Annotated in this window: 53 protein-coding genes, 1 other RNA gene, 4 pseudogenes and 1 riboswitch (1 of these 59 running past the window's edge); of the genes and pseudogenes, 13 read left to right on the top strand and 45 right to left on the bottom strand. The window is 27.2% G+C overall.

The features are described from left to right. From NL276_RS00765 to dnaA, 35 genes and pseudogenes are all read right to left on the bottom strand, one after another. Positions 1-1026 carry the 5' portion of an ABC-2 transporter permease gene (locus NL276_RS00765; protein WP_253301575.1) on the bottom strand. It extends 231 nt beyond the left edge of the window, so only the first 1026 of its 1257 coding nucleotides appear in the window; it begins with the start codon at positions 1024-1026; its stop codon lies beyond the left edge, outside the window. Between the two features lie 133 nt (positions 1027-1159). Next, on the bottom strand, positions 1160-1621 hold the full coding sequence (locus NL276_RS00760; protein WP_253301574.1) for a YhgE/Pip domain-containing protein: 462 nt from the start codon (positions 1619-1621) through the stop codon (positions 1160-1162). Positions 1622-1642: 21 nt separating this feature from the next. Then, the gene (locus tag NL276_RS00755; RefSeq protein ID WP_253301573.1) at positions 1643-3292 is read right to left on the bottom strand and encodes an ABC transporter permease; all 1650 of its coding nucleotides are present in this window, start codon (positions 3290-3292) and stop codon (positions 1643-1645) included. Continuing rightward, positions 3235-3675 carry a YhgE/Pip domain-containing protein gene (locus NL276_RS00750; RefSeq protein ID WP_253301572.1) on the bottom strand — a complete coding sequence of 147 codons (441 nt, stop codon included), beginning with the start codon at positions 3673-3675 and terminating at the stop codon, positions 3235-3237. The genes NL276_RS00755 and NL276_RS00750 overlap by 58 nt, the downstream gene beginning before the upstream one ends. Before the next feature lie 88 nt (positions 3676-3763). Then, a complete protein-coding gene (gene rpsR, locus NL276_RS00745; RefSeq protein WP_370281048.1) occupies positions 3764-3991 on the bottom strand; it encodes a 30S ribosomal protein S18 in 228 nt (75 codons plus the stop codon). Between the two features lie 15 nt (positions 3992-4006). Further along, entirely contained in the window at positions 4007-4456 is a 450-nt protein-coding gene (locus tag NL276_RS00740) for a single-stranded DNA-binding protein (protein ID WP_253301571.1), read from the bottom strand. 20 nt (positions 4457-4476) lie between these two features. Next, positions 4477-4983, bottom strand: coding sequence for a 30S ribosomal protein S6 (rpsF, locus tag NL276_RS00735; RefSeq protein WP_253301570.1), 507 nt, complete (start codon positions 4981-4983; stop codon positions 4477-4479). A 56-nt stretch (positions 4984-5039) separates the two neighbouring features. Beyond that, complete coding sequence (locus NL276_RS00730) at positions 5040-5726, bottom strand: IspD/TarI family cytidylyltransferase (RefSeq protein WP_253301569.1); 687 nt, start codon at positions 5724-5726, stop codon at positions 5040-5042. After that, positions 5727-6734, bottom strand: coding sequence for a class-II aminoacyl-tRNA synthetase family protein (locus tag NL276_RS00725; protein ID WP_253301568.1), 1008 nt, complete (start codon positions 6732-6734; stop codon positions 5727-5729). Positions 6735-6742: 8 nt separating this feature from the next. Continuing rightward, entirely contained in the window at positions 6743-8245 is a 1503-nt protein-coding gene (lysS, locus tag NL276_RS00720; protein WP_253301567.1) for a lysine--tRNA ligase, read from the bottom strand. Positions 8246-8261: 16 nt separating this feature from the next. After that, a pseudogene (gene dusB / locus NL276_RS00715) lies at positions 8262-9253 on the bottom strand (tRNA dihydrouridine synthase DusB). Positions 9254-9433: 180 nt separating this feature from the next. Beyond that, the gene (locus NL276_RS00705; protein ID WP_253301564.1) at positions 9434-10048 is read right to left on the bottom strand and encodes an FtsX-like permease family protein; all 615 of its coding nucleotides are present in this window, start codon (positions 10046-10048) and stop codon (positions 9434-9436) included. 5 nt (positions 10049-10053) lie between these two features. Beyond that, the gene (locus NL276_RS00700; RefSeq protein ID WP_253301563.1) at positions 10054-11034 is read right to left on the bottom strand and encodes a hypothetical protein; all 981 of its coding nucleotides are present in this window, start codon (positions 11032-11034) and stop codon (positions 10054-10056) included. A gap of 18 nt (positions 11035-11052) precedes the next feature. Next, on the bottom strand, positions 11053-11883 hold the full coding sequence (locus tag NL276_RS00695; protein WP_253301562.1) for an FtsX-like permease family protein: 831 nt from the start codon (positions 11881-11883) through the stop codon (positions 11053-11055). Between the two features lie 15 nt (positions 11884-11898). After that, positions 11899-12744, bottom strand: coding sequence for a hypothetical protein (locus tag NL276_RS00690; protein WP_253301561.1), 846 nt, complete (start codon positions 12742-12744; stop codon positions 11899-11901). A gap of 46 nt (positions 12745-12790) precedes the next feature. After that, positions 12791-13102: a hypothetical protein gene (locus tag NL276_RS00685; RefSeq protein WP_253301560.1), complete on the bottom strand. Its 312-nt coding sequence runs from the start codon at positions 13100-13102 to the stop codon at positions 12791-12793. 323 nt (positions 13103-13425) lie between these two features. Continuing rightward, positions 13426-13641 (bottom strand): hypothetical protein, encoded by a 216-nt coding sequence (locus NL276_RS00680; RefSeq protein WP_253301559.1) that lies wholly within the window; start codon positions 13639-13641, stop codon positions 13426-13428. A 92-nt stretch (positions 13642-13733) separates the two neighbouring features. After that, the gene (locus tag NL276_RS00675) at positions 13734-14663 is read right to left on the bottom strand and encodes an ABC transporter ATP-binding protein (protein ID WP_253301558.1); all 930 of its coding nucleotides are present in this window, start codon (positions 14661-14663) and stop codon (positions 13734-13736) included. Between the two features lie 114 nt (positions 14664-14777). Continuing rightward, positions 14778-15647, bottom strand: a complete 870-nt coding sequence (locus tag NL276_RS00670; protein WP_253301557.1) for an Hsp33 family molecular chaperone HslO — start codon at positions 15645-15647, stop codon at positions 14778-14780. Positions 15648-15736: 89 nt separating this feature from the next. After that, positions 15737-17758: an ATP-dependent zinc metalloprotease FtsH gene (gene ftsH / locus NL276_RS00665; RefSeq protein ID WP_253301556.1), complete on the bottom strand. Its 2022-nt coding sequence runs from the start codon at positions 17756-17758 to the stop codon at positions 15737-15739. Positions 17759-17830: 72 nt separating this feature from the next. Then, positions 17831-19138, bottom strand: a complete 1308-nt coding sequence (tilS, locus tag NL276_RS00660; protein WP_253301555.1) for a tRNA lysidine(34) synthetase TilS — start codon at positions 19136-19138, stop codon at positions 17831-17833. Between the two features lie 45 nt (positions 19139-19183). Beyond that, positions 19184-19870 (bottom strand): tRNA1(Val) (adenine(37)-N6)-methyltransferase, encoded by a 687-nt coding sequence (locus NL276_RS00655; protein WP_253301554.1) that lies wholly within the window; start codon positions 19868-19870, stop codon positions 19184-19186. A gap of 1 nt (position 19871) precedes the next feature. Continuing rightward, positions 19872-20723 (bottom strand): DNA polymerase III delta subunit-related protein, encoded by an 852-nt coding sequence (locus NL276_RS00650; protein ID WP_253301553.1) that lies wholly within the window; start codon positions 20721-20723, stop codon positions 19872-19874. Next, positions 20716-21360 (bottom strand): dTMP kinase, encoded by a 645-nt coding sequence (gene tmk, locus NL276_RS00645; protein WP_253301552.1) that lies wholly within the window; start codon positions 21358-21360, stop codon positions 20716-20718. Before tmk ends, NL276_RS00650 begins: the two co-directional genes overlap by 8 nt. A 19-nt stretch (positions 21361-21379) precedes the next feature. After that, positions 21380-21484: a toprim domain-containing protein gene (locus NL276_RS05035; protein ID WP_370281047.1), complete on the bottom strand. Its 105-nt coding sequence runs from the start codon at positions 21482-21484 to the stop codon at positions 21380-21382. After that, positions 21479-21670, bottom strand: a pseudogene (locus NL276_RS00640) (toprim domain-containing protein); the annotation flags it as partial. The pseudogene NL276_RS00640 and the gene NL276_RS05035, both read right to left, overlap by 6 nt. Before the next feature lie 21 nt (positions 21671-21691). Then, the gene (locus NL276_RS00635; protein ID WP_253301551.1) at positions 21692-21961 is read right to left on the bottom strand and encodes a hypothetical protein; all 270 of its coding nucleotides are present in this window, start codon (positions 21959-21961) and stop codon (positions 21692-21694) included. A gap of 18 nt (positions 21962-21979) precedes the next feature. Then, the gene (dnaX, locus tag NL276_RS00630) at positions 21980-24055 is read right to left on the bottom strand and encodes a DNA polymerase III subunit gamma/tau (RefSeq protein ID WP_253301550.1); all 2076 of its coding nucleotides are present in this window, start codon (positions 24053-24055) and stop codon (positions 21980-21982) included. Positions 24056-24114: 59 nt separating this feature from the next. Continuing rightward, positions 24115-24558: a deaminase gene (locus NL276_RS00625; protein WP_253301549.1), complete on the bottom strand. Its 444-nt coding sequence runs from the start codon at positions 24556-24558 to the stop codon at positions 24115-24117. A 16-nt stretch (positions 24559-24574) separates the two neighbouring features. After that, positions 24575-24665, bottom strand: an RNA gene (ffs, locus tag NL276_RS00620) — signal recognition particle sRNA small type. 117 nt (positions 24666-24782) lie between these two features. Further along, positions 24783-26054, bottom strand: a complete 1272-nt coding sequence (serS, locus tag NL276_RS00615; RefSeq protein ID WP_253301548.1) for a serine--tRNA ligase — start codon at positions 26052-26054, stop codon at positions 24783-24785. A gap of 13 nt (positions 26055-26067) precedes the next feature. Beyond that, positions 26068-28521 (bottom strand): DNA gyrase subunit A, encoded by a 2454-nt coding sequence (gyrA, locus tag NL276_RS00610; protein WP_256468773.1) that lies wholly within the window; start codon positions 28519-28521, stop codon positions 26068-26070. A 15-nt stretch (positions 28522-28536) separates the two neighbouring features. Next, positions 28537-30457: pseudogene (gene gyrB / locus NL276_RS00605) on the bottom strand (DNA topoisomerase (ATP-hydrolyzing) subunit B). Positions 30458-30695: 238 nt separating this feature from the next. Then, entirely contained in the window at positions 30696-31817 is a 1122-nt protein-coding gene (gene dnaN, locus NL276_RS00600) for a DNA polymerase III subunit beta (RefSeq protein ID WP_253301547.1), read from the bottom strand. Positions 31818-31978: 161 nt separating this feature from the next. Continuing rightward, positions 31979-33331 (bottom strand): chromosomal replication initiator protein DnaA, encoded by a 1353-nt coding sequence (gene dnaA / locus NL276_RS00595; RefSeq protein WP_253301546.1) that lies wholly within the window; start codon positions 33329-33331, stop codon positions 31979-31981. A gap of 268 nt (positions 33332-33599) precedes the next feature. After that, positions 33600-33697, top strand: a riboswitch (purine riboswitch). A 61-nt stretch (positions 33698-33758) separates the two neighbouring features. On the opposite strand from dnaA, the gene guaB reads away from it, so the two are divergent. From guaB to NL276_RS00560, 7 genes are all read left to right on the top strand, one after another. Continuing rightward, positions 33759-35204, top strand: a complete 1446-nt coding sequence (gene guaB, locus NL276_RS00590) for an IMP dehydrogenase (RefSeq protein ID WP_253301545.1) — start codon at positions 33759-33761, stop codon at positions 35202-35204. 149 nt (positions 35205-35353) lie between these two features. Then, positions 35354-35488, top strand: coding sequence for a 50S ribosomal protein L34 (gene rpmH, locus NL276_RS00585; protein ID WP_253301544.1), 135 nt, complete (start codon positions 35354-35356; stop codon positions 35486-35488). 41 nt (positions 35489-35529) lie between these two features. Next, positions 35530-35847, top strand: coding sequence for a ribonuclease P protein component (rnpA, locus tag NL276_RS00580; protein ID WP_070407237.1), 318 nt, complete (start codon positions 35530-35532; stop codon positions 35845-35847). Positions 35848-35862: 15 nt separating this feature from the next. Beyond that, the gene (gene yidC, locus NL276_RS00575) at positions 35863-37140 is read left to right on the top strand and encodes a membrane protein insertase YidC (protein ID WP_253301543.1); all 1278 of its coding nucleotides are present in this window, start codon (positions 35863-35865) and stop codon (positions 37138-37140) included. 252 nt (positions 37141-37392) lie between these two features. Next, the gene (locus tag NL276_RS00570; protein ID WP_253301542.1) at positions 37393-37710 is read left to right on the top strand and encodes a hypothetical protein; all 318 of its coding nucleotides are present in this window, start codon (positions 37393-37395) and stop codon (positions 37708-37710) included. Positions 37711-37791: 81 nt separating this feature from the next. Further along, the gene (mnmE, locus tag NL276_RS00565) at positions 37792-39135 is read left to right on the top strand and encodes a tRNA uridine-5-carboxymethylaminomethyl(34) synthesis GTPase MnmE (protein ID WP_253301541.1); all 1344 of its coding nucleotides are present in this window, start codon (positions 37792-37794) and stop codon (positions 39133-39135) included. 9 nt (positions 39136-39144) lie between these two features. After that, complete coding sequence (locus NL276_RS00560) at positions 39145-39915, top strand: TatD family hydrolase (RefSeq protein WP_253301540.1); 771 nt, start codon at positions 39145-39147, stop codon at positions 39913-39915. Positions 39916-39986: 71 nt separating this feature from the next. On the opposite strand, the gene NL276_RS00555 is transcribed toward NL276_RS00560, so the two are convergent. The 3 genes from NL276_RS00555 to NL276_RS00545 all read right to left on the bottom strand — a co-directional run bounded on the left by NL276_RS00555 (position 39987) and on the right by NL276_RS00545 (position 43059). After that, positions 39987-41045, bottom strand: a complete 1059-nt coding sequence (locus NL276_RS00555; protein WP_253301539.1) for a rod shape-determining protein — start codon at positions 41043-41045, stop codon at positions 39987-39989. A gap of 58 nt (positions 41046-41103) precedes the next feature. After that, positions 41104-42150: a rod shape-determining protein gene (locus NL276_RS00550; protein ID WP_253301538.1), complete on the bottom strand. Its 1047-nt coding sequence runs from the start codon at positions 42148-42150 to the stop codon at positions 41104-41106. Between the two features lie 171 nt (positions 42151-42321). Beyond that, positions 42322-43059 carry a hypothetical protein gene (locus NL276_RS00545; RefSeq protein WP_253301537.1) on the bottom strand — a complete coding sequence of 246 codons (738 nt, stop codon included), beginning with the start codon at positions 43057-43059 and terminating at the stop codon, positions 42322-42324. Positions 43060-43225: 166 nt separating this feature from the next. On the opposite strand from NL276_RS00545, the gene NL276_RS00540 reads away from it, so the two are divergent. Beyond that, entirely contained in the window at positions 43226-44419 is a 1194-nt protein-coding gene (locus tag NL276_RS00540) for an IS3 family transposase (protein ID WP_253301536.1), read from the top strand. A 14-nt stretch (positions 44420-44433) separates the two neighbouring features. Here NL276_RS00540 and NL276_RS00535 read toward each other — a convergent pair whose 3' ends face one another. Both NL276_RS00535 and NL276_RS00530 read right to left on the bottom strand, forming a co-directional pair. Next, positions 44434-45492, bottom strand: coding sequence for a rod shape-determining protein (locus NL276_RS00535; RefSeq protein WP_253301535.1), 1059 nt, complete (start codon positions 45490-45492; stop codon positions 44434-44436). Positions 45493-45734: 242 nt separating this feature from the next. Beyond that, a complete protein-coding gene (locus NL276_RS00530) occupies positions 45735-46784 on the bottom strand; it encodes a rod shape-determining protein (protein ID WP_253301534.1) in 1050 nt (349 codons plus the stop codon). 126 nt (positions 46785-46910) lie between these two features. Here NL276_RS00530 and rnmV point away from each other — a divergent pair, with 126 nt between their 5' ends. The 4 genes from rnmV (at position 46911) to polA (ending at position 51705) form a co-directional block, all read left to right on the top strand. Beyond that, positions 46911-47429, top strand: coding sequence for a ribonuclease M5 (rnmV, locus tag NL276_RS00525; RefSeq protein ID WP_253301533.1), 519 nt, complete (start codon positions 46911-46913; stop codon positions 47427-47429). A gap of 4 nt (positions 47430-47433) precedes the next feature. Continuing rightward, positions 47434-48285, top strand: a complete 852-nt coding sequence (gene rsmA / locus NL276_RS00520; protein WP_253301532.1) for a 16S rRNA (adenine(1518)-N(6)/adenine(1519)-N(6))-dimethyltransferase RsmA — start codon at positions 47434-47436, stop codon at positions 48283-48285. A 2-nt stretch (positions 48286-48287) separates the two neighbouring features. After that, the gene (locus NL276_RS00515) at positions 48288-49031 is read left to right on the top strand and encodes a GHMP family kinase ATP-binding protein (RefSeq protein WP_253301531.1); all 744 of its coding nucleotides are present in this window, start codon (positions 48288-48290) and stop codon (positions 49029-49031) included. A gap of 67 nt (positions 49032-49098) precedes the next feature. After that, on the top strand, positions 49099-51705 hold the full coding sequence (polA, locus tag NL276_RS00510) for a DNA polymerase I (protein WP_253301530.1): 2607 nt from the start codon (positions 49099-49101) through the stop codon (positions 51703-51705). Between the two features lie 129 nt (positions 51706-51834). Here polA and NL276_RS00505 read toward each other — a convergent pair whose 3' ends face one another. From NL276_RS00505 to NL276_RS00485, 5 genes and pseudogenes are all read right to left on the bottom strand, one after another. Then, positions 51835-52044 (bottom strand): GNAT family N-acetyltransferase, encoded by a 210-nt coding sequence (locus NL276_RS00505; RefSeq protein ID WP_253301529.1) that lies wholly within the window; start codon positions 52042-52044, stop codon positions 51835-51837. Positions 52045-52374: 330 nt separating this feature from the next. Beyond that, on the bottom strand, positions 52375-52620 hold the full coding sequence (locus tag NL276_RS00500; protein ID WP_253301528.1) for a hypothetical protein: 246 nt from the start codon (positions 52618-52620) through the stop codon (positions 52375-52377). 44 nt (positions 52621-52664) lie between these two features. Further along, the gene (locus tag NL276_RS00495) at positions 52665-53228 is read right to left on the bottom strand and encodes a hypothetical protein (protein ID WP_253301527.1); all 564 of its coding nucleotides are present in this window, start codon (positions 53226-53228) and stop codon (positions 52665-52667) included. A gap of 167 nt (positions 53229-53395) precedes the next feature. Continuing rightward, positions 53396-54007 carry a DUF2278 family protein gene (locus NL276_RS00490; protein WP_253301526.1) on the bottom strand — a complete coding sequence of 204 codons (612 nt, stop codon included), beginning with the start codon at positions 54005-54007 and terminating at the stop codon, positions 53396-53398. Positions 54008-54384: 377 nt separating this feature from the next. After that, positions 54385-55367 (bottom strand): annotated as a pseudogene (locus NL276_RS00485) (IS30 family transposase). 417 nt (positions 55368-55784) lie between these two features. Here NL276_RS00485 and NL276_RS00480 point away from each other — a divergent pair. Next, positions 55785-57671 (top strand): hypothetical protein (locus tag NL276_RS00480; RefSeq protein ID WP_253301524.1); only part of this gene is annotated, 1887 nt, incomplete at its 3' end.

Genomic DNA, 57671 nt, shown 5'->3' with positions numbered 1-57671 from the left:
TATAACAAAAGCAATAACCCAAATGAATAGAATCCCCATATTTTTGACAATTTCAGTTTGATATTCACCAATACCAATACTTGTTGGCGAAGATAAGCCATATATTATCGTGCCAATATTATGCAAACCATAGCGGAATGGTGATATATATGATAAAACATCAAAAAATTTATTTTGCATAAATGATGGAAATGTTCCTCATCCAGCTGATAAATTAATAATTAGATAAATAACAGCAATAAAACGGCCGATCATTTCGTCTGGAATTGCTAACCAAATAGAACAAATAATAACATTAAAAAGTGAACCCAAAAAGAGCATTCATAGCCACAGCAAAGCATAAGTTGGACCAATTTGTCCAAAACCTAAAATTAATAATGAAAGCATCATAATTGTAACTTGAATTCAGGATGTAGATAACATTAAAAGTAATTTACTAAAATAATGTTGATAAGATAATGTGTTTTTGGTTCTTCCTTTAAGGTCATAAACAAATGTTTGTGTTAAAGCTCCGACTCAAACACCAATTAACATAAACAATTCTCCCAATCCAATTCCATATTTATTATACTGATAACCCTGAACATTATATGGGATATCAATAATGCTCCCAACATCTTTTAAGTGTTTCCCCAATTCATTACTATTAGTAAAATATTGGTCCTTACTAACAACATTTTCTGAGCCAAAAATAAATTGTACTAATTGTCCTTTTACTAGACCAAATACTTTTAACAACGAAGTAATAATCTTCCCTTGGGCTGAAGTTAATTTACCTTGATTAACTAAATTATTTGTTTCATTAATTAAATTACTTGTCTTAATACTTTTAACATAATCATCATAAGTAGTGCGGTTTAATGTTCCATCAGGATTAGACAAAATGGTATAAAGCATTGGCATAATCAGTTGGGGGACAGCTTCACGAACAAAACTTTCTCGTAAATTGGTAAAAGTTGTTGCAAAATAACCAATTAAAAAGTTTTGTTTATAAGTAGCTCACAAGTTAATTGGATTATTGCTCATTCAAGTAATATCGGTTAAAAATTGATTATGGTCAAATGATGAATTAGCAATGTTTTTTAAAATATTAATTAGATGAACAGAATAATTTTCAGGAATTCGTAATTGGACTCAATATTTGTCAGTTGGTTCAAAATTAGTGGTTTTTTTTAAAATAATTTAATTTTAATGTAATAATGCTAACATCTATCTTAACATTATTATGTTCTTTATCATAATAGTTTGGACCAGTGACAACATTGTCACTAACACTTGTAAAACGTGCAATTTCGTTTGGTTTAACTGCAGCGTTGTAACTTGCTTCATCGGTTGCATTAACATAATGAATATCAGTTCCATTTGCAATTGATTGATCAGTAGCGTTTTTAGGTTTATAAATCACACATAAGTTTGCATCATGGTTAACAATCGCCATTGGAATTTGGTCTGTTTTAAGAAATGGATTTCAAAAAGCTCAAACACAAAAGAAACCATACAAAAATGGCACAATACAGATTGCAATGAATTTTATAATTCGTTTCTTATTTTTAACTGTTTGTTCTTGTCATTCTTTTTTAAAAATTTCTTTAAAAGTTGGCAAATTATTTTTGTTATCCATAACTTTTCTCCTCAACAATAATTATATTATGCTATCGCGGTCTTCCTTTTCTGTTTCAATTGAATAACCTTTTGCTTTAATTTTTTTAATTTTATATAAATATTTCGGATTTCTTGTAAGATCAAATTTTATTTCCATCCGCTTTATCTTTTGACTCTTTTGTTCTTCAAATGTTTGATATTGACTTATTAGAACTTGTTCTTTTACTATTTCAACTTCTTGATTACTTAAATTATTCAAAGTACGAGCAACATTTTTATTAATATTGATATTGTTTTCCATTAATACTTTTTTTAATGCTCTCAAGTTAAAAGTCCCATATTTTTCTTTTTGTCGTCATAAATAAGTTAAAATTAAACTAATTATTAATAAAATTGGAATTCAAATTAATAATATTCCCATATTTTGTAAAATTTCAGTTTGATATTGAATTAATGAACCTTCTCCTGTTCCAATTCCATAAATAATATTACCCATTCCATGGATTGCATACTTGAACGGGGTCAAGAATGAAACAACATTGAAGAAACCAGCTTGCATAAATGATGGGAATGTTCCTCAACCTGCCGTTAAATTTAAAATTAAGTAAATAACAATTAAATATTTTCCAACATCACCATCAGCAGGAGCAAACCAAATTGCATGCTCAATGATAGTAAAAATAAGGCTGCATAATAATAATCAAACATACAATAAACCAAAACTAGCTCCTATCTTGCTATATCCTAATATTGCTAACGAAATAGCTAAAATTGTTGTTTGAATTGTTGTTGTAATTAACATTAATAATAATTTTGAAAAATAATGTTGATATCATTTTGCCCGTTTTGTACGGCAAGTACGGTCAAAAATAAATGTTTGTATTAAAACACCAACCCACATCGCAATTGCAATAAAAAATTCTCCTAAACCAATTCCGTATTCACCATATTGATAACCTTGAATGTGCGCAGGGATTTGGAAAAGCGATGAATTTAAATTTGTTCAATCTCGAATTACGCACTGTGCTTTCTCACTATATTCAGGTCAAGTAACATGGGCATCTAAATTAGGAAAAATCTCACGAACAAACTCATCAAGAAATTGTTTTCCAGTTGTTTCCACTAATTCTAAAACTTTCTTAGCAATATAATAATATTGTGGATGATTATCTTGCACATAATTTAAAATTGCTTTTCCAATTGCTGTATTTGGACCAATAATTAATAAAATATTTTCTAAATAATTACTAAAATCACGACCAGTTAAATAGTGAACATTGGCTGTTTCATCTCATTTTGCAAAAGCCCAAAACATTGAAGTGCCTAAAACTTCTGGTAAAGCCGAATGCACCAGAGCTGTCTTAATTTGAGTAAAAGTATATAAAACTTGTCCCGCTAAAAAGTTTTGTTTATATGTTGATAAAAACTGTGGCATATTACTAATCAAATATTCTAAGCTCTTAATAACTTCGGTTGGACTATGATTACCAACTGCACGCATTAGTTTAAAGATATTTTCTGTAAACCCAGGACTAACTTGTAATTGGGCCCAATATTTGTCTGCTGGTTTAAAACTAGTTTCACGATCATGTAAATAGTTTAATTTAATTGTCATTCCATTTTGTTTTAATTCTAATGCTTTTGAATTAACATTATAAAATTCATTATTAGTAACTGATAAATTAACCATACTATCAAAACGATATTGTAATTTATAAATATTTTTATCAATCTTTGAATTATTATCAAACCATTCTTGGCTTTTTTTTGACACTCTGCAGCATTATTGACATGCAAATATTCAACAAATGGCGATGTTAATAAATTATTTTCATCAGTACCAGTTTTTTTAACGGCATAAGCAACACAAGGAGGATTGTCATTATCAACAATTGCCATTGGAATACTCCCGATTTTAGCTAATGGATTCCAAAAAGCTCATGCACAAATAAAACCATATAAAAATGGTACAAAACAAATTAAGATGTACTTAATTATTTGTAACCGACTCTTCCCCATTTTCTCTTTTGCTTCTGTTTTAAAAACATTACTAAACTTTGGATTCTCTATCATAATGTCATCCCTTAACTTTTTTTACTGTGCCTTACATCATATTGATTCTACACTAAAAAAGAAAAAATACTTATTTTTGTAAGTATTTTTAATCAATAACAAATGGTAATAATGCCATTTGACGTGCTCTCTTAATTGCTATCGCTAACATTCTTTGATTTTTAGCTGTTGTTCCAGTAACTCTTTTTGGCAAAATTTGTCCATTACCAGAAATAAATTTTTTTAATAATTCAATATCTTTGTAATCAATATATGTTATCTTATTTTTTGTAAAATAACATTGTTTTTTAAAACGTTTAAATTTTGGATTCATTATTTGTTTCCTTTCCTTTTAATCTCATAAAATTGCATCATCACCATCAAAACTAATACTATCATTGTTATTATTATCTTGTGATTCTGTTTGATTGAAAGAAGTCATATTATTAAAATCATCAGGATTTGGAGCTGGGGTTCCCATATTAGCAGCAGTTCCTGTTCCTCGTGAATCTAAAAACGAAACAGTTTCTGCAACCACTTGCATAATTGTTGTCATTTGTCCATTAACATTATCTGACCTTGTTTGTAAACGACCATCCAAAGCAATTAATGAACCTTTTTTTAAATAACGGGCCATATTTTCTGCTGTCTTATTTCAAGCGAAACATGAAATAAATGATGCTTGATCATTAAAATTATTATTTACTGCTAAGGTAAAAGCTACAAAAGGCTTATTATTAACAGAATTTTTTAATTCTAAATCACGTGTTATTCTTCCTACTAATGAAACTCGATTTAACATAACTCTTTCACCCTCCTCAATTATTCTTTTACTTCAACTGGTTTTGTTGCTTTAGGTTCTTCACCTTCAACGCGTTGTTCATTACGTCTGTAATAATCTGGTCTTTTATTTCCTGGTTTGCGTTCACGATCTGGTTTATCATTATTAACTTCTGTTTTTGCATAAACAGTTGATTGAATATATCCTTTTTCTTTTTCAGTATTAATTACTAAAATTCGTAATACATCTTGCTCAATGTGACTGATACGAACAAACTCATCAATATTTTCTGAGGTCGTATTAACAATTAATACACCATAATATCCTTTTGTTTTCTTTTTAATAGGATATTCTAGAGTTCTAATTCCTCATTTACCGTGTTCTTCAATTCCTCCACCATTAGCTTCTAAAATTTTATGTAGACGACCTTCTAATTCGTTTAAATTATTTGATTCTGGGTTTAAGATATACATAACTTCGTACTTGCGCACTTTATTTTCCCCCTCTTGGTCTAGGTCCTGTTCGGACAAGGAGCTAATAATCATCATTAAAGCATTATTAACTCGTTGTCAATTATACCTTATATTATCTATAATTGTAAGGTTTATTTACCTAAATTTAATAATTTTAAATCATCTAAATAAGTTATTTTAATATTTTGCTTTTCTCCTAGTATTGTATGAATCTCCGTTTTTTCAGCAAATAATTCAACTAAATAACTATCATCATAAATTATTTTCTTATTTTTAGTATGAAAATATTCATCATAAACATTATATAATAATGTTGTTTTAAAAACTTGTGGTGTTTGAATTGTAAAATACTCGTCTCGGTTAATTGTTTTTTCAACAAGACAATTATTAACTTTTTTAAGCGTTTCTGTTATTGGTAACATTGGAACTAAAACTTCATAATTTGCTTTGGAAAAAGTTTGATTTAATTTATTAATAAAATCTAAACTAACAAAACAACGAACACCATCATGAATCATCACCATTTCATTTTTAATTTTATGATTAATTAAACAATGATAAATTGTATCAACCCGTTCTAAACCACCTATCACAAAGTGAAGTTTTTGATATTGATAATTTTTCTTTAATAAAAAGTTTAATATTTCATCATTAACACCTACAATAATTTCCGTACAAAAAGGATCGCTTAAAAATAATGCCAATGTTTTTTCAATAACTGTATTAGTATCATTAATTTTATATAATAGTTTATTATTTGTTTGTTTAAACCGCGATGAATTCCCTGCCGCTACAATAATTGCCGTATAATTTTTCATCTATAAAATATCAATTCCATTTTTTTCAGCATATTCTAAAAAATCATCACTTCAAACTGAAGCAATTACTTCTCCAATATGTTGTTTTTCTAATAAAAACAAATCTAACTGTGATTTATAAAGACCAAATGATAATGTCACTGGTAGTTCATCTGTTACTACTTTTGCATCATATTCTGTTTTTAACTTAGTTGTCTCTTTTGTTACAGCTAGTTGTTCTTTTAAAACATCACGATTAACACTAACAGCACAATAACCAATACAGATTGCTTTTTCTAAAACAAAATCATAAACAAAAATTTTTGCATATAATTCTCAATTAAAAACATCATCTTGTGATTCACTAATCTCAATTGTATTGTTCGTAATAACTTTTTTTAATCCATATAAAATTGTCGCCCCATGTTCTCGTGTATAACGGTTTAAACGTTCCTGATGACTTAATAACCGCATTGCTTTTTGCAATTCAGTATGGCTTGTTCAATTTAATTTCTTTCCAAATTTTTTGTTTAATTGCGGAAATTTTAATAATAAAATATCTTCAACTTCACTAATAATATTAACTGCTTTATCAATTGTTTCTTGTATTTTTAATAACGTTATCTTTTTCTCATCTAATAATAAGTCAAACCCAATTTCACTAAAAGTTACGGCCTGACTATTTGATTGTTTAATATCACGTCTAAGCACCATTGTTGTTGTTAAAATTCCTTCATTTTCATTTAACTCATAACGAACAATTGCACTTCTTCGTCATTTATTGTGTGATTGCAAAATTTCACCAACTAAATTACTTGGTGAAATGTCAAAATCAATTGGCCGCTCTGTCATTTGAAAATCATCATTTAATCCTTTTTCTTCGCTACTAATTAAAGGAGCATCAACTTTTAAAAGATTAAATTGAATAATAAAACGACAAACCAATTCACTTTTAGCTAAACTAATTGCTTCTACTGTTTCGCGCAATGTTAAAATTGAACTATATCCAATTTGGATATCATATGCCATATAATCACCTATTTTCCTCTTGGACGCATGTGAGAGAATAATAAGACATCCTTAATTGAGTCTTGTCCTGTTAGTAACATAACTAAACGATCAATCCCAATTCCTAAACCACCTGTTGGTGGCATTCCATATTCCAATGCTTCAACAAAATCAATATCTAACTCTTGTGCCTCATCATTACCGTTGTCACGTTCTGCTAACTGACTAACAAAACGGTCATATTGTTCAACCGGATTATTTAATTCTGAATAAGCATTCGCATATTCACGACCTTTAATAAACAATTCAAAACGGTCAGTAAAACGAGGATCCTCTGCATTTGTTTTTGCTAATGGTGAAACTTCAACAGGATGACCATAAATAAATGTTGGTTGTATTAATTTATCTTCAACAAATTCTTCAAAAAATAAATTAACAATATGACCGACTGAAGTATGAAATTTCTCAATTGGAACATTTTTTTCTTTAGCAATTTTTTTTGCTTCTTCAAAAGTCATTCGTTCTCAAAAATCAACTCCAACAATTTCTTTAATTGCATCAACCATATGTCAACACTTCCAAGGTTGCTTAAATGAAATTGTTACTCCACCATATTCTGTTTCATCTTTATTTAAAATGTTTTTTGCAATATAACAAATTGTATCTTCTGTTAGTTGCATTAGAAAACTCATATCTTGGTATGCAACATAAATTTCAACTGTTGTAAATTCTGGATTATGACGAGTATCCATTCCTTCATTTCTAAATAAACGCCCAATTTCATATACCCCTTCAAAACCACCAACAATTAATCGTTTTAATGGTAATTCAGTTGCTACTCGTAAATAAAAATTCATATCTAATGTATTATGATGCGTTGTAAATGGCTTTGCTGCAGCCCCACCATGAATTGGTTGAAGAACTGGTGTTTCGACTTCTAAATATCCTTTGTTATTAAAAAAGTCCCGCATTAAAGCAATTATTTTACTTCGTTTAATAAAAATATCTTTTGTTTCAGCTGACATAATCAAATCAACATAACGACGACGATATTTTTCTTCAATATCAGTCATTCCATAGTACTTATCTGGTAATGGACGTAACGCTTTTGATAATAACACAAAGTCTTCTAAACGAACTGTTAATTCACCAGTATTTGTTTTCATCATTATCCCGCTAACACCAATGATATCACCTAAATCAAAGTCAATAAATTCTTGGTACTTTTCATCACCAACTTCATCATTACGAACATAAATTTGAAAAATGCCATTTTGATCTTGTAATGTTGCAAAAGTAGCTTTTCCTGCTTCACGAAATGTTTTAATTCGTCCAGCAATTTTTACTACTGTTTTATCAACAATTGCACTTAATTCTTCCTTCGACAAATTATTAAATTGTTCATTAATTTCTTTACTAGTATGTGTTCGTTCAAACTTTGCAATTATAAAAGGATTATGACCATCTTTAACTAACTTTTCTAATTTATCGCGTCTAATTTGTTCTTGTTCTGTAAAATCACGTTTTTCCATTTTAACTCTCCTTTTATTATTTAATAAAACTACTACCATTATAATAGTCAATATATTCATTAACAAGCGTTTTTAACTCAAATATTGTATTTATTTGTGTTGCACGTGTTTTATAACTTGTTGCCTCTGGTTTTCCTTTAAAATAAAATGCTAAATTTTTTCGCATTTCACTATCAGCAACACGTTCTCCTTTTAAATTTAACAATAATTCAGCATGACGGAAAATAATTTTTTGTCATTCATCTAATGGCGGTTGTTCAATTTTTTCACCAGTATCAAGAAAATGTTGAATTTGTTTAAATATTCAGGGATTTCCCTGCGCACCGCGAGCTAACATAATCGCATCACACCCCGTTTCGTCTAGCATTCGTCTAGCATCTTCACAACTAAAAACATCGCCATTGCCAATAACTGGAATACTAACATTTTCTTTTACTTTTTTAATTCAACTTCAATCAGCTTTTCCTGAATAAAATTGATTACGGGTACGATCAAGCACTTCAATTGCTTTCGCTCCTGATTGTTCACAATACTTTGCAATTTCTATACAATTAATATTTTCCTCATCTCAACCAATGCGAATTTTAACCGTTACTGGTTTACTAACGTTTTCAACAACTGCTTTAACAACTTCATAAACACGTTGGGGATGTTTTAATAAAAATGTGACCATGCTTGCGATTTAATTGCAATTTTAGGTGCCGGACAGCCCATATTAATATCAATAATATCACAACCACTATTTTGATCAACATATTTAGCTGCTTCAACAAATGTTTCAACGTCAGTACCAAAAATCTGCATTGAGATTGGGTGTTCTAATTTATTTACTTTAATCATTTGTAAAGTTCGTTCATTTCGTTGAAAAATTGCTTTATCGCTAACCATTTCATCATAAACTAATTCTGCCCCTAATTCATGACAAATAATCTGAAATTCCTCATTTGTAATTCCTGCCATTGGTGCTAAAAAAACTTGCCCCTTAATTTCAATATTCCCTATTTTCATCTTTTTAATTCCTTCTTTAATTAATAGTCATTAGATAAATCTTAATAAAAAATAACTATAAATTCAATAAATATAGAGTTATTTTTAATATTAATTTAAACAAAATTAAAAATAGTTTTAACAACAATATTATTAAAACTATTTTAATTAGTTCTTTTTTATAATAACAACAAAGTAATTTTAATTAGTAATTTCTGTTACTCGTCGTTTTTTAATTGAATTCATTGCAACAAATCACGATGTTAATAAAATAATAGTAATAATAGCTAAAGCAATTAATGGACCTTTAATATTAATTGGAATATTTAAAACAATTTTAAAAAGACTGTAAATTAAAACCCCAATCCCTTGTCAAATTAATATTGAAGCAATTCAAGCAACAATAAAAGTAATAACAACTCCAATGACATAACTACCCATAACAACAAAGTTAATTTTACCATTGTTATATCCAATTGCTTTCATTGTTAAAATAATTGGAATTAACTCATCAATAATGACCATTACTACAACTACTAATAAGATTAAAATAATTAACGCAACTAATAATTCAAACATCAGCATTGAACTATTCATTTTTTTTAACATCTCATCAACTGATGTTCGAATAATATTTAACGGCAACATTCCAAAATCACTCCCTGTTGTTCCTGTCCCTGCCATGTTGCTGATTAAGGTAGCAGTTACTGTTTTAATATTGATGTTAAGTAACAAGTCTCAAATTGATTGATTATGCGTAGCGGCAATTACTAAATTATTGACAATAAATTTTAAATTTTTAATTGATTGTGCCATATTTTTTAAATCAATTTTACCATGATACATTTTTTGTTGTGAATACAAACCATTATAAATATTTGTTTCTGGTTGTTTCGGATCAATTGTATTTGCAACAAATAAATTATACATAACATTATTATAACTAGTATAAATGTCATCAGTAACCGTATTATTTTAATGACCCCAACAACTTCAACACTAGTTTTATTTGGTGTCTCCGTTTTTACTTTAAAAGTATCAACAACTTTATAGTTAGCATTCCGTGCTAATTTGTAAGAGATCAGTCCCTTAATTTTATTTGGTGCATTTGTTGATTTAAAAATTTCATCAATTTGTTGTTGGGAAACTCCCCATCAATTTAATGCATTATTATAATAACCTCCAACACCACCATTATTATTAAGTCCCTTAATTGTCATCCCCGGTTCATCAAGATTGATGTCTAAAACAACCGGTAGTGAATAGAAAGTTGTTTCTTGGTTAGGATTGTATCAAAAATCATTAAAGGTTACAACTGGATTAGTACTATCATCCATCATAATTGCATTCAACATTAAACTCATTAAGTTTGGATAAATACTTGGATCAATTCTATTTTGAAGAAAAATATTATTAATATTCATTACACTAAAAATTGTTTTTAAATCTTTTAAATACAGATATTGATTATCACCACTCTGGTTTTGAACATTATATTTTTGTAGTAAAACAATATATTGTTGTCCTGCCGTTGGTGAAGTTGGATCAATTCTATTAAAGGCATCATGAAAATTCGCTGCTGTCTGGTTGGTTTTTGTAATATCACTAAGGTTATGATAAGTTTTAAACTTAAAATCATATTGGTGATATTCTTGATCATTAACAACCAATTGCCCATTTGTCTGACCATTTCCGTTAATTCGTGGGAAATTATTAAATGTTAAAGTATGATCTAATTTACTATTTAACATATTAAACATCCCACCAGTAATTGATTTAGCAATGTTTGTTGCGCCTAACATTAATATTAATAATAATGATTATGAAAAGAAAAATAAAATAATTGTTAAAGTAAATTTACCTTTATTCCGAGAAGTAAAAGCAAGTTGTAACCGTCAAGTAAATACTTTGCCGCGTTTTGACAATGACCGTGATATAATACCAGCACGAACTGCCTTATTACTTTTTGCAACATTATTTACTAATGATAGAATTGGCTCTTTAATATATAAAAAGGTTGTAATATAAGAAGCAATGGTGAAGAAGACAGGAACTACGATAAAAATTATTACCACGAATCCTCATCCAGCATAAACTTTATCATAACTAATGGTTACCATTGTTTCAAATTGCCCATACATGTAAATTTGCAACGGAATTGAAAGTAAATATCCAAAAATTAGACCGCCCATAATCATTATTAATGTTTTAACAGTAAAAATTCAAACCAACTCACTAGTACGATATCCTAGTGCTTTAAAAATTCCTAATTGTTTTCTTGTTTTATTCATTTCTTTTTTCATCACGAAGCTAATAAAAATAAATGCTAAAACAATCATTCCAATTCCTAATAAAGTGTAAATTGTTGTTGTTACTTTCATTGAACTAATCTTTGAAACTGGTCCTAATGAATCATAGGCCGTTAAAACACCACTACTTGCTAAATAAACTGATTTATCAAAGTTATTTTTTTGAGCAAAAGCATTACGCAAAGTAACAAATGATGAATTATTTAAAAAATTAACTTTTTGATTTATTCCAAAATTAAAACCTTTTAATTTGTTTTGACTTAGTCAAACCTTTTGATACATTGTATTTAAAATATTGTCATTAACAAAAACTGCAGCATATTTAGAAGCATAACCAGTCATTGAAAAATAATCGGCTTATGATAAAGTATCAACTTTTGTTCCAAATCCACTAATAACTGGATGATTTAATTCTGGAACCAATGTTCCTAAACTATAAAAATTAATTTTGTCATTTAACTGATAATTATTATCTTTTGCAAATTTATCAGTAACAACAATTTCATTATTTTGTGTTTTATTTTCTCCTTTTAACATAACTAAATTATTAATTCATTTTCCTAAAATAGGATTAACCTTTTTAGTTCCACTTGTAATATAATAATAACCATCCGGGGTGATTGTTGTTGGGGTTGGATATGATTCATAATAAAATTCTAAATCAACTGATAATGCAAATTGATTTTGATATGTTTCCATAATCTTACTATTAACATAATAAGATGCATCATTAAAAACTTCGCTAGCTAATAATGTTCTTCCCCCATAACTAAGATCAGTTGGTGTTTCGGGATAATTAAAATAATTATTTAAAATATTTTTTAAATCTTCTCCCCATGCCAATTGGTTTTCAACATTTCCAATTGGATCATTATCTTTACTTTTTAAAGCATCATAACCAACTTGTGATAAAATTCCTAATCCATTTTGATCTTTAATTGGTGCTAAATTATAGTCTGTTGATTCACTAACAAAATAATTATACGTAAACTCATTTTCAAATTTGGTTGGTGAACTAATTAAACTATAATTTCAAGTATTTGCTTCTCGATTAATACTTTTGTTTTTACCTAATAACTGTAATGGTGATGCTAAAATTCCAATTACTGCCAAAGATAAAATTGTCACAAATAAAATTAAACCTAATGATTCAACTCATTGTTTAAGATAGGTTCTAATATAACTTTTTAAAACTTTCTTCATCTTTTTTCCTCTTTTCTTAAATTTTTACTAAAAAAATAAGAAAAAATTAATTTCGTAAAATTATCTTTCAACCATTAATAATAATTTTTGTTTCTTTAATACTATTATCATTTTGTGTTAATAATAACTCACATTTTTCGTTAAGATTATCTTCATCGTTTAGATTAACTTTGCTATTCTTATCATTAATCAAACTATTAAGATAAATTAAAAAGAAATCCATTGCATATGTTGTTGCTAATGTTTTTGCCGTTGCTTGTTGCATTTTAAGTAAGCAAAAGATTGTTTTTTCCATTTTATTAGTACTAATCTTGGTAATTACTTTTTGCAGTAAATTTAAGAAACATAATTTTACCATTAATAAAACGACAAGCATAAAACATAATACTAAGATACTACGTAAAATGTTAGTTAAGACATTAAATAAAATAAAATTCAAAAGGTAATTAATAGTTTTAAATGATACTAAAAATGTTCATGGTGTTAAAATTAAAAATAAAATAATTAACAAAATTGTTTTTGTAATTAAAAAGAAAAAATTGTTTTTAGTTAAAATGGCAGTAATCCATAAAATTCAGGTTGGAATAAAAAAATATCAAAAATATGTGTGTAATAAAAAAGTTGCACTTTCAAATTTTATTCGTGTAAAAAAACCACCGGCATTAAGAAGACAAAATACAACTATAAAATAATATTAAAAAAATAATTTACTTGGTTAAAATTTTGGTTCTTATGATTATTATATTTAAACATTGACTTGGAATTAATTAATAAAGTAACTCCCGTAATGATTAGAAAAGAAGCAACATAAAAAGTATAACTACCAATATTAGAAGAATAAGGAACATCATTATTTCAAATCATTTTTTTATTAACATAATCTTGATACAATCTCATTATTGACACTACTCCTTTCCTTTTTGTTTTTAAACATTTATATTTATTATAATAAAAAAATCTATAAAACACTAATAATAGCGTTTTATAGATTAAGATCAATCAATTTCACTTGGTTTTTTTGGATGTGTATTTTTCTTAATTTGATCAATTAATCCATTACGAACATGAATAACTGTATTTGCAATATCAGCAATATTGGGGTTATGAGTAACAATAATAACTGTTGTTTTATATTTTTTATTAACATCAACTAAAATTTCAAGTACTTTCCGACCCATTTCTTCATCTAAAGCTCCCGTTGGTTCATCACCAAATAGAATGTCAGGATTTTTTGCTAATGCTCTAGCAATCGAAACCCGTTGTTGTTGACCACCCGACATTTGATGAGGATACTTGTTCATTTGTTCTTCCATTCCAATTGTCTCAAAGATATCTTTAATTGTCATATCTTTATTTTTACTTAGGTTTTCACCAACTTCGGCATTTTCTTTTGCAGTTAAATTAGTTAATAAGTTATATTGTTGAAAAATAAAACCAACATTATCTCTTCGGAATTTTGTTAAATCAACATCTTTTAATAAAGACAAATTATAACCAATAACAAAAACATCACCACTTGAAACTTTATCTAATCCTGAAATAATATTTAGCAAGGTTGTTTTCCCTGATCCAGAAGGACCCAAGATAACAATGAAATCTCCTTTTTCTAATTTTAAATCAATCCCTTTTAAAACTGGTGTTTCAACTTCTCCGGTAATATATGATTTTTTAACATCTACTAACTCAATAACATACTTACTTGTATCTTGTTTTGTGCTAGTTGTTGAAATTACTTCCCCTTTTAAAATTTGTTTTGAATATAATTTAGTTTGTTTCTTTTGTTCTTTTAGTTTTTGTTTAAATTCTTTAACTGCAGTATAATCGATTTTTTCTTTTTTCTCTTTTGGTTCTTTTACTTTAGACTGCTTTCCTTTAGTTTTTGTTTCTTCTGTATTAGGTGCTTTTCCCATTTCAGCCATTTTGTTTTTTCCTCCCCTGGTAAATATCACATTACATTTTGCAATTAATTTTTATCATATTAATATCATAACAAAATTATTTTAATTTTACCAACTTATTTATATTTATTAAAGTTATTCTTTTAAAAGACTTTTTAAGTCAGCAGCTTTAATTGCATATTTTTTACGACAAAAATCACACACAATTTCAACTTCGCTATTTTTTTCTAAAATTTCATTCAATTGTTCATCACCTAATAATTTAGCTGATGACAAGGCTTTTTCATATGAACAACTACATTCAAATGCCACAGAATCAGTTTCCAATACTTTTGCATTTTCATCAATTAATTTAAAAATATTAGTTAGATCACTTTCGGTAATCAACTTCTGACTAATACTTTCTAAATTACCAACTTTTTCTTCTAAATAATCAATATCTTCATCCTTATGTTCTGGTAATAATTGCGCATAAAAACCAATTGCTTTAGCAATTGTATTATCATCATTCATTTTAATTGAACAAGCAATTACTGATTTAATCTGTTCACTTTGTGCTAAATAATAAGTAAAATCTAAATTAATTTCACCAGAAATCAATTCAATTTGACCAGAAAAGCTGTCTTTAATTCCCAAGTCTTTCATTACTCGTAAATAACCATCAGTTCCCACTACTTGCGAGATTACGTTGTTACTACGATCAATTTGTTCAACATCAAATTGCGGATTCCCACAAAAAGCACGAACTTTATGACCAGTATATTCTGCCATAATTGTTCCAATTGGGCCATTTCCATTAATAATAGCTGTCATTTTATCCGTTGCATTTTTCATATCACTACCAATTAAAATTGTTGCTAATACAACTCTTGACAAAGAAATTGTTGCTAATGGATTAGTTTCGTGTAATTTGATAATGTTATTTAGTGCTTCAGTTGCATCCACAACAGTCATTTTTACATTGTGGGAATTACTAATTGCCTTAATTACTTTATCTTTACTCATTTTATCAAACTCCTTCATAATTCTGTTCACTCTGCAATTATAGTACAACTATTTTTAAAAGTAAAATAAAGAGTAGGTTTTGATTATTCCTACTCTTTATCATCTGATTCTTTTTTATTTTCTTCTTCAGGATGATCTTTTTTTCGTTCTTTTGGTTTAACTTCTAAAATTTCACCTTTTTCTTCTTTTTCTTTATGTCTAGCTGCACGCTCTTTTTCACGAATTACTTCATCTGGTACTTTATTATATTTATTAATATATTCAATTTGCTCAGCAGTAATTATTTCTAACACTTTTAAACTTTCAGCAATTAAATCTAATAACTCACGATTTTCTGAGATTAATGCTTTTGCTGTAACATAACAGTCATCTAAAATTTTACGAACTTCCGTATCAATTTTAGCAGCAACATCTTCTGAATAACGTTTTGTTGCACCAGTGTATTCATCTTTTGGTGATTCAAATTGCACTAATCCTAATGAACTCATTCCATATTCAGTAACCATATGACGAGCAATATTTGTTGCTTTTTCTAAGTCATCATGTGCTCCAGTTGTTATTTTGGTTTTTCCAAAAATAATTTCTTCTGACGCACGCCCACCCAAGTAACCAGTAATTGTTGCATATAAGTTTTCTTTACTATGAAACATTGTTTCTTCTTTTGGTGTCATGATTGTATATCCACCAGCTTGTCCACGCGGAATAATTGTTACCTTTTGAACTTTGCTAGCTGCTTCTAATTTTAATCCAATTAAAGCATGTCCAGCTTCATGATATGAAACAATGTCTTTGTCCATAACTGAATATTTACGTGATTCTTTTGCTGGTCCCCCAACAACACGATCAATCGCTTCATCAATAATATTAATTGTAATAATTTTTAAATTATTACGAACACATAAAATTGCTGCTTCGTTTAAGACGTTTTCTAATTGAGCTCCCGAAAAACCAGGTGTTCTTTCTGCAATTCGTCTAAAATCAACTTCAGTTGAAACAGCTTTATTACGAGCATGTAATTTTAAAATTGCTTCACGTTCATTAATATCTGGTAATGAAATTTGAATTTGGCGGTCAAAACGACCAGGTCTTAATAACGCTGAATCTAAAACATCAACACGGTTTGTTGCTGCCATCACAATAACTCCGGTATTAGTGCCAAAACCGTCCATTTCAACTAATAATTGGTTTAATGTTTGTTCATTAGCACCACTACCAATTGAAACAGTTCTTTTTCGTCCAACAGCATCAATTTCATCAATAAAGATAATACATGGGGCTGCTTTTTTTGCCGCAATAAACATTTCACGAATTCTTGAAGCACCAACCCCAACAAACATTTCTTCAAATTCAGAACCTGAGATTGAAAAGAAGGGCACTCCTGCTTCACCAGCAACAGCTTTTGCTAGCAAGGTTTTACCCGTTCCCGGTGGTCCTTCCATTAATACTCCTTTTGGTGCACGTGCTCCCATACTTGAATACTTTTGTGGATTTTTTAAGTAATCAACTAACTCAACTAATTCTGTTTTTTCTTCGTTAATTCCAGCAACATCCGAAAACTTAACTGTTGATTGAATTTGACGAGCTTTATTTTTCCCCATTGAGAATGGGTTTGCTCCACCCATTCCACCAGACATTTTTGATAATCGCATAACCATAAAGACAGCAACTCCTATTAATAATAACCATGGAATTAACTGAATTAACATTACTTGTCATGGTGGGACAAATTCATGGTCAACCGAAACAAGACCACCTTTTAATTTATCAGCAAAGTTTTTATCTCAAGTGTTTTGAGTTTGACCTGTTTGATAAGAATAATTGTTAAATCCTTCACGATTTCACTCTGAGCTATAACGAACAGTTTTTGTAACACCATTGTCAACATATTTAATAACACCTGACATTTGAACACTATTACGACCAACACCAGCAGTAATAGTGATTTCCTCAATTTGGTTATCATTATACTTTTGCGTATTACCAATGGTTCTCATATCGCCTTCACTAATTTTTGTAACATCTGAGCGTGTTCATAACAGAATTGTTAACACAATTAACCCAATAAAAATAAATGAACTTATAACAGCAAACCACATTCTTTTTTTATTCATAATCATTTCCTCTCCATCAAGACTCTGAAACTAATCTTTTTAAGTCATTTAAAATGATAACCCGATTCTAAACTATTTTATCATAAAAAAAAATAAATTGTGTTTTTCCGGTCAAGTATTATTAATAAATTTATTAATTTTTAAATCAATCAAATTATTAACATAAACAAGTTTATTTTGAGCATCCAAAATAAAATAACTTTTTCGAGCTAAAATTGGGATCTTATTTTTAATAAACCATCGATTCAAAGGTGTTTTTGCAAGAATCACTTTCTGTAAAAAAAGAACATCATTTGTAATTGTTAATGGAAATTGATCGACTCCTATTTTAAAAGCACAACTTTTGTTTGTTCCTTGCGAAATTATCTTTTCTTTTCATTTAATAGGAAACTTTGTTGTCATTGTAATTTTAACAGTTATTGGCTGTAAAGCATTATTATTAATAATTTCAACATTATCATATGATTTAACTAAAGAATAATCATTATTAACTTTAATAATAATATTTGGTTTTTCACTTTTTAGCTCTTTAATTATTTCATTTAAAAATTTTCTTTTTTTATTGCTAATTAACTGAACAAGATTATTCATTTTAAAATAATTAAAAATAATAATCTTTTGCAATTGCATATTATTAATAATATTAAAACTAGCAACATTAATTTGTCCAAAATTATCAATTAAATAATTTTTTGCCATTAATTTCAATTGCTCATTTTCACTATTTTTTTGGTTAATTTCTAATAACATATCTTGTAAATTAATTTGTTGAATTTCATTTCTAATAATATTACGATTATAAATTCCTAGAATATTAGTTGAATCAATTGCATAGTTAACTTGATTATGAAAAAGATATTCAATAATTTCTTCTCTAGTTATTTTCAACATTATTCGAATTATTTTAAGTTCAGAACCTAATAAGTGTGAATGATAATAACTAATTTGATTTAAACCATAATGTTCAACAATTACGTTGCGTTGTTTTTGCAAGATGTATGTTTCAATATGATCAGTCAAATTATGAGCAATTAAAACACCCTGACAGTGATGTTTTTTACTAATTTGGAAAAAAAAATCATAACGAATATTACGAGCAATATTTTGAAAATTATGAGAAATTGTTTGGTACTGATCGTAATCTGCTGGTGTTACTCTTTTAAAATAAATTTTAATATTTCGTTTTTTACAATATTCAATAACAATTTGTTCATCATAATCACTATACTCTCGTTTTTGATAATTTATTAAACAAACAATAAAATTATTAATATCTAATTCAGGATTATGATAAATGTTGTCAAGCAAAAACATACTATCTGGACCACCTGATACCCCAATAATATATTTTTCATTACGATTTAAAAGTTTGTCATCCATTTTAATCACCTATTTTCGAAATAATTTTAAAACTGTGTCACTATATTAATAATCATTATTTTGTACTATAATTGGTCTTTCAATAATAAGACCATCGCCACCTTGAAACCGTGCTTCAACTAAAACATTATTAGCTTCACTTTCTTGAAACGGATGAATAAACTGTAACCGTTTAATGTTAAAACCATTTTTAGTTAATAAAGTAGTAATTTCAAATAGTCTTGTTGTGCGATGAATTATTGTAAAATAGCCCCGGTTAGCAATTAATTTCTTTGCAGCTAAAATAATATCTTCTAATGTTAAAGTTGTTTCATGCCGTGCTGGAATTAGTAATTTACTTTTTTCATTTAATTTTGATTCACCAATTTTAAAAAATGGTGGATTACATAAAATCAAATCATATTTAAAATTCGCATTTATCTTAACATATTCGTTAATATCATCATGAACAATTCTAATTTGCGTGGTCTTTTGATTCAATACCACATTTTCTTCCGCTAATTGAACTGCTTCTTGTTGTAACTCAATTCCAGTAATTTCTGCTGAAGTTAATGTTGATAAAATTAATGGAATTGCAGCATTATTAGTTCCAATATCAAGAATTTTTTTAGTTTTAGCATTTAAAGTTGCAAACCGTGCCAATAAAACAGTATATAATGAAAAGTTAAACATATCTGTTCGTTGGTTAATTTTAATTCCTTCATAATCTAACAAATCATTTAAAACTTTCACTTTACACCTCGTTATATAAATCAATCAATCCTTTTTCTAAAACTAACTCTTTATTTAAATTCTCTAACAGTAAATTAGCAATCGTATAAGAAATTTCAATTAATTTAGTATTTTTATCATTTAATTTTTTAATTAAAGTTTGATCTATAATTTCATATTTACTTCATTCTTTTCTTTTTAAAATATTAGCAATCTCTAAAAAAAGTTGACGAGACTCTAAATTATCATAACAATTTAATTGACGAATATGAATAAAATTATTTTCTGGTGTGCTTGCAAAATTTTTAAAGAAAGTTTGAATAAACTTTGTTTTAAAGTCATCAATATCTAATTCATCAACTGTGTTTTCTAAAATAACATTTAAGCAACGTGATTTGATTGTATCAATGACTTTTGTTTTATTTGTTGTTAATAAAAAAGCATATGTATTTTTACTAGGCTCTTCTAAAAAATTCAATAATGAATTAGCAGCTTCTAATGTTAATAAATCTGCACCATTAATAACATATACTTTAATTCCAGTTTGTTCTAATGCTGAATAACTAAAAGTTTGAATGATTTCTTGAATTGTCTCTTTTTTAATTGTTGTTTCAAAATCTGTTGTTTCAAAATCGCCACTAATTTTTAAATCATAATAGGTTTTATTATTGATACGTTGACAAGTTTCACATTGACAATCAGAATCTTTTTTCTCTTGACATAATAAAAACTTAATAATTTCAGTTGTAAAAGTTTCTAACTTAATTTTATTATTACAAGAAATTAAAAGTTGATTTGATAAATTATTTTTTAAAATTAAATTTTTAAATAATGCCATTTTCTCTTCATCACTTTGCGAAAATAAATTATTCATTTTTCTTATCCTTTATTTTCTGAATTATTTCATCAACATAATAATAAACCTGTTCTAAAACTTCGTTAACTGACTTACGAGCATCAACTACTTTAATTCGCTCAGAATGTTCGCTATTTAAAACTTGATACCCTTCATATACTTTTTCATGAAATGATTCTTGTTCCAAGTCTAAACGATTCATTTCACTTTCATTTCTAACTTTCATCCTTTCATTTGCCATTGCTGGTTCAATATCAAAAAACAAAGTTAAATCTGGTTTTGTCGTTCCTAAAACAATTGATTGAACTTCATCTAATGTCCGAATTCCTAAACCACGAGCATAACCTTGATAAGCTGATGTTGAATCCATAAAACGATCACAAATAACAATCACCCCTTCTTTCAACGCTGGCAAAATATCTTCCATAACATGTTGTTTTCGTGAAGCAATATATAATAAAGCTTCTGTCCACGGATCCATTCCTAAATTATGTTTGCTCAAAATAACATTTCGAATTTGTTCAGCAATTTCATTGCCTCCTGGTTCTCTTGTTAAAACAACTTGGTATCCTTCTGAACGTAGTTTTTCTTTTAGTAATTTTGAAATTGTTGTCTTTCCAGAACCATCAATTCCTTCTAATGTTATAAATAGCATTATTACACACTCTCCGTTCTTAAATATCTTTTCGACATTCTAATGCTTGTTTTAAAGTTACTTCATCAACATAATCTAACGATCCTCCAATTTGAATTCCTCGAGATAAACGTGATATTTTCACATTAAAAGGCTGCAAGACTGTTTTTAAATATTGTGCTGTTACTTCACCTTCAAAAGTAGCGCCAACAGCAATAATAACCTCTTTTATAATTTTATCATTCATTCGAGATTCTAAAACAGGAAAAGTTAATTTATCCGGTGCAATACCATTTTTAACATTAATTTCGCCATTTAAAACATGATAAACACCATTAAAAACTTTTGTTGCTTAAATTTTTATTACATCAAAAAAATTACTAACAACACAAAGTTTTGTTTGATCTCGTAAATCATTTTGACAAAATAAACAAATATTATTTTGCATTAATGTTGAACATATTGGACATTGTTGAAAGTTATCTTTTATTTCTTTAAAAACGTTCTCTAACGAGTCAAATAATTCTGGCTTAATAATTAACTTATTAAAAATTCTTTCTGCCACTTTTTTACCAACACCTAGAGTAGTTTTTAATTCCATAACTAATTCTTCGTAAGTCATAATTAAGTCTCCTATAAATTAATCAATTATCTTAATATTATCAAAAATTTGGTTTCCTGTCTCAAGGAGATCTTTATGATCATCATAATTATCAATTTGTTTAACCAATAAATTTTGATAAAATTCCTCCACATCCGTTAGCGTTGCTTCTGGCAATTTATTTGCTTGACGAATTTTAACATAATCATCACGGACATTATTTCATTCACTTTCGCTTAAAGCAATGATAACAAAATCAAAATCAAATGCCTGAAATATTTTATTACGGAACTCTCAATCACACATTTCAAAACTAATTCAATTCGCTTCTGGTTTCGTATTTGTTACAATGATTAAACCTTGTTCTGATGCAGCAGCATATTTAACATCATAAAAACTAATTAGTTTATCTAATTTAACAACTTTTCTTTTTTCATTGATTAATTCCATAAACTTACTTTCAAACTTTTCTCGTTCTTCTTTATTAGCTTTAATTAAAATATTAAAAATTTGATTAATTGAGTAATTAATGTTAGTAAGTTCATAAATATTAATTTTATTTTTCATATCATCACGATACTTCTGCAAATCAGTTATGCCTTCTAACTCTTTCCCATGTGGAGTTTGTTCTAATTCTGTTGGAAAACTATTTTCCTGTTGAGAACCTTTACTAGCATTAAATTCTGTCATAATATCCTCAGTTATTTTTCCTGATGTTGATTGTGCTGGTTGTGTAAAAGAAACATTGTTTGATTCTTCATCATCAAATAATGAAATATTACGAAATAACGGTTGTGAATTTGGTATTTTTCTTTCTGAATGATGTTCAACATTTTCAGCATTTTTTTCCTTAACTTGTTGTGGCTCTGAAAGTTTTTCACTAATGGTTTTATTACTATCGGAATTATTTTCCATTATTTTTATATTTTTGGTAATTATATCTGAATTATCCATTTTACTATATGCTACTTTTTCAACGCCAGTAGCAATAGTAAGATCACTTAATTCCAGATCATCTAAGTTTTTAACATTACCTTCAAACATGGCTAAAGCTTTTAACAAGATTAATTCAAAATACATTTCTTGTGTTCTGCTACTACGCATTTTGGTTGATGCCTCCGTAAATAAATCAAGTAACATTAATAACTCTTCTGGGGTTACTTTATTTGCAAATACTTTTGCTTGATTTTCTGATAATAAATTTAAAAAAACAATATTCCCAGTTTGTTTATATTCAAAAACTTCTTTTAAAATATCTAACAAATTTAATGTTAAAATTTCAAAATCAGAACCAGCCTCATAAATTTTTTTACTAGTTAGTAAAACCTCTTCTTTTTTATCTTCTAAAATATCTTTTAATAATTTTAACTTAACATTTTTTGAAACTGTTGCAAAAATAATATTAACACTCTCTAGGGTAATATTACGATCAGAAAACATAATTACTTGTTCTAAAATACTTAATGAATCACGTGCGCTCCCATCTGCTAGAATTGCAATTTCTTTGATTGCAACTAAGTCATAATTGATTCCTTCTTTTCGTAAGATTTCAATTATGTTATTTTCTAATTCAACTTTTGGTATTTTTCGAAAATTATATTGTTGACAACGTGAAATAATTGTTGCCGGAATTTTGTGACTCTCTGTTGTTGCCAAAATAAAGACAACATGTTGAGGTGGTTCTTCTAATGTTTTTAGCAAGGCATTAAAAGCTGAATTAGTTAACATATGAATTTCATCAATAATGTAAACTTTATATTTTGCCATTGTTGGTAATAACTGGACATTATTTCTGATTTCTCTAATTTCATCAACACCATTATTTGAAGCCGCATCAATCTCAAAAACATCAACTGCTCTACCACGATTAATTTCATTACAACTTGAACAAGTATTGCAAGGATTACCATTATCTAAACTAGTACAATTAATTGCTTTTGAAAATATTTTTGCAATCGAAGTTTTCCCTGTACCACGTGGGCCAGAAAATAAATAAGCATGTGAAAAAGTGTTGTTAGTAATTGCATTTTTCAAAGCTTTTATAATTTCAACTTGACCAACAATTTTATCAAAAGTATTTGGTCGATATTTACGATATAACGAAATATAATCCATTTCCTTACCCCCATAATTATTATTTATAGTTTTATTTTACTCTTTTAATTTAAAATATTCTATCTTAATTGCTCAAAGAATTTTTTCATTAAATTTTTAAACATTATATTTTCTTCATTTTTTCGAACATGGTGAACTTTCATTTTTGATAAGTCAAAAGTATGATTTGATTTTACGAAACCAAATTTTTCATTTGATAAATAATAATTAATAACTTTAATTCCTGAATTAATTATTGCTCCTAAACACATCATGCATGGTTCAACAGTCACTCAAATTGAACAATCATTAATTTTATTTGTTCTTTTTTTGCGACAAGATTTATTTAAAGCATAAATCTCAGCATGTGTTGTAACTGAGTTTTTTGTTGTTTTATTATAACCGATTGCAATAATTTTACCTTTTTGATCAACAACTAATGCAGAAATTGGAACATGTTTTTTCTTGTATGCTCGTTGTGATAATTTATATAATTTATTAAAAATTAGTTCGCTTTCCTTCATAAACTCACCCTTATCATAAAAAATGTCATTACACATAGTCCTTAGTCTTATGGCTGCTACCTTCCGGTCCTGACCAGTTTCAAATGTAACTATTGTAATGACATAAATAATTATAACATATAATTTTTGTTTGACTATGTTTTAATTAAAATAGTCAAATGTTTCACGTGAAACATTTATGTTGTTTAAACTACTATTACTTAAAATGTTTCACGTGAAACACTTTAAGTAATAACTGTTTGCCCTTGTAAATAACTTTGTATTTTCTGGGGAATATTAATAGTTCCATCTTCATTTTGATAATTTTCTAAAATTGCTGCAATTAAACGATCAACGGCTAATCCCGAACCATTTAAAGTGTGCACAAAATTCGTTTCATTATTATCATTGCGATAACGCATTTTCATTCTTCGTGCTTGAAAGTCAAGACAATTTGAACATGATGAAATTTCACGATATTTATTTTGCCCTGGCATTCATACTTCAATATCATATGTTTTTGCCGAAGAAAACCCCATATCAGCTGAGCATAATAATATTACTCGATATGGAATTTCTAATAATTGTAAAATATTTTCGGCATCTAGGACCATTTTTTCTAATTCATCAAATGAACTTTCTGGTTTAGTAAACTTAACCATTTCAACTTTTCTGAATTGGTGTAAACGAATGATCCCTTTTGTATCACACCCTGATGACCCAGCTTCTTGTCGAAAACATGGTGTATAAGCAGTATGATAAATTGGTAAATCTTTTCCTGCCAAGATTTCCTCACGATATAAATTAGTTAACGGTACTTCTGCAGTTGGAATTAAATACAAATTATCTTTTTCAATATAATATGTATCTTCCTTAAATTTTGGTAAATTTCCTGTACCATACATAATTTGTGGTTGTACTAACACTGGTGGCTCAATTTCAACATACCCCCGTTTTGTGTGCTCATCTAACATAAAATTCATTAAAGCCCGTTCTAATTTAGCTCCCATGCCTTTATAAACAACAAAACGTGATCCTGATAATTTTGTACCTCTTTCAAAATCAATAATATCTAATTTTGAAGCTACTTCTCAATGTTCTTTTATGTTTAGGTTTGATATGGCTTTCCCTCATTTTCGAATTTCAAGATTATCATTTTCATCTTGACCAGTTGGAACTGAATCATCCGGAATGTTTGGCGTAACTTCCAAGATTGCTTTAATTTTTTCTTCGACTTGGTTTAATTGATCATCAATTATTTCCATTTCTTTTTTAATTGTAACAATTAATTCTTTAATTTTTTCCGCTTCATGATCTTTTTTTTCAGCAACTAATGCTCCAACTTTTTTTGACTCAAGATTTCGTTGTTCTTTTAATTTCTCTGATTTAACAATAAGTTCACGACGTTGCTCTGATAATTTTTTAACATCTTGTAAATATGAAAAATAATCTTGACGGCGACTTAACTTTTTGATTATTTCGTCAAGGTTTTCAACCACTTTTTTTTTATCTAACATTGTTTTGTTCTCCTTATTCACTATTATCTTTCTTTTTTAAAATTTCAATAACTTCTAATTTATCATCTTGATCTAATCGCATAATTTTAACACCCGATGTTGTTCGACCGAACAACGGAATTTGTTCTAATGAAACACGAATAACATTTCCATTCTTTGTTCCTACCAAAAGATCTTCATCCCCAACAACTGTTTGAGCAAATTTTAAATACCCTGTTTTTTCTGTTAAGTTTATTGACTTAACACCTTTTGTATTTCTACCTGTCAAACGGTAATCTTCAATTGGTGTTTTTTTTGCATAACCATTTTCTGTTACAGATAACACATATTTTACGGATCGGCCAGAACTTACCCCAATTGTTATCCCTGATTTATCGTTAAAAATTCCCTTAACTCCAACAGATTGGCGACTCATATCCCTAATTTCTTTTTCATTAAAACGAATTACTTTCCCAATGTTGTTTCCAATGATAATATCATCAGTTCCTTTTTTAATAATAACACTTACTAATTCGTCTTTTTCCTTTAATTTAATAGCAACTTTCCCTGTTTGGCGAATTTGATTAAATTCACTTAATTTTGTTTTTTTAATCAATCCTTTTTTTGTTACAAAGAATAAGTTATCTTGTTCGGAAATTGTTTCATCTAAAGCTAGAATTGTTTGAATATTTTCAGTTTTATCAATTGCAATTAAATTAATAATTGGTAATCCTCGTGCATGTCGTGAATAAGTTTCAATTTGATACGCTCGCAGTTTATAAACTTTCCCAAAATTTGAAAAAATCAATAAAGAATCAATACTATTAGCACTAACAATTTTTTTCAAACTATCTTCCATATTTGCTAAACCAGTAATCCCTTTTCCACCACGATTTTGTAATTTAAATGTATCATCAGCAACACGTTTAACATAGCCATCTTGGGTTAACATAATTAAAATATCTTCCCGACGGATTAATTCTTCTGGATCAATTTCAGTTAGTTCCTCTTTAATAATTTGACTACGACGTTCATCACCGTATTTTTTCTTAATTTCAATTAGTTCATTAATCATAATTTCAATTTGTTTTTCATTATTATTAATAATTTCTTCTAATGCTATAATTGCAAGTTTAATTTCCCTAGTTTCATTATTAATTTTTTCAATTTCCAAACCTGTTAAACGTTGTAAACGCATTTCTAAAATTGCTCGTGCTTGTTCAGTAACTAACTTAAACTGATCAATTAAAGCTTCTAAAGCAATTTGTGTTGTCTGCGATTTTTTAATTATTGTAATTACTTCGTCAATGTGATCAAGGGCAATTTTTAATCCTTCTAAAATCACTAACCGATTCTGATTTTTATGCAATTCAAACTGACTACGCTTAACAATAATATCAATTTGGTGTTCAATAAAATATTTTAAAATTTGCTTTAACCCCATTACTTTTGGCTGATTTTTATACAAAGATAAAATATTTAACGAAAAATTAGTTTGTAATGGCGTTAATTTATATAATTTATTTAAAATAACATTTTCTTGGGCGTCACGTTTTAATTCTAAAACAACACGAACCCCTTCCATATTTGATTCATCACGAAGATCAGAAATACCATTAATAATTTTATCGCGTACTAATTCTGCAATTCGTTCTAATAATTTTGCTTTATTCACTTGATATGGAATTTCAGAAACAATAATTCGACGTTTATTATTATTTTCTTCAATATCAATTTTTGAACGAATTGTAATTGTCCCATTCCCTGTCTCATAAGCTTTAATTAGACTATTTCCAGCAGTAATTAAAGCTCCTGTTGGAAAGTCTGGTCCCTTAATAACTTTCATTAATTCAACTGTTGTAATATCCATATTTTTGGTAAGAGCAATAACACCATCAATTACTTCATTTAAATTATGCGGTGGAATATTAGTTGCCATTCCAACAGCAATTCCGCTTGCACCATTAACTAGTAAATTTGGAAAATAACCTGGTAAAAAAGTTGGTTCTTGTTCACTACCATCATAATTATCAATAAAAATTGTTGTTTCTTTTTCAATATCCTTAATTAATTCACCAGCAATTTTACTCATTCTTGCTTCAGTATATCGCATTGCCGCTGGCGCATCACCATCCATTGATCCAAAATTACCATGACCATCAATTAAAGGATAACGATAAGAAAAATCTTGTGCCATTCGCACCATTGCTTCATATACAGCAGTATCACCATGGGGATGATATTTCCCAATTACTTCCCCAACAATTCGCGCTGATTTTTTATGTTGTTTATCATATGTCATATTTAAGTCTCACATTGCATAAATAATTCGACGATGAACAGGTTTTAATCCATCACAAACATCAGGAATTGCACGTGAAACAATAACTGACATTGCATAATCTAAAAAGCCATTTTTCATTTCATCAGCAATATCAATATCACGGATTTTACCATTATAATCATATGTATCGTTCTCTGGGTTCAATTTACTCACCTCCTCTTATATATCTAAATTTTTAACATATTTTGCATTTTCACGAATAAATTTTTTACGTGGTTCAACATTTTCTCCCATTAATTCATTACAAATTAAATTTGCCTCAAAGGCATTATTGACCGAGACTTTTAATAATAATCGTCGCTCTGGATCCATTGTTGTTTCTCATAATTGCTCGGGATTCATTTCCCCTAATCCTTTGTAGCGTTGAATCATATAATTTTTAATATTTTTTACTAATAATTCTTCTTTATAAGTTTCTAATTCATTATCAGTATAAGCATAACGAATATTATTACCATTTTGAATTTTATATAATGGTGGCTGTGCAATATAAACATTTCCATTTTCAATTAAATCTTTCATATAGCGATAAAAGAATGTTAATAGTAAAATCCGAATATGAGCACCATCAACATCAGCATCGGTCATAATAATTACTTTTTGATAACGTAGTTTTTTTTCATTAAAACTGTCTTTAACACCAGCCCCTAATGCTGTAATAATTGAATTAATTTCATTATTTTCAAAACTTTTAATTGTTTTGCTTTTTCAACATTTAATATTTTTCCTCTTAATGGTAGAATTGCCTGAAATCTTCGATTTCGTCCAGCCTTTGCACTTCCTCCCGCAGAATCTCCTTCGACAATATAAAGTTCAGCAATATTAGAATCTTTTGTTTCACAATCAGCTAATTTCCCTGGTAGAGAAAAACTATCCATTACTGTTTTTCGGCGAGTTGTTTCTTTTGCTCGTTGTGCCGCAATTCGTGCTTTTAAAGACAAGTTTATTTTCTCAATAATATTTTTAGCATCTTCTGGATTTTCCAATAAATAACTATTTAATCCTTTCCCGACAATATTTGACACAATTTTTTTAACTTCACTATTCCCTAACTTTGTTTTTGTTTGTCCTTCATATTGTGGATCAGGATGACGAATTGAAATAATTGTTGTCATTCCTTCTTTTACATCATCTCAGGTAAATTTATCTTCAATTCCTTTATTATTTTTATTAATATTTTTAAAGTAATTATTTAATTCGCGCACAATTGCTAACTTTGTTCCTTCTTCGTGTGTTCCTCCCTCGTGGGTATTAATATTATTACAAAAAGAAAAAATATTTTCAGAATAATTATCATTATATTGTAACCCAAATTCAACGATAATATTATCTTCAATGCCTTCCACATAAAAAACATCATTCAATGGTGTTCCAATTGTTTTATTTAACTCTAAAACATAATCTTTAATTCCATTATTAAATTGATAAACAACTGATTTTTCTTCATCTTCTTCACGTAAATCAACTAATGATATTTTTAACCCTTTGTTTAAAAAAGCTAATTGTTTAATCCGATTTTGAATTGTTGAAAAACTAAAAATTGTTGTTTCTTTAAAAATTTTTTCATCCGGTAAGAAAGTAACTGTTGTCCCAGTTTCATTGGTTGTCCCAACTTCTTTAATTGGTGTTAAAATTTGACCGCCATTATGAAATTCCATTAAATATTGTTTATTATTTTTTTTAACTTCAATTTTTAAGTATTTACTTAAAGCATTAACAACACTAGCTCCTACTCCGTGTAGACCTCCAGAAATTTTATAAGTGTTTGAATCAAATTTTCCTCCTGCATGTAACACAGTGAAAACAGTTTCTAAGGTTGAAACTTTTGTTTTTGGATGGATTTCGATTGAATTCCCCGCCCATTATCAGTAACTGTAATTGACTCATCTTTATTAATTGTAATTGTAATTTTATTCGCAAAATTTGCTAATACTTCATCAATAGAATTATCAACAACTTCTCAAACTAAATGATGTAAACCCCTTACATTAGTAGCTCCAATATACATTCCAGGACGTTTACGAACTGCTTCTAAACCTTCTAAAACTTGAATCGAACCTGAATTATAATTATCTCTCATATAATTTTCTCCATTTCTGTTCAATATTATTTTACCATTATTACCTAATTTTAGGGTTAAATTATCAAATATATTTTAAAATATATTAAAAAATATATTTTTTATTTTTAGTGTCTAATTTTACCCTTTAAAAAACTTATAAAATAAAAAAATAAAAGGTTAAGTTTCTATTTTTAATATAACTTAACCTTTTATTAATTTTATTTCCTATCATTTAAATTGTTTATTATTTCAATTTTTAATATGATCGAATTGGTAAAACCAATTGTTGCAATGAATCATATTCATTTGCCGTAATAATCAATGGTTTTGTCTCATCAATCATTTTAATAGTAATTTCTTTTGTTTTAAATGCTTTTAAAGCATCTAAAATATATTTTGAATTAAAAGCAATTGTTTGATCTGAACCTTCAATTTTAAATTCTTTAATTTTCTCTTCAGTATTTCCAATTTCTTGTGTAAATGAAGTGACTAAAACTTTTTGTTCTTTAATTTTTAATGTTACAATTGTTGTCATTGCTTCATTTGATAAAACACTAGCTCGTTCAATAATTTTGATTAATTCACGGTTATTAATTGTTAATGAAGTATTAAAGGTTTTTGGAATAACTTTACTTGTATCAGGATATTTTCCCTCAATAATTTTTGTTTGAACAATTGTATTATTAATAATAACACTAACTGATTTATCTGTAATTTTCATTCTAATTTCTTGATCATTTTCTGAAATTAATCTCCCAATTTCATTGATAAACTTTCCTGGAATAATAACATCAAAATCATAACTATTGTTATAACTAATTTTTTTATATGACAATCGGAATGAATCAGTTGCTGTAATCACTAATTGTTTATTATTTTGATCAGTTTTAATATTTAAACCATTAAAAACAATTCTTTTTTCTTTTTCTCCAATTGCAAAACTTGTTTGTGAAATAATTTCTTTTAATAAAACACTAGTAAAAATTATTTCTTTCCCTTCCGTATCAAACGATAAATGCGGATAATCAATTGCATTTAAAGTATTTAAAATTGAGTCAAAGTTATTTGCTTTAATTTTAATTAAACTACCTTCCACTACTTCTAAGGTAATAAAATCATCCTCAATCTTACGAATAACTTCAATAATAAATTTATTCTTTATTAAGACATTTCCAATTGATTTAATAACTAAATCATTTCCCACCAATATTTCTGATTTAATTGATGTATCACCATCAGAAGTAGTAAAAGTAATTTTATCTTTTTTAACCTCAATTAGAATTCCTAATAATGATGGAATTAATGTTTTTTGAGAAATTATTCGACTTACTTTTAATAATTCGTCTAATATTTTATCTCTTTTAATGCTTACAATCATTTTTTTTACTCCTTACTAAACATACAGTATACTTAAATTATATACTATTGTTAAAAATTGTTTTTTATTTATTATTATTATAATGTAGAAAATGTGGAAAACTTTACAAAATTTTGAATAATATAATTTTTTCTGGGAAAAAAGCGGTGGAAAACATTGTGTTATTTTCCTTCAATTTTCTTACGAATCATATTTACTAAATGTTTAAATTCTTTATTTGTTGCAATTTGAGATTCAACTTTTTTTACACTATTCATTACTGTTGTATGGTCTTTTCCCCCAAATTCAGTTCCAATTCTTGTAAAAGGATCATCTAATAATGTTCGGCAAAAATACATTGCTAATTGCCGAGCTTGCATTACGTTGCTAACTCGAGATTTACTCATCATTGCTTTAACAGTAATATTATAGTTGTCAGCAACAATTTGTTTAATTTTTTTCGGGGTAATCTTTTCATTATTTTGCAAAGGAGCATTTTTAAAGGCTTTTTCAACATCAATTAATGTAATAATTTCATCTGGTTTTTTATTCATAACTGCTAAAAATAATAAACGTTTAATTGCCCCTTCTAATTTTCGAACATCACTATTAAAATTTAAGGCAATAAATTCTAATGATTCTTCAGAAAACAATGCTAAGTTATTTTGATATTTTAATTTTTGTTCTAGTATTTTAAGAGCAGTTTCAAAATCAGGTGAATCTAAACCAATACTTAAGCCATATGAAAAACGAGAAATAATTCTAGCCTCAAAACCGCCAAGATCATCAGGATATTTATCTGAAGTAATAACAATTTGTTTGTTTTTTTCAATATATGAGTTAAAAATATGGAAAAATAATTCATTTGTTTTATTTCGTTTTGCTAATAATTGAATGTCATCAATTAGTAAACAATCATAAATATCATATGATGTTTTAAAAGCTTCTATAATTTCGTGACCTTGATTTAAAATATCCATTGCAATTTTTCCAAATTCATCAGCTTTTAAATATTTAACCCTAGTATTTGTTTTATAAATTTCATTTACTTTATTTTCAATTGCATGTAATAAATGCGTTTTTCCTAATCCAGAATCACCATAAATAAATAGGGGGTTTCATTTTTTTCCCAAATCTAATGCAACAGCTAGTGCTGCTTGCATTGCTTCACGATTAGAATCACCACGAACAAAGTTTTCAAAGGTATAATTTTCATAATAAGTACTGTTATTATTTTCCTTTAAGGTATCAATATTGTTAATAACATATGCTTGTTTGTTAATATTCTTTTCTAATTCAAAATAAATGTTATATTCAATTCCAGTTAATTTTTTTAAGATATTTTTAATTTTATCATTTAATCCTGCTTCAAAAACTCCAATTGCAATTTCTGATTTTGTTGTAATTAAGCAATTATTATCAGATACGGTATATAGATTAGTATCACTAATATAATAATTGTAAATTTCTGGGGAAACTGATTCATCGCGGGATAGAATTTCTTTAACCTCACTTCATAATTCTTTTGTGTTCATTACTTCATCTCCATTAGTTTTTATCTCATTAATTATAAATAAAAGATGTGGAAAAGTAGTAAAAAATAATTTAATTTAAAGAATATCAATGGTTTTCCACATATAATATTTTTTTATTTTTTTATAAATCCCCTATTTTTATTGGATAATTATATCTTTTTCCACATTATTAACATTTTTTGTGATTTAAAACTTTTCTTCGTGGAAAACAATTTAAATGTAGATTCTATTGGTTCCTTTTTATTTTTTTGTTATAATCAATATAATTTAATACTATAATATATTTTCCTATATATACTAGAAATATGGTCTGGTGTCTCTACAGTTAACCCTGAATTAATTACTATAGGTCTTAATTTATTTTTAATTTGTTAAGACCGTGTTTCTTTTATTCAATTTTGTATTAAATCTTTTGGAGGAGAAAAACATGCAAATTAAAAAATCTTATACTTTTGATGATTTATTATTAATTCCACAAAAATCAGATATTTTACCTTATCAGATTGATTTAAGAACTAAAATAACAAAAAATATTGAATTAAATATTCCTTTTTTATCTTCAGCAATGGATACGGTTACTGAATCAAAATTGGCAATTGCAATTGCTCGTGAAGGTGGAATTGGGATTATTCATAAAAACTTATCAATTGATGACCAAGCCGCAGAAGTTGAAAAAGTAAAACGAAATGAATCAGGCTTTATTATTAACCCAATTACTTTGAAACCAACAATGACTGTTCAAGATGCTGAAAATATTATGGCGCAATATCGTATTTCAGGATTACCAATTGTTGATGAAGAAAATAAATTGTTAGGGATTATTACAAATCGCGATATTCGAGCTTGTCATGATTTATCAGCACCAGTTGCTGATTTTATGACAGTAAAAAATTTAATTACGACTCATGAAAAAATTAATTTAGAACAAGCAAAAGAGATCTTATTAAGTAATCGAATTGAAAAGTTGCCAATTATTAATGCTAAAAACATTTTAAAAGGATTAATTACAATTAAAGATATTAATAATCGTGATGAATATCCTAATGCTTGTAAAGATAATCAAGGACGGTTACGAGTAGGAGCGGCCGTTGGAATTAATGAAACCACTTTGTTGCGGGTTGAAAAACTTGTTGGCGCTGGTGTTGATGTGATTGTTGTTGATTCTGCCCATGGTCATAGTCAAGGAATTATTGCTATGGTTAGTAAAATTAAAAAAGCTTTTCCAACACTTGATCTTATTGCTGGGAATGTTGTTACAGCACAAGGAGCATTAGATTTAATAGCTGTTGGTGCTGATGCTATTAAAGTAGGAGTAGGACCAGGAAGCATTTGTACAACCAGAATCGTTGCTGGGGTGGGAGTTCCCCAAATTACAGCTATTAATGATGTTTATGAGGTTTGTTGGCCAAAAGGGATTCCTGTTATTGCTGATGGTGGAATTAAGTATTCTGGTGATGTTGTTAAAGCTTTAGCAGTCGGAGGAGCTGCTGTTATGATGGGATCAGTTTTTGCAGCAACTTTTGAAGCACCTGGCGAGGAAATGATTGTTGAAGGTAAAAAATATAAAACATATATAGGAATGGGTTCTTTGGCAGCAATGAATAAGGGAAGTGCTGATCGTTACTTTCAAGATAAGAACCGTAAATTAGTACCCGAAGGAGTTGAGGGTCGTGTTTTATTAAAAGGAAAACTAAGTGATATTCTTTTCCAATTTATTGGTGGTTTACGGAGTGGTATTGGTTATTGTGGTGCAAAAAATATTGCAACATTACAAAAAACAGCACAATTTGTTGAAATTTCAAATAATGGTTTAAAAGAATCACATCCACACGACATTGCAATTACGAAAGAACCACCAAATTACACAAAATAAGATTAATCTTTAAAACCTGATTTTTAGCAAATCAGGTTTTAAAATATCTAATATTTTTAAAAAAATGTTATTTTAATTGATATTTCTTTTTAATTCATATATTATTTATATGATTTCTTAATAATTTGTATCATAAGGAGGTGCTAGTAATGAAAAGAACATGACAACCAAGTAAAATCAAACACAAGCGAACACATGGTTTTCGAGCAAGAATGGAATCAGCTTCAGGCCGTAAAGTTTTAAGTAGAAGAAGAGCGAAAGTAAGAAAAGTATTATCAGCTTAATTTAGTTGGTGACATACTTTATTTTCTATTTGTGTAAAAATGTGAAAAAAAAATTTATTGTTAAAAAGAATTATGAATTTCAAAAGATAATAAATAATCGTTCTTTCATTAAAACTAACACTTATTTTATTTATTTTAAAAAAAATGATCTTAATTATCATCGGTTTGGAATATCCGTTGGTAAAAAATTAGGAAATGCTGTTGTTAGAAATAAAGTAAAAAGACAAATTAGAGCTATCCTATCATATGACTTTTCAGCTACAGAAGGTTATGACCAAATCATTATTGTTAGAAAACCATATTTTAGTAATAGTTATTTAGTTAATAAAAAAATTTTATTAAATCAAATCAAAATGTAAAAAGGAGGCGTAATAGTGAACTATCGTGATTATATTTTCTCAGATGGGAAAAGAACACGAAAACCTTGATATTCAATTGCCTGGAAATGAACAAAATTAATTTTGTATCTTTTTTTAATTATATCAATGTTGTGAGGCTGTGGACAAATGATTGTTCCTAAGTTTGGAACAGCGCAAATTTTAGATGTTTCTGGCCAAAGAGTATATAAACCGGGAGTTTTCTTTGAAATTATTTTAGGAAAAACTAACGTTGGAAAAGAACACTTTTTTCATTTTGAAAATGGACAATTATTTGAATACCCTTATTTAGCTATTAGAACATGGGCTGATGCTTTTGTAAAAACAACATCACCATTTTATGGATGTTTTGTTTTCCCAGTTGCTTGAATTTTAGTTAATTTAATTTATGGGTTTGGTGGTTTAGACAATGGTGCCGGAATTATTGGTGCACTTTTCTTAACTTCGTTAATTGTTCGATTAATTACTTTAATGTTCAGTTGAAAATCCCAGCGGAATCAAGACAAAATGCAGTTGATGCAAATTAAGCAAGCAGAAATCCAAGCAAAATATAAAGGTTCAAAGGATCCTACTGCTAAACAAAAACAACAAATGGAAATGATGCAATTATATCGGAAAGAAGGAGTTTCTCCGTTATCAACGATTGGTTCTTCGTTTTTATCAATTCCATTTTTAATTGCGATGTATACTGTTGTACGAGCAACCCGAGAGTTAAAAATGGCAACAATTGGGCAAATTTCTTTGATTGAAAAGCCCTGAGACATGATTACAAGTGGAAATTATGTTTATTTAGCGCTATTATTTGTTTATTTACCAATCCAAGTTCTTTCAATGATTTTACCAACGATTTTAAATCTTCGTAAAACAAAAGTTATTACTAAAGAGCAGAAAAAAGCTCGTAAACGTCAGTTTATTATGCAAGGGGTAATGATTATTGTTTTCTTTGTAGTTACAATTTCGATTGCGTCAGGGGTTGTTATTTATTGGATTTTTTCTGCGGTAATTCAAATTTTACAAACTTTAGGATTTCATTTCTTACGAGTTAAAAAGCGAAGCAAAAAAAATAAAAATAGTGGATCAGGATGACAAAAAATTAAAAATTTATTTGTGCATAAACCAAAGTTATCAACGGTTGGCAACGCAGAAGTTGTTGAAGTAACAAAAACAAAGCCAACAAAAACAAACGAAACTAATAAAGTTTCTTATAACCTAATAAAAACAAAACCAAAAAAATCAAAATTCTCTTTACATAGTAAGAAAAAAAATAAAAAATAGTGTTTTTTGTTAAAGAATTTAAATCACAAAAAAAATTTAAAGAATTTTTAAATAATTCATCCGAATCATATTTTTATAAGACAGAATTATTTACAAAAAAAATTTTTTTTGAACAATTACATGTAACTTTTTTTGAGATTGATGATATTATTTCTTTTTGTGAAGAGCGTTTAAAAATTATTATTGAAGATATCTTATTATCAAAAGATTATGAGATGTTTTTTTTCATCTCATAATAAACAAATTCTAATTATGTTAGATGTTAAAGATTTAACGCTTAATATTAATATTTTTGAATTTATTTTTATTTTAGAAAATATATTACATACATATATTAGTCGAAAATTTCAAAATAATTTTAAAATTATTATTGTTTTTAACTATAACGAATCAATTCTGTTTGAAAGTCTTCGAAAAATAGTTAATAAAGTTTTGTTATCACAAAAAGATTATATTTTAACAGTTATGAACAAAAATCAGCGTAAATTAGTGCATAAAAGTATTTTAAAGTTGCAAAAACTTAATTTCAAAATAAATTGGGCCAGAAAATGCCCGTCAAATCGTTATTAAGTGTACTAATAAAAAATAATGATTATTTTATTTTTTTTTAATTTTGATATAATTTAACAAAGCAAAGAGGAGTTTCAAAAAATGTTTGAAGATACAATAGTTGCCCCAGCAACAGCAATGGTGAAACAAGCAATTTCAGTTATTCGTATGTCAGGGTCTGATAGTTACAAAATTATTAATAAAATTTTTTCAAAAACAGTTGTTCCTAATGGGAACCAAGTTTGCTATGGTTATTTAACTGAAAATGGTGAAACAATTGATCAAGTTATTTTAGTTTGTTTTGAAAGTCCAAATTCGTTTACTGGCGAAGATATCATTGAAATTAATTGTCATGGTGGTGTTTTAGTTACTAATAAAATTATTAAGTTATTGTTAAAAAATGGAGCACGGTTAGCTAATCGAGGGGAGTTTTCCCAACGAGCTTTTTTAAATGGAAAACTTAATTTGGTGCAAACATATGCAATTAACGATTTGGTTAATGCAACAAATGATAATAGTGCTAGAATAGCTTTGAATAATTTACAAAATAAAAACACGCATTTAATTAGTGCTTATCGTGATGAATTGTTAGATATTATTGCTAACATTGAAGTAAATATTGATTATCCAGAGTATGATGGAGTTTGTGATTTAACAACACAAGAATTAAATCAACAGTTACTTGTTTTAGAACAGAAAATTAATGATTTAGTTAAAATCAGTAAAGTTGGTAAAATTATTAATGAGGGAATTAATGTTTTGATTCTTGGTAAACCAAACGTTGGGAAATCATCGTTGTTAAATGCTTTAATGAACGAAGATAAAGCCATTGTGTCTGAGGTACCAGGAACAACAAGAGATATTGTGGAAGGAAAAATTAACTTAGGACCACTAACACTGAACATTATTGATACTGCCGGGTTACGTGAAACAGTTGATAAAATTGAACAAATGGGAATTGAAAAAGCACGACAACAAGTTGAAAATGCTGATTTAGTTTTAGTTGTTGCAGATAATTATTTAAATTTAGTTGAATTAGATTTTGATGTTAAAGCGTTAATTGAAAATAAAGAGTATTTATTAGTTCTCAATAAAATTGATTTACTTAATGTTAATAAGCCCAACTTAGATAAACATTTAGTTGGGATTTCTGCTTTAAATCGAGATATTAAAGCGTTAATTGATAAGATTTTAATATTATATAATACTGAACATCTTATTAAGGATGATCAGTTGGTTCTATCAAACATAAAACAAATTTCTTTGTTAGAGAAGGTAGCAAATTCAATAAAAAATGCATATAATAATACTACGAGTGGATTTCCAGTTGATATTATTAATGTTGACTTACATGAGGCTTGGGAAATATTAGGTGAAATTCTAGGTGAAAATTATGAAGATGATTTATTGACAACAATTTTTAGTAGATATTGCCTAGGAAAATAGGAGGAAAATATGCAAGGAATCTTTGATACACATTGTCATTTAATGTCACATGAATATGAAAACGAAGAGACTTCAGCAATAATTGCTGATGCAAAAATAAGTGGCGTTTATTGGCTTAATAATGTTGGGTATGATTTAAAATCTAGTAAAGCAGCAGTTCGCCATGCAATGCAATATGATAATGTTTTTGCAACAATTGGGATTCACCCAACTGGTGTTGCTGAATATGGCGTGACAGATTTAATAAAATTAGATCAGTTATTAAATAGTGATAAAGTAATTGCTGTTGGCGAAATTGGTTTGGATTATTATCATAAAAATGTTTCACCAGATTTACAAAAACATTGATTTATTAAACAACTTGAATTAGCAAAGGAACATAACCTTCCTGTAGCAATTCACTGTCGTGATGCTTATGAAGATTGTTATGAAATATTAAAAACACAAAAAATCGAAATTGGTTTGATGCATTGCTATAATGGAACAATTGAAATGGCAAAAAAATTTTTAGATTTAGGATTTTATCTTTCATTTGCAGGAAATATTACTTTTAAAAATGCCGAGCAGTTACGTGAAGTTGCTAAAATGGTACCGCTAAATAAAATTTTGGTTGAAACAGATGCACCATATTTAACTCCTGATCCATACCGTGGGAAGAAAAATTATCCTAAATTTATTATGTATACAGTTAAAAAACTAGCAGAATTAAAAAGCATGCCCGTTGAAGAAGTGATTCGTATTACAAATAAGAATGCCCGTAAATTATTTAATCTTGAATAATTTTTAAATTAAATAACAAAAGTTAAAATGAAAAAAATATTAGAGCAATCTAATATTTTTTTCATTTTAATTTATTTTCTTTTTTTACCTAATGATGATAATAATCCTTTTTCTTGGAAATTATACAAACCATTTTCAATATTTTTCTTAATTGTTTTTTCAAATATTTTTGTTCCTTCAATAACACAATTTAATGGATCTGAAGCAGTTTTTGTTGGTAATTGGAAGATATCAAAAAAGTATTTATCAATATTTCTAATGAAGGCTCCTCCACCACAAACTGTAATTCCGTTTCTCATAATGTCTCCTGCTAATTCAGGTGGTGTATTTTCTAATAGTTCAATTACTAAGTCTGTAATTTTAGAAAATGCATTTAATAAGACATTTCTAATTTCTTCTGAAGAGATTTTTGATTCTTTTGGTAATCCTGAAACAATATCACGTCCATAAATTTGAATTGATCTTTCGTTATGGTATTTAACTAATGAACCAATAAATTTTTTAACATCTTCAGCTGTTTTTTGTCCGATAGCAATGTTGTATTCTGAACGAATGTATTTACGAATATCATCATCAAAGTGGTTTCCAGCAACTTTAATTGATCTTGAAACTACGATATCACCTGATGAAATAATAGCTAAATCAGTTGTTCCTCCACCAATATCAATAATTAAGTGTCCTTGAGGTAATTCAATATTAATTCCTGCTCCTAAAGCGGCCATTTTAGATTCTTCTTCGATAATAACTAATTCAGCACCCATTTCTTTAGCAACATTTTTTAAAGCTTCTCTTTCCAATTCTGTAACTCCACTTGGACATGCTAATAATACAATAGCATTTTTTCAAATGTTCATCATTTTCATTCTTGAAAAGATGTGTTTTAATAAATCTTGTGCAGCTTCCATGTCTGCGATAACTCCATCTACTAATGGTGTTACCATTCTAATATCTCCGTGTGTTTTTCCAACCATATCATAGGCAGCTTTTCCTAAGGCAATTAAACTATTAGTTTTATTGTTATAAGCCATTAATGATGGTTCATTGTAGACTACACCTTGTCCTGAAACATATGCTAAAACATTAGCAGTTCCTAAGTCAAGAGAAATAAATGGTCTAGTTTCTGGTCTCACGTTTTTTTCCTCCTTAACGATTTAATAACTATTAATAGTGTTATTATTAATAGCCATTTTAGTAATTTAATTCTTTTACATGCATTGATTCTAATCTTAAGATATCAAAGATGTCTGATTCGAATTTTTTAGTTCCATTAATAACGGCTAATAATGGTTGTTCACCGATTTTTGATGGTAATTGTAATGTATCTGTAAAGTAACGGTCAATTCCTTTAATTAAGGCTCCACCCCCACAGATTGTAATTCCATTACGGAAAATGTCTCCTGCTAATTCAGGCGGTGTTTCTTCTAACACTTGTACTGTTAGGTCAATAATTCTTGACACTGGTACTTTTAATACTTCTCTGATTTCTTCAGGTGTTACTTCGATTTCTCTTGGTAATCCCGAAACTACATCACGTCCATAAACTTTCATTCTTCTTTCATCAGGATATTTCGATAATGATCCGATTTCAATTTTAATTTGTTCAGCTGTTTTTGATCCAATTTCTAGACCATATTGTGAACGGATGAATTTTTGTACTTCATCGTTTAAGTAGTTTCCAGCAACTTTAACTGATTTAGATAATACGATATCTCCTGAGGCCATAACAGCAATATCTGTTGTTCCTCCACCCGTATCAACAACTAAGTTTCCAGCAGGTTTGTAGATATCTACACCTCCACCTAAAGCAGCCATTTTAACTTCTTCTTCAACAAAAACTTTAGATGCTCCTAAGTTCATTGCAATTTTTTTCAATGCAGCTTTTTCTAATTCAGTAATAACTGATGGACAAGCCAATAACATAATTGAATGTTTTAATTGTTTTGTAATACGTAGTTTTGTGAAAATATATCTTAATTGTGCTTCTGTTGCACGAATATCTGTAATAACTCCGTCAACCATTGGTCTAACAATACGAATTGACTTGTTTCCTTTTCCAATCATTTTGTAAGCTTCTGAACCTACAGCAATAATTCTGTTTTCTTTAATTCTGTAAGCAACAATTGAAGGCTCATTATAAACTATTCCTGAACCTGAAACATATACTAATGTATTAGCAGTTCCTAAGTCCATAGAAACGAAAGCTGGTTTCTTTGTGCTATTATTAAATAAAGCCATGTAATTTTGTCCTCCTGTTTCTTCTTGTTTTATTTAGTTAGATTAATATATTTGATTAATCAGTAAAAATGAATTGCAATTCTATATTTGATTGTAAATAAAGAATACAATACGAATTAATTATAACATATTTTTTTAACTTTTTTTTTAAAATTATTTCCATAATTAGTTTTAGTAGCGATTAGTGTTAACGTTTAACGGAACAACAAAAGTAGGGGACATAATTGTTAAAATTCGAATTAAAGTATTAACTAAATTTTTAATTCGTTGTTTTTCTTTTTCAATTGGTAAAAAATATGGGACTAATTTTAAATATTTAACTTCAACAGTTTTTTTATAAAAAGTAGTATATTTGCTATTTATTGTTTCAATATATTTTTCAATATCATTTGTTGTTTTATATAAATATTCTATTTTAATAGCTGATTTCTCACGACTATATTGATATTTAAAAATTTGGCTGTTTTCTAAAATCATAATTGGATTATAGATTGTCATGTAGATAAAAAAAGTTTTTAAATCTGTAATATTTATTTTGCCAGTTTGAATAGTATTAATTGTGTAATAAAATCAATTACTATCAATTTCTTCAATATTTGTTGTATTAGGATAAGGCCAAGCAATGCCACTATTATTATTTAGTAATTGATTCCATGGTTTATCAGTATTCATATGTCCTGATGAAGTTAAAACTTGTTGAATAAATCAGTATGAAAAATAAGGCTCATTAATAGTTTTATCGGTATTAAAAACTTCTCCAAATATTGGTTGATCCGTTTTTGAAGTATAACTTCAACTTGCAAATGATTGACGAATTCTAACATCAATTGTTGAACAACTAACAACAGCAGCAGTTGCTGTCGATGTTGTAATTGTTAATGCTGTTAAAAATAATAGTAGTTTTTTCATTCTTGTTTTACACCTTATATAATGTTATTTTATCATTTTTATAAAAATTATTGTCATTGTCATAAAAAAAGATAAACATTTGTTTTGAACATATAAAATAAAATTGACAGAAAAAAGAGAGTTAAAATTTCTGTTATATAATTTTATTGAAAGGATGTTCTTTTTTATGGCAAAACAATGAAATAAAGATGAAAAAATTGAAATATTAGAATTTTCTAAACAAAATGGAGTGAGAAGTTCTGCAGAAAAATATAATGTAGCAAAGTCAACTATTCAAAGATGACGCGCTGAGGCTGAAGAAAATGTTGATAATTTAGAGTGAGGCCGTGGCTTGCAAACAATTCATCATTCAAAACGTAGAATGAAAGCATCAAAAGTTATGACTGATGATGTGACTAAAATGTCGCGCTTTGAATTAGAAGAAATTGCAAAGCTCCATCTTGCACTAAAAAAGTATGAAGCGAAGACTATTAAAGATAAGTTATTCGCCATTAATAATTTATCAGCAGATTATTCTGTTGATTTTTTATGCCGAAAATTAAAAGTTACTAGACAAGGATATTATTTATGAATAAAAAATGGAATGCCTAAGTATAAAAATTATAATATTAAATTTGCCAATACAATATTAGAATTATTTAATAAATTTAAAGGTATCTACGGATATCCAATGCTGAGTATTTTATTAGAAAAATATAAAAACATAAAACTTAACAAATGAGTTGTTTATAGATACATGAAAATTTTAAAAATTAAATCTATTAAACGTAAAATTAAGCCAAGTTATTTAAAATCTAGACCATTAAGGTTTCCAAATGTTTTAAACAGAAATTTTGTTGCAACTAAACCTAATCAAAAATGAGTAACTGATGTTACATATTTACCAATAAAAAATAAAATGTTATATTTATCAATTGTAAGAGATTTATTTAATGGTGAAATTTTAGATTGAAAATTATCTAATAATCTAAATAGCAATTTGTGCTACAAAAATTTAGTTTCAGCTTGAAATTATTCAGGAAAACCAAAAAATGTAATAATTCATAGTGATCAGGGTAGCTCATATACTTCACCAATGTGGAAGGATTTATGTGAAAGTATGCACATGGTTATTTCTATGTCTCGAAGAGGAAATTCACCAGATAATGGGGCATGTGAAACTTGATTTAGTTCATTTAAAAAAGAATGCATATATTTATATCAACGAAATGAACTAAATTTAAATAATATTTATGAAATTGTTTCGAACTATATTGAGTTTTATAACTTTGTAAGGCCAAGAATATCGCAAAGAAAAACTCCTTTCAAACAACGAATGGAGTTTTTTAATAAAAAAATCTTTTTTTTCTGTCAATTTTAATTGACATCTTCAGTTTATCTATTTTTTTTATTTTCTTCAATTAATCCATCTCTAATTTTTTTCTCATATGCAATGCAACCATCAATAACAGATGTTTCAGCATTTTTAGCAACACGAACTGGAATTTGGAAATAATCTGATAAAAATTCTTTAATTCCTGCAATTTGTCCACAACCACCAGTAACTATAATACCGTTGGCTACAGCATCTCCAGCTAATTCAGCAGGTGTTTGTTCTAGTACTTCAGTTATTAATTGTATAATTGATGAAAAAACACTTATTAATAACTTTCTAATTTCTGAATCTAAAATTTCAGCTTCTTTTGGCATTCCTGTGACAACGTCTCTTCCAAAAATGATCATTTTTTTGTTTTCTTTCATTTTGTATAATGATCCAATTTGTTTTTTAATTTGTTCTGCTGTTACAACTCCAATTGAAATTGTGTGTTTAGCACGGATATATTTTAAAATTTCTTCATCAATATAATTTCCAGCTGTTTTAATTGATTTACTTTCAACAATTCCGCCAGCTGAGATAATAGCGCAACTTGTTTTTCCGCCACCAATGTCTAAAATAAAAGTTCCTTTTGGTGCAAAAATGTTTTCTCCGGCTCCTAGAGCAGCCATTAATGAATCTTCTTCAATTTTAACAAAATCTGCACCAATATTTTTACACATTTTGATTATTGCTCGTTTTTCTAACTCTGTAACATTTTTTGGACACGCAATTAAAACAATAGCATTCTTTCATAAGTCAGCCACCTTTGCTTTTTTCCCTATTTGTTGAATAAATTCTTCAGCAATAGATAAGTCTGTAACTGCTCCGTTACGTAATGGTGTATAAATTTCAATTCTATCATGAGTTTTTCCAATTAACTTTTTAGCATCATCTCCTAATGCAATTAGTTTATTGGTTCCAATTTCATATGCCATTACGGATGCTTCGTTGAAAATAATACCTCTCCCCGCAACATAAGCGATCGAATTAGTTGTCCCCAAATCTATAGCGATAAATTTACGGGGTGGCTTTGGTGAGATGTTGAATGTATTTTTCAATACGTCTGATATTGCCATCTTTAAAATGTCTCCTTCCATTTATTGCTTCGTTAAAAAACATAGCAATAATAAATAACATAATAATTTTCTTAAATATTAAATCCCTTAAATTGTAATAAAAAATTCAACATCAAGTAATTTTATTATATAAAATCCAGAGTAATTTGCAATTAAAAATAGCAATTTAATTTTTTTTTGCATTTTATTTTATTTTACTCTCTTTTTTACAAAAAAAGTACATTTTAATATACTTTTAATTTTTATGCAATTTTATATTCATTTGCTTCTAACAATTGAATTCTTTCAATTACAGCACCTAAGTTTTTTTCATATGTTTTAGCGCCATCAATTACACACATTAATGGGTCATTTGCAGCTTTTACTTTTAATTGGAAAATTGATTCAAAATATTTAACAATTCCACGAATTAAAGCTCCTCCGCCACAAATTGTGATTCCATTTCTAATAACATCTCCCGCTAATTCAGGTGGTGTTTGTTCTAACACTTCAACTAACAAGTCTGTGATTCTTGAAAATGGTGCTAATAAAACGTTTTTAATTTCTTCGGGTTTAATCATTACTTCACGTGGTAGTCCAGTGATAATATCACGCCCAAAGGCACGAACGGTTTTTTCATTAATTATTTTAACTAATGCTCCAATTTCTTTTTTAATTTGTTCGGCGGTTCTAATTCCAATTAAAACATTATACTCGGCACGAATGTATTTTTGAATTTCTTGATCTAAGTGTTTTCCAGCAACTTTAACTGATTTTGAGATTACAATATCACCTGCTGAGATGATTGCTATATCAGTTGTTCCTCCACCAATATCGATTACCAAGTTTCCTTGTGCTAATCCGATGTTTAAACCAGCTCCTAATGCTGCTAATTTAACTTCTTCTTCAACTAAAACGTGACTTGCTCCCATATCTTTTGCAATTGCTTTTAAAGCACCACGTTCTAGTTCTGTAACTCCACTTGGGCACGCTAATATTACTAGAGAATTTTTTCAAATTCCTGATAATTTTAATCTACTAAAAATGTGTTTTAATAAATCTTGGGCAGCATCCATATCTGAAATAACTCCATCAACTAATGGTGTTACCATTCTAATGTGTTCATGTGTTTTTCCAACCATTTTGTATGCTTCGTTTCCTAAGGCAATTAATGAGTTACTTAAGGTGTCATATGCCATCATTGAAGGTTCGTTATAAACAATTCCTTGTCCTGAAACATATGCTACTGTATTAGCTGTACCTAGGTCTAAAGCTAAGAATGAGTAATCTTTTCCAAATTTATAATTAGCCATATTTCTTTTGCCTCCTACTCCTATATTTAAAATTTATCATTATTTTAATATAACATTCTAGTATAATTATACTATAAAATTATGATAAATTAAACCAAAAAGATTTTTATGAGGGAAAAGGCAACAGTGGGAACATTCGTTATTGTAGAAGGCAAGACAGTTGCAACAAAATTGAAAAGTATTTTTCCGGACCTAAAAATCATTGAAACTGGTGGGGGTGGAATTACAACAGAAAAACTAGAATTAATTAAAAAAATTAGTTTACATAATAAAGTGATAATTTTTACCGACCCTGATCATCCTGGTCAAAAATTACGTCAAATGATTAGTGATTATTTAGATAACAATTGTATTCATGCTTTTATCAATAAGACTGATGCAATTAAAGGAAAAAAAGTAGGAGTTGCTGAAGCTTCTACGTTAGCAATTAAGAATAGTATTAGTAATCTAATTATATTTAGCAACACAGTTGGTGATAGTTTATTATGAAGTGATTATATTAATTTAGTTGATTCAAAATTAAGACGTCAAAAAATTATCAATTATTATAATTTAGCACCCACTAATAATAAAACAACATTTAAGTGTTTAAATTATATGAATGTGACAAAAGATGATTTAATTAAGATTTTAGAGGAGAAATAAGGATATGAAAAAACAAAATCAGGAAATGTGAGTAGAAGGGATGATTATTGCCAAAAAAAGTAAAGGCCAAAATTTTTTAACAAATGCTTATTTTATTAATAAAATTGTTGATAGTGCATTTGAATTTCCAAAAACCAATATTTTAGAAATTGGTCCGGGGATGGGGGCTTTAACGAATGAAATTTTAGCAAAAGCAAATAAATTTATTTGTGTTGAAATTGATCCAGATTTAGTAAGGTATTTAACAATAAAATTCAAAAATAAAAATTCAAAAATCATTGAAGCAGATATTTTAACCCTTGACTTAGAAACTTTATTTGCAACTGAATTTTCAGATAATAATCCAATTAGTATCATCTCAAATATTCCTTATTATATTACTTCACCGATTATTTTTAAATTATTAAAAATAAAGAACCCAAAGGTAAAAGAAATTATTTTAATGATGCAGAAAGAAGTTGGTGAAAGAATTATGGCTCAACCAAATTCAAAGGTGTACAATAATCTTTCTATTGTTTGCCAATTTTATAGTTATATTGAAAAAGTTTGTTTAGTTGGACGAAATAATTTTGTTCCTGTGCCTAAAGTTGATAGTGTTGTTTTAAAATTTAAATTAAATCAAAAATATCCTGATTTAAAAAATGAGGAAGATTTTATTAGCTTTATTCGAGCCATGTTTGCAACAAAGCGAAAAACAATTTTAAATAATTTAGCAACTATTTTGCATGACAAAACATTAGCACAAAATATTTTATTGAAATTAAATTATGCTTTAAATTTAAGATCAGAAAGTTTAACCTTAAATGATTTTTATATATTATATAATGAAGTTAAACAAAATGAGAAAAAAGGTTAATAATGCAAATTAGATCATATGGTAAATTTAATTTAACATTAAAAGTCTTTCGTAAGAATCAATGAAAAAAAATGCATCGAATTCAAAGTATTATTTTTCCTTACAAATTAGAATATGATATGGTTGAGGTTCTACCTTATCAAGGTAATCAAACAATCTTTACTTGTAATAAGAAAGAACTTGATTGAAATAATAATACTGTTTTAGACGCTTATCATAAGTTTGTTACAGTTTTTCCTAAATTTAAAACAATTCCTTTACATATTAATTTAATTAAAAATACAACAATTGGCTCAGGGTTAGGGTATTCTTCTAGTAATGCTGTTGCTGTTATTAAAATAATTTGTAATTTTTTTAAAATTAATTATTATTCAAAAAAAGTTAAAAAATTAATTAAAAATCTTAGTTCAGATGCCTTATTTTTTTATTTAGAAAAACCAGCAATTATTTTTGGTTATGGTAATAGAATTACGTATTTAACATCGAACCAAATTAAAAAATATGAAATTCCTAATTTTAAAATTATTAATTCAAAAATTTCATCAATTACAAAAGATGTTTATGAAGAATTTGATCATAATTATCAATATTATAAAGTAAAGAAAAATACTAATATCTACTATAATATGCTGCAACAACCCGCTTTTAAAATTAATCCAAAGCTAAAAAAATTTTATATAACATTAAAAAAAGAACACTACAATGTGATGCTATCGGGCAGTGGTGGTACTTTTTTAGTATGATAATATAGTTTTAAAGTATATTTTAAAATTAATTTAGGCTATAATTTAACATAAATGAGGAGAATATAAAATGAATAAAGTATTGTTAATTGATGGAAATGCTTTACTTTTTAGAGCGTTTTATGCTACGGCTTATAATGGTGAAATGTTAAAAAGTTTAGACGGAACTCCAACTAATGCAGTTTATGCTTTTGCTAATATGCTAAATAAAATTTTAAAAGCAAATAATTATTATAGTGTTGTTGTTGCTTTTGACAAAGGAAAAAAGAACTTTCGCCATGATTTATTAGCTGATTATAAGGATGGCCGCAGTAAAACACCAGAGGAATTAATTGTGCAATTTCCAATTGTAAAAGAATTTTTAGATAGTTATCAGATTCCGTATTTAGAACAAGAAGGGTATGAGGCTGATGATTTGTTAGGATGTTTGGCACAACAAGCAGAAAAAGAAGATTTTTATGTTGATATTTTTTCAAGTGATAAAGATTTATATCAATTAATAAGTGATAAAACAAATATTTTAGTTCCGCGTCAAGGCGATACTGCCGATGTCATTGATGAGATGGCTTTAGCAGAAAAATGAGGAGTTAAACCATTACAAGTTCCTGATTTAAAAGGATTAATGGGAGATCCTTCTGATAACTTAAAAGGAGTTCCTGGTGTTGGTGAAAAAACAGCAATAAAATTAATTAAAGAATATCATTCAATTGAAAACCTATATGATAATATTGATAAAATTAAAGGGACATTACAACAAAATTTATTAAATAATAAAGTAGATGCGTTATTATGTAAAAAAGTTGCCACAATTTTTTGTGATATTAATTTAAGACAGTTTGCATTTACCCCATTTCAACCAAATCATGATGCTTTAATGCAATTTTATTTAAAATATAATATGAATTCTTTTATAACAAAATTATTTAGTAACAAAGATGATTTTCAAAATTCAGAGTTAAAAGTTGAAATTATTGAAGAATGAAAAGAAGGATATAATGAGGATAATACTACTGTTTATTTAGAATTATTTGATGAAAATTATCATCTTTCAGAAATCATTGGCTTTGGAATTGTTAATTCCAAAGGAGTTTTTTATTTTGATTATATTAATGCTAAACATGACAAATTATGGCATCGGTTTTTACATGATCCAAAATATCAAAAAATAACTTATCATGCCAAAAGTTTAATTGTTGCTTTAGCTCGGGACAACATTATTGTGCAAAATATTAGTTATGATATGATGCTAGCTGGTTATGTTTATAATTCTAATGCAAAAAATACGCTAGATACTTACATTAATTTATTTGAAAAGAAACAGATTTTAACTGATGATTTATTTTATGGGAAAGGAGTTAAAAAACAAATCCCAGCTGATATTATTAAACTAAGTCAGTTTATTGGGGAAAAAACATTTTATATTAATAAATTGCAGCCAAAGATTATTAAATTATTAAAAACTAATCAACAATATGATTTATATTATGATATTGAGTTACCAACAGCTTTTGCATTAGCACGAATGGAAATTAATGGGGTAAAAATTGACCAACAAGAGTTAACGGATCAAACATTACGAATTGAAAAAATTGTTCAAGAATTAAATAATGAAATTAACGCAATTGCCCAAAAAGAAATTAATCCTAATTCGCCAAAACAAGTATCAGAATTATTATATTGTGATTTTTCTTTGTCTGATCTAAAAAAAGGATCAACAGCGCAGGAAGTTTTAGAGGAAATAAAGGATACTCATCAAATTATTCCTAAAATTTTAGATTATCGGAAGTATCAAAAATTATATTCAACATATCTAAAAGGGATGGAAAAGTATATTTTTAATGATGGTAAAGTGCATACAATTTATAAACAAACGTTAACAAATACGGGTCGCCTTTCTTCGGTTGAACCAAATATGCAAAATATTAGTATTCGTGATGAAGTTCAAAAAGAGGTTAGAAAAATATTTGTTGTTTCAACAACAGATAATATTTTATTATCATGTGATTATTCACAAATTGAATTAAGAATTTTAGCTCATATGTCAAAAGATTCAGATTTAATTATGGCTTTTAATAATAATGAAGATATTCATACTAATACGGCAATGAAAATTTTTAATTTGCCAAAAGCAGAAATTACGTCTAATATTCGTCGTAGCGCTAAAGCTGTTAACTTTGGGATTATTTATGGCATTAGTGATTTTGGATTGGCAACTGATTTAAATATCCCCGTTTATAAAGCAAAAGAAATTATTAATAATTATTACCAACAATTCCCTACAATTAAAGCGTTTATTGATAGTCGAGTTGAGTTTTGCAAACAAAATGGTTACGTTACAACTATTTTTAATCGAAAACGATATGTTCCTGAAATTAATGATCGCAACTATATGCAAAGAGAATTTGGAAAACGAATTGCAATGAATATGCCAATTCAAGGCAGTGCGGCAGATATCATTAAGATTGCCTTAAAAAACATTGATCAAGAATTTTTAAAATTAAATTTAAAAGCAAAGATAATTGCACAAATTCACGATGAATTAATTTTTGAAATTCCACAAAATGAATTATCACAAGTTAAAACAATTGTTAAAAATTTAATGGAAGATTCAATGGTGTTAGATGTTAAGTTATTAGTTGATATGAAAACAGGTTTGAGTTGATATGATTTAAAATAAAATTAAATGATATCAACATTTTTTATGCCATAATTTTTATGATTTCGATTTTGGCCATAATTTGTTGTAATTTGGTATGGTAACATTCCTGAATATTCCATTTCCATTTTAATTATTGCTCGTTATGAGTTAGTGTTTTCAACATCGCATTCAGCAAAAATTCATTTTAATTTCATTTTTTTTAAAAGCTAAGGCAATAACTACTTTCCCGGCTTCAACAATATAGCCATTTCCTCAATATTTTTTATTAACAATATAACCCATTTTTGCATTTGGCATAATTGGATCTAAGCGTAAATCAATAATTCCAATCATTTGGTGGGTATCTTTTAATTCCAATCCTCATTTATCTAGTGGTTGGTTTAAAAAGAGTTGCGCAATTATGTTTTATGTTTCCATAATAGTTTGATGGGGTCCCCATTCTAAAAATTGTATGTTTTCAATATCTTTGCTATATTCAAAAATATTATTAGCATCTGCAAGGGTGATTGGGGCGCAGAATTAGACGTTCAGTTTCAATAATTTTATTCTATTCTAAAATTAAATGATATTGTTGCATAATAAGTGGTTCCTTTTTCTAATATTATATCTAAAAAATAGTTTTAATATATTGTTTTTTAAATAAAAATTAAAAATACTAATTATTTATTAGTATTTTTATTATATATTTTATTTTTCTAGCAGTTTTTCAATTTTACTAATATTAAAATTTTTATTATATATTTTTTCAAAATTAACTTTAAATTTTTGTGCAACAGTTAATAAATTTGCTTTTGCTTTTTCATTATCAATAGTATTATTATTTTTTTCAAAATTCGTAATCATTTCATTTGTTAAACTAATAAATTTCTTTTCCAAACTATTAAAAATTATTGTCTGATATTTTGTTGAAATTATTGTCTGAATTTCATCCACATATTTTGGTGATATCTTTAGTTTTGATTAATGCAAGGATATTTTTATGAAATAATTGGTAAATAAGTATTACAAATAAAATCAATTGTTTGTTGGCGAAAATCTAAAATTCATTGGGCATAATATTCGTCAGAAACATCATTTATAATTTCTCATTCTTCATTTAGAGCTTCTAAATTAGGAATAATAAAGTAATTAGTAATTTCTGAAAAGATATTTGTTATTAATAAATTTAAGTCAGTATCAATTAAATAACTAATTAATGATTGATACTTTTTATCTCTTGCTTTAACTAACATTTCAATAATATTTGTATAGTCACTTTCAAAAAGATCCAAATTAAAAACAATTTTTGTTTTTAATGCTTTAACTTCATATTTATTTGTTAAATTAGTAAAATATTTGTTGTAAAAAGGGCGATTAAGTGACTTTTCTAATAATAAGTGACGATGGTGATTGTTGGGTTTATCAACAGTTATTTTACGATCAATTGTTCGTTCCTTTTTAAATTTTGCACTTCTAATTCGATATAAAATTGGGACATAAATAGCAATTACAAAGATTATAATAACACTAATAACTAAGATAATAATTCCTCATTCTGGCATATTATCCCTCCTAACTCTTAATTGTATTATATCTTAATGTCTTTAAATTAATGTATAGTATAATATACATTTTGACAAGCTAGTTTTAAGTTTTTTATCATAAATTTATAATTTCTATTTATATATTCACAGTTGAAAAACATTGTCCTATTTTATAAGACATTTTATTAATTATTTAGACAATTTCCTTCATCATCGGTTGTTGTACATTGTGATTGGAACATAATAAAGATAATATTTTCAACGGTTTTTGTTTCAATATTATATATGGCAAACGCTCCGTCTTGTCAAGGATCATTTTCTTCTTCGAATGTGCCATTGTTTCCTTGATTCATATGAACATCGTGGACACCATCAATTGGATTACCATAGCCCATTCCTCAAATTCCAATTCGATATTTTGAATTGTTTAAAGCAGGCGAAACAATTTGTTTAAATAAAGTTTCTAGTTCACTTGTTTCTTCATCCCCAACATATGGCAAAATAGTGATGTAACGATAATCAAATAAATTACCTTTTAAATAATCTAAGCAGTAACCATCTTTTCCTGTTGTCAAATTCGAATGAACAGTATCATCTAAAGCAAAACAGCGGTCAACAATATCGTTTTGATAATTTTGCTTAATAAAATATAAAACATCATGCGGTTTAATTCGTGAACGAACATTAATGTTGACAGTATACGATTGATCATTTTTATCAGTAATTTCTAAATCGAAATGAGGATTACCTCTTACTGTCGGATGATAGTTGGTTAAATTTCCTTTTAAAAAAAACATATTTATTTTCTTTCATAATTAATCATTTCCTTTCTATGATTTTATAATCTAAATGTTATCTATAAAAGATATCTTTATTTTATGCAAAAAGCAACTGAAATGCCATTAATAATAATTTATATCAAATTAATTGCATATTATTATAAACAATTGCGTAATTATTTGCTTTTTAATTAATGTTCTTAAAACTAGCATCTTGATTTTTATAATATTGTAAATTGTACTATGAAGTGTAGCAGTTTATTTGTTATGATTATACATCAATAAAATAAATGTTTCAATATATTTATTTTTAAAAAATTTAGTAGTTTTGTCTTAAATTTATGAATTTTGACACACTGAAAAATAAAATGATTAAAATTTTATAAGTAATTATATTAAAAATTAAACATTTGTATAAAAACTTCTTTTGAAGATAGTCAATGTAAATTTTTTTTAAGTTTAGAGTTTATTATATTGGCAACTTCTTGATAATAATTTCTTGAATAAATACTTAAATCAATTCCTTTGGAAAATCAATGTCTAAAATCACGAATTGCTCTTTCAACTTTAGGGTTTTGAGTTGGAGTTCCAGCGTCACAAAATATACTTTAGCATTTGTTATTTTTTCAATTTTTTCTCAATCAGCAAATTCTTTGCCTTGATCTGTTATTATTCCTTTACATTTATCTTTAAAAAATCTGTTAGAAAAAATTCGTTCTACTGCATTTGTAACTTCTTTTGTTGTTTTTTCTTTTAATGGTTCAATGATTTTAAATTGGGTTAATTCTTCGATTAAAACTAAACAAACACTATTGTTTTTACCAATCATAGTATCCATTTGATATCAACCAAATTCATATTTATCATGTTTTGCTTCTTCAATAGTTCTAAAATTTCTTATTTTCCCGCGATTATCAATCCTATTTTTTGTTTTATATTTTCTATCGTGAAAATACAAATTATTTTTCTTGAAATTTAAAAATTCCAAATGAATATATTTATATAAAGTTTTAAAACATATCGGAAATTTAATACCAAACTCTTTTTCATATTTTTTACAAATTTGTTCTGGTGAATCATGAAATTTGTTATATTTTTCATCTAGTCATTCTAAAATATTTAACAATAATGATGATTTTTTAAAACATTTTTGTCGTTTTTGTAAATAATCTTCGTGTGCTAATTTAGCGTCATATTCATTATCTTTTAACCTTTTTATTTCTCGTCTAATTGTATTGCGATTTTTATGCAATATTTTTGCTATTTTAGATATATTGGGTTTACCATTTTTTCTTTTTAAAGAATCAAGTTCTAATAAATCTTTTAACATTACTCTTTCTTGAAAAGTAAAATGATGTTTTGTTTTATCCTTATCCATTCTAAAAAATCCTTTCTTTTATGTACATAACTAATTATATATATTTTTAGGGTTTTGGGCGAGCGGTTGATTTTCTTAAATTTTTGTGATAAAATGACTTACAAGTTAAAAAAATTTTTGAGGTTCTTTCAAACAAATTTGGGAACCTTTATAAAATTCTTCGCTTAACGCTTAGAATTTTTCCCAAGTATTTTGAAAAGCGCGGCAAAAGTTTTTTTAAACTTTAAGTAATTTTTCTCAAAACTTATGAAAATCCCGCGAGCCCAGATTATTACAAAAATATAATTATAATAATCATTTAAATAACTTCCTTTCTTAAATATATTTAAAAGTGCTTGTATATATATATATATATATATATAATATCAATAGCTCTTGATAAAAAGTTTCAAGATAAAAGAAAGGAAATTATACAAAATGAAAAAACTTTTAAATTTATTAAGTGTATTAACTATTAGTGGAACTGCTATCCCAACAACAATTGCCGCTAGTTCTTATCAAAAAGAAAATAAAAAAATATTAAATAATGAATTTAATAATTTAAAACGAATTAAGAGAAATAACCCGCCGTCTTTACAAAGTATTATTACAACAATTAATATTGGAAATATTGAAATAAACGATAAATGTCATATTATTCAAAAATTAATAGAAATTAACCATCCGATTGTCTCTAGACAAGATTTTATAGAAAATATTGAATTTGAAAATATTAATCAAAATTTTGCATTAATTCATTTAAGAGAAAATATTGTAGTGGGAAATGAAATAAATTCAATAATTCCAGATTCAATTATTTTTACTATTAATTTTTCAACAAACAGTTTTACCTTATCTTCTATCATTAGTAATACAAATATAGGAAATATAGAAAATAATTATCACTATACTATTTTACAAAATTTACAAAGACTTAACCCCGATATAATATCTAGAAATATAAACTTAGAAATAATAGAAACATCAATAAATTCGGCAACAATTAGAAATCTTAATTCTGAAATTATAGGAGATACTATAGAAGTAAATTTTACAACAAATAATCATACAATAGATTCATTAATTGAGGAAACAGATTTGGGTGAATTACCAGATAGCAAAGAAGAAACAATTTTAAATGCAATTATTGAATTGAATCCTAGTATTGAAATAAATAATATTAATAGTATAGAAAATATTACAAATAATAGTGCAACTATATATGGAAATATTGGTCCATTATTAAATTGTCCAGTTTTAGAAATGGACAATTTATGAAGACCGGCAGAAAATAATGAACTTAATAACGTATCTATTTATTATAGAGAATTTATGGATAGTATTGAAGTGTTTTTTACTTTAAATATTTATCAAACAATAAAACCAGAAGAACCAATTTATCAAACAATAAAACCAGAAGAACCAATTTATCAAACAATAAAACCAGAAGAACCATTACATGAACAAGTATTAAAATCTTTATCACCAGAAACAAGAGATTTTTTTTCTTCAAAAAATAATGATTTAAATAATAATAAAATTATTAATAAATATAATTCTCTTTCAAAAGAAAGAAAACAACAAAAATTAAATGAAATCAATCAACATTATCAAAAATTATCTGAAAATAATAAAAAAAATTTTAAAGATACATTAAAAACAATTGGTAAGGCAGCTTTGGGTTCTGGGGTTTCAATATCTGGGGGGTCTAGTGCAAAATTATTGTATTCTAAATTAATTAAACCAAACAAAATAAAATATGATCTTATTGGATATATGAAAAAAAATGATATAACACCATTAAATGAAGAAACCCCACTTTTAAGTGAAACAGAAAACTCATCAACAACCGAAGCAATCGAAATGGAACCACTTTTATCAGAAAGCAACGGTTTAACGGCAGCCGAAACTTTAACAACTGCAGAAGGTGGCATTGTTACAACTGAAGAAGTTGTTATTGGAACAGAGGCCAGTACTGCAGTATCTTTAGCGCCTGAAACACTAGGTTTATCATTAATAATTGGAGGTCTATTATTAGCAATTATGGGGGGTGTTATTTGATGACTGAATTCTGGCGATGATTTAGAAGCAATTAAACATAACACACATAATCAGTATGATGCAATTGAAAAATACTATAAATTTTTAGCTCATGATCAATTAAAATTAGATATTAATAGTAATGAATGAAATAAAATTAAAAAAATTTATTGAGAAAATTTAGATAATTATCAAGAATTTAAAAATAAAATAAAATCAGAAATTATAAACTTTTATAAAGCAGATCATAGTGGTTGGGGTGGGTCAATTAATGACGACGATTTA

Source organism: Spiroplasma endosymbiont of Phyllotreta cruciferae (assembly GCF_918697755.1).
This window is presented reverse-complemented; position numbering and strand designations above follow the sequence as displayed.